This is a genomic window from Streptomyces sp. NPDC053493 (assembly GCF_044544825.1).
Classification (GTDB): Bacteria; Actinomycetota; Actinomycetes; order Streptomycetales; family Streptomycetaceae; genus Streptomyces.
The window spans coordinates 447,905-491,297 of the sequence record NZ_JBITXS010000005.1; the positions used below are offsets into that span (position 1 = coordinate 447,905).

Here is a 43,393-nt window from a genome sequence, read left to right on the forward strand (position 1 = left end):
GTCGACCAGGTCGCGGGAGTCGAGCTCCCACTTCTTGCGGCCGCCGTCGAGCAGCTTGACGTCCTGGTGGCCGTACAGCTTGAAGTACCAGTACGCGTAGGACGCGAACCAGTTGTTGTTGCCGCCGTACAGCACGACCGTGGTGTCGTTCGCGATGCCCTTGGCCGAGAGGAGCTTCTCGAAGCCCTCCTGGTCGATGAAGTCGCGGCGGACCGGGTCCTGGAGGTCCTTGGTCCAGTCGATCCGGATGGCGTTCTTGATGTGGTTCTTGTCGTACGCCGAGGTGTCCTCGTCGACCTCGACGATGGCGACCTGCGGGTTGTCGAGGTTGGCCTCGACCCAGTCGGCGTCGACCAGGACGTCGCTGCGAGCCATGCTGTTCTCCTCCGGGGCAGTGTGCGGCGGTTCGTGCGGTGGTGCGTGGTGCTGGTGCGGGTACGCGTCGGCCCGTGGCGGACGACGGCGTGGGGCTGCGCGAAGCGGCCCCGACATCGCGTCGTAGGGCCTGAGGAATACGGGAAGACGTGCGTCCCGCTCAGACGGAGCGACAGAGCATGGCGGCGATGCGGCACAGGTCGACTGCCCGCCGCTTCGTGAGATCCGCCTGTCGCTTCATGCCGACGATCGTAGGGACGGACAGGCGGCCGTGTCACCGGTGTGTCGTATTTTGAGACGCGATCGTCCATGATGCGGGATGCGAAACGGGTACGGATCACCCCCGGAGGGGCGTGCTCGCGCCGCGTGGCGCTGGTTTCTGCGGATCGGACGAGGCCGTCTCAGCATGTGATCAGACGCCCGGCAGGACGGGGTCGACGGCCGGATCCCGGGGCCCGTTTCCCGGGGTTCGACGGCCGGACGCGCGCGCCTGGTCAGCCGGCCGTCAGGACGACGTTCTCGCCGGTCACCGTCACGGCCAGGCCGTCCTCGCGGGCCTCGACCTTCGTCAGCCGCATGCCCTGCGGCAGGCCCTCGATCCGCCGGTCGAAGTCGGTGCGCGCCCGCACCATGTCCTCCAGGCCCGGGATGCCCTCGCCGGGCACCTCGTCGGCACGCACCCGGATGGTGTTCCCGTCGACCAGCGTCACCGTCGACAGCACGCTGCGGGTGAGCGTCCGGCCGAGGAAGCGCACGCCGCCCGTGACCTTCAGCTTGCCGTCGCCGCCGTACGCCACCTTGGCGTCCCGGCCCGAGGCGGCGGCCAGGTCCGCATAGGAGATCAGCGCCGTGCCGTCGGCGGCGCGGGCCCGCTCGATCCCGTAGTCGCCGTTCAGGGTGACGTCGTGCAGGTCGGCGGTCAGCTCACCGATGCGCACCGGGTGGCCGCCCGCGGTCGCCCGGACGCCGGTCAGGCGCACCTCGACGTCGTCGAGCCGCTTGTCCACGACCTGGGTGAGGAAGGGGAAGCCCTTGATGTCGACCGCGGTGGACTCGGCCTTCGCGGTGCCCAGCCGCACGCCGTCGGCCGCCTCCGTCTCCGCGTACGAGACGGCGAGCCGGTCCGCGCCCACGAAGAGCCCGCCGAGCACCACGGCAAGGATCAGCACCATCCGCAGTGCCCGCACGGTCACGTCCCCCTCGAACAACAGAAAATCCGGCCCTCCGACACGAAGATCGACGTGTGGGAGGGCCGGACGGTTCCCGGGCCGGCCGTGAGCGGAGTTACGCGAGGGCCCGGCCGAGCAGGTAGACCGCGGGCACGGCGGCGGTCAGCGGCAGCGCGACGCCGGCCGTCATGTGGACGAACCGCGACGGGTAGTCGTAGCTGGCCACCCGCAGTCCGATCAGCGCGCAGACACCGGCGCCGAGGCCGAGGAGCGCAGCGCCGGAGGCGCCGAGGTCCGTGAACTGCCCGGCCGCGATGCCGCCGCCCGCGGCGGCGAGCAGGGCCACGAGCACCGAGGCGGGGCCGGGCAGCGGGACCGCCCGGGCGAGGGTCGCGGCGGCGACGGCGACGCCGCCGACGACCACCGCGTCCGGCTCGGCGCCGAGGTGGCCGGCCGCCAGGATCGCCAGGGCCGCGGAGGCGACCGTCGCCATCAGGCCGTACATGCGCTCGTCCGGGTCGGCGTGGCTGCGCAGCTGGAGCACCAGCGTGAGCAGCACCCAGACGCCGAGCGTGCCGATGATCGCGGCCGGGGCGTGCTCCCGTCCGGCGGCGAACAGCGCCGCGTCGGCGACGACGCCGCCGAGGAAGGCGAGCGCGATGCCCTGCCGGGCGGGCCACATGCCGTTGAGCCGGAACCAGCCGGCGGCGGTGACGGCCTGGAGCAGCACCAGCGGGACGAGCAGGGCGTACGAGCCGACCGCGGCGCCTCCCGCGAGCAGCGCGCCGAGCAGCGCCGTCAGCGCGGCGGGCTGCATGCCGGGCGCGATGACCGGCGAGCGGCCCTCGGCGCGGGCCCGCTGGGCGTCGGTGATCCGGGTGTTGCCGGAGGTGGTGGGCGCGGAGTAGGCGGGCCCGGGCTCCGGCACGGGCTCGGGCCCGGCGGACGGGGCCTCCTGGGAGGGCGCCGCGTACGTCTCGTAGGCCGGCTGGTGAGTCGGCTCGTACGCCGTCTCGTACGCCGGCCGGCTGCCCGTCTCGGGCGGCAGCTGGTGGCCGCCGGTCCCGTACGTCTCGTAGCCCTGCTGCGGCAGGTACGCCGTGTCGTACGAGACGGGCGCCTGCGGCTGCACCGTCGGCTGGTACTGGGTGTCCCAGGTCTGGCCCTGCCACGTCTGGGTGACGTGCGGATCGTACGGTTGACCACCCTGCGGGCCGGTCTGCGCGCCGGTCGGCGGGCCGGCCTGCGGCTCGTACGGATACTGCTGATCACTGCTCATGGTCTGCGGTTCACCCTCCTGCGAACGGGGGGAGCACCTCGACCGTGCCGCCCTCGGCCAGCCGTACCGTCTCATGCGCGCGCGTCCCGACGGGATCGCCGTCGATCAGGAACGAGCAGCGCAACAGGACCCGTGCCAGCTCGCCGGGGTGCCGCTCGCGGACGGCGTCCAGCGCCTCCGCGAGGGTCTCGGCGGCGTACGGCTCCTCGGCGACTCCGGCGGCGGCCTTCGCCGCGGCCCAGTAGCGGATGGTTCCCGCTGCCATAGCGGCGCTCCCTTCGTTCGTGTGCGCGCCGCCCCCCATGATGGGCTATGACCGGGCGAGCCAGGTCCCGAGCCGGTCGAGCAGCTCGTCGCCGGCCGCGTTCTCGGCGTGGCCCATCCCGCGTTCCAGCCACAGCTCGGCCGGTGTGCCGGCCGCCTCGGCCGCGTCCGCGAGCATCAGGGGATGGTCGACGGGGAAGTACGGGTCGCGGTCGCCGTGCACGATCAGCAGCGGCGTCGGCGCGATCAGCGGCACCGCCTCGACCGGTGAGAGCGGCACCGGGTCCCAGTCCCGGTGGTGGATCCGGGTGCCCAGTCCGTAACGGCCGACCACGCGGCCCGTCCGCCGGGTCACCACCCAGTGCACGCGCCGCATGGCGGGCGTGCCCCGGTAGTACCAGCGGGCCGGGGCGCTGACGGCGGCCACGGCGTCCGTGTGCGCGCCGGTGCCGCGTGCCAGGGCGGCGTGCCGCAGGACGACGGAGCCGCCCATGGAGAAGCCGACCGTCACCACGCGCGCGTGGCCGAGCTCACGGGCCCAGCGGACGGCGGCGGACAGGTCGAGGACCTCGCGGTCGCCGACCGTCGAACGCCCGCCGGACCGGCCGTGGCCGCGGAAGGAGAAGGTGACGACGTGCGCGTGCCGGCGCAGCACCTGGGCGGCGCGGCGCAGCGCGGGCCGGTCGACCGAGCCGGTGAAGCCGTGCGCCACGACGACGGCCGTGCCGGAGGCGCCGGTCGTGCCGGCCGCCTCGGACGTACCGGCTGCAGCGGTCACACCGGACGTATCCGACGCATCGGAGACACTTGCGGTGGAGGGTTCGTAAACCGCCTCGATCCGGACACCGTCCTCGGTACGGAGCTCGGTCCGCACGATGTCCCGCAGAGGACGGGAAGTGATCTGAGAGACATCCACGATGTGAAATCGCCCCTCTGCCTCGGAACTCATGTGAGCTATTCTGCTTGCCAGAGGATCCGGGCAAAGCAGCCCCCGGGTCCTTTTGTGTTTTCCGACCGTTGTTACGACCGGATGAACAAAAGCTCTCAGGGCGCGAGAGTGATACGCAGACGTCCTCGCAGGGACCGAGGAGGAACCGACGTCATGGACGAGCGAACGAAGCACGACCGACCGACGACTCAGGCGACGCTCCGGGCAGGAGGAGCGCGATGAGCTCTCTGCTGCTCCTCACCAACGCCCTCCAGCCGTCGACCGAGGTGCTTCCCGCCCTCGGACTGCTGCTCCACAACGTGCGCGTGGCACCGGCCGAGGGGCCGGCCCTGGTGGACACCCCGGGTGCCGACGTGATCCTGGTGGACGGGCGGCGCGACCTGCCGCAGGTCCGCTCCCTCTGCCAGCTGCTGCGCTCCACGGGCCCCGGCTGTCCGCTCATCCTGGTCGTCACGGAGGGCGGGCTCGCGGCCGTCACCGCCGACTGGGGCATCGACGACGTGCTGCTCGACACGGCGGGACCCGCCGAGGTCGAGGCGCGGCTGCGGCTGGCCATGGGCCGCCAGCAGATCGTCGCGGACGACTCGCCCATGGAGATCCGCAACGGCGACCTGTCGGTCGACGAGGCCACGTACAGCGCGAAGCTCAAGGGCCGGGTCCTGGACCTGACCTTCAAGGAGTTCGAGCTCCTCAAATACCTCGCCCAGCACCCGGGCCGGGTCTTCACACGGGCGCAGCTCCTCCAGGAGGTCTGGGGCTACGACTACTTCGGTGGCACCCGAACGGTCGACGTGCACGTACGGCGTCTGCGGGCGAAGCTCGGCCCCGAGCACGAGTCGCTGATCGGCACCGTCCGCAACGTCGGCTACCGCTTCGTGACGCCGGAGAAGCCGGAGCGGGCGGAGGCACGGGCCGAGGCCCGGGCGGAGGCGCGCGTCAAGGAGGACACGCGGGAACTCACTCCGGTGGAGGACCGCTGACGTGGCGTATGCCACAGGGCGACCTGCCGGTAGGTAGGTCACCCCGCGTAGACTTCCGCGCGTGGCCAAGGTGACGCGGGATGACGTAGCGCGACTGGCGGGTACTTCGACCGCGGTCGTGAGTTACGTCATCAACAACGGACCCCGGCCGGTCGCCCCGGCCACGCGCGAGCGTGTCCTCGCCGCCATCAAGGAGCTGGGCTACCGGCCCGACCGGGTGGCCCAGGCCATGGCGTCCCGCCGCACGGATCTCATAGGCATGGTCGTCCCCGACGCCCGCCAGCCCTTCTTCGCGGAGATGGCACACGCGGTCGAGCAGGCCGCCGCCGAGCGCGGAAAAATGGTCCTGGTCGGCAACTCCGACTACCGCACCGAGCGCGAGATCCACTATCTGCGCGCCTTCCTCGGCATGCGGGTCTCCGGTCTGATCCTGGTCAGCCAGGGCATGAGCGAACAGGCCGCGAGCGAGATCGAGGCCTGGGACGCGCGGGTCGTGCTGCTGCACGAGCGGCCCGAGGCGATCGACGACGTCGCCGTCGTCACCGACGACATCGGCGGCGCCCAGCTCGCCACCCGGCACCTGCTCGAGCACGGCCACGCGTACGTGGCGTGCATGGGCGGCATCCCGAACACCCCGGCCGTCGGCGACCCGGTCGCCGACCACGAGGAGGGCTGGCGCCGGGCCATGCTCGAGGCGGGCCACTCGATCGAGGGCCGGCTCTTCCAGGCGCCGTACAACCGCTACGACGCCTACCAGGTGGCCCTGAAACTGCTGTCCGGCCCCGACCGGCCGCCGGCCATCTTCTGCTCGACGGACGACCAGGCCTTCGGTGTGCTGCGGGCGGCGCGGGAGCTGCGGATCGACGTGCCGACGGAGCTGGCGGTGGCCGGCTTCGACGACGTGAAGGAAGCGGCGCTCACCGACCCGCCGCTGACCACGGTCCACTCGGACCGGCCGGCGATGGCGCGGGCGGCGGTGGATCTGGTGCTGGACGACTCGCTGCGGGTGGCGGGGTCGCGGCGGGAGCGCGTGAAGCAGTTCCCGTCCGCCCTCATCGTCCGCCGCTCCTGCGGCTGCGCCTGACCGCTGCGCGGCGCCCCCGGTCCACCGCCGTGCCCACAACGAGGTGGCGGCGTTTATATCGGGCATACGGGGTTCTGTCGGGCTTCTCAGGGTGGACTCAGAGCGTTCTCATGTACGGCCGCCAGGCTCGACCGCATGACGGACGACACGCAGCCCCAGCCGCAGCCGTACTACCCGCCCCGCCCCACCTACGCCCCCACCGCGCCCGTGCCCACACCCGCCCCGCACCGCCGTGCCCGGCGCGGGGTCGGGCTGATGGTCGCGGTGGCGATCGCGGCCGCGGCCGTCGGTGGCGGGACCGCGACGCTCGTGGAGCGGTGGGCGGACGGCAGCGCCCCGACCGCGTCCGGCACCGTCGCCGGCACCAACGTGTCCGCGAGCAGCAAGGGCACGGTCGCCGGCGTCGCCCAGGCCGTGTCCCCGTCCATCGTGGAGATCTCCGCCGCCTCGAACTCCGGCAGGTCGACCGGCTCGGGCGTGATCATCACCGGCGACGGCGAGATCGTCACCAACAACCACGTCATCTCCGGCGCCTCCCAGATCAAGGTGCAGACCTCCGACGGCAAGACCTACACCGCCAAGGTCGTCGGCACCGACCCGGACAAGGACCTGGCGCTGATCGAGCTGGAGGGCGCCGCCGGCCTGAAGGCGGCGACGCTCGGCGACTCCTCCAAGGTGCGGGTCGGCGACGAGGTCGTGGCGATCGGCTCGCCCGAGGGTCTGACCGGCACCGTCACCAGCGGCATCGTCTCCGCCCTTGACCGCGACGTGACCGTCGCGAAGGAGGACGACCAGCAGCAACAGCAGCCGCAGTACGACCCGCGCCAGGGCTGGCCCTTCGAGTTCGGCGGGCAGCAGTTCAACGGCGACACCGGCTCCTCCAAGACCACGTACAAGGCGATCCAGACCGACGCCTCGCTCAATCCCGGGAATTCCGGCGGCGCGCTGATCAATATGAACGGCGAGATCATCGGCATCAATTCGGCCATGTATTCGCCCAGTTCCTCGAGCGGTTCCTCGGCCGGCGCCGGCAGCGTCGGACTCGGATTCGCGATCCCGGTGAACACCCTCAAGGCCGACCTGGACGACCTGCGCTCGGGCGGTGCCGCCTGAACGCATGGGACGCTGACCCCATGACTGGCCAGCAGAACGAAGCCGACCGCGCCGAACGCATCCTGATCGTCGACGACGAGCCGGCCGTCCGCGAGGCGCTGCGCCGCAGCCTCGCCTTCGAGGGCTACGCGACCGAGGACGCCGTCGACGGGCTCGACGCGCTCGCCAAGATGGAGTCGTACGGCCCCGACCTGGTCGTCCTCGACGTGCAGATGCCGCGGATGGACGGCCTGACGGCGGCCCGCCGGATCCGGTCGGGCGGCTCGACCGTGCCGATCCTGATGCTGACCGCCCGCGACACGGTCGGCGACCGCGTCACCGGTCTCGACGCGGGCGCCGACGACTATCTCGTGAAGCCCTTCGAGCTGGACGAGCTGTTCGCCCGTATCCGCGCGCTGCTGCGGCGCAGCTCGTACGCGGCGGCGGCCGCCTCCGGGCCGGCGGAGGCCGGTGCCGTGCTGGCCTTCGAGGACCTGCGGATGGATCCGGCCACGCGCGAGGTGACGCGGGGCGGGCGGCCGGTGGAGCTGACCCGTACCGAGTTCACGCTCCTGGAGATGTTCCTGAACCATCCGCGCCAGGTGCTCACCCGCGAGCAGATCCTGAAGGCGGTGTGGGGCTTCGACTTCGAGCCGAGCTCGAACTCGCTGGACGTGTACGTGATGTATCTGCGGCGCAAGACGGAGGCGGCCGGCGAACCGCGCCTGGTGCACACCGTGCGCGGCGTCGGCTACGTGCTGCGCGGCGGCGGCAGCGGTGGCGGCGGCGGCGGAGGCGCGGAGTGAGCAGGAGCCCGCTGGCCTGGTTCCGGTCCCGCCCGCTGCGCTCCCGGCTCGCCCTGCTGACCGCGCTCGCCGTGGCGATCGCGGTGGCGGCGGTGTCGCTGGCCTGCTGGTTCGTGACGCGGGCGCAGCTGGAGCACGAGCTGGACGAGTCGCTGCGCGGCAGCAAGGTCGACACCGCGTACGTGAACCTGGTGCTCGGCGGCTGCCGTACGGGCACGCAGGTGCCGCCGCTGCCTCCGTACACCGTGCAGGTCGTCCTCGCCGACGGCACCGTCTGCACCTCCGGGAAGGCGGCGATCGACGCGCAGGCCTCGGACGTGGCGGTGGCGCGCGGGCTGCTGGACGACGCCCTGCACACGACGAAGGACGACGACGGCCGCGAGATGCGCGTCTACACGTACGCCGACCGCGGCCGGGTCGGTCTGGCCGTGTCGCTCGCCCGGCCGCTGTCGGAGGTCGACAACTCGATGTCGACGCTGGCCTGGGTGCTGCTGCTGGTCTCCGGCATCGGCGTGGTCGGCGCGGGCGCGGCCGGGCTGTGGGTGGCGCGGACCGGTCTGGCGCCGGTGGACCGGCTGACCGGGGCGGTCGAGCACGTGGCGGCGACCGAGGACCTGACGGTCCGCATCCCGGTGGAGGGCGAGGACGAGATCGCCCGGCTGTCGCGCTCGTTCAACGCGATGACGGCGGCGCTCGCGACCTCCCGGGACCGCCAGGCGCAGCTGATCGCGGACGCGGGGCACGAGCTGCGCACGCCGCTCACCTCGCTGCGGACGAACATCGAGCTGCTGGCGCGCAGCGAGGAGACGGGCCGGGCGCTGCCGCCGGAGGACCGGCGGGCGCTGCTGGCCTCGGTGAAGGCGCAGATGACGGAGCTCGCGGCGCTGATCGGCGACCTGCAGGAGCTGTCCCGGCCCCAGGCGGTGGCGCCTGGCCCGCTGGAGGTGGTTCCGCTGCACACCATCCTGCGCTCGGCCCTGGACCGGGCCCGGCTGCGCGGTCCGGAGCTGACCTTCGAGACGGACCTGGCGCCCTGGTACGTACGGGCGGAGCCGGCGGCCCTGGAGCGGGCGCTGGTGAACGTCCTGGACAACGCGGTGAAGTTCTCGCCGCCGCGCGGGACGGTCGAGGTGCGGCTGATGCGCGGCGAGCTGACGGTGCGGGACCACGGTCCGGGCATCCCGGCGGACGAGCTGCCGCACGTCTTCGACCGGTTCTGGCGCTCGCCGTCGGCGCGCAGCCTGCCGGGTTCGGGCCTTGGCCTGTCGATCGTGGCGCGGACGGTCGGGCACGCGGGCGGCACGGTCGCGCTCGCGCCGGCCGCGGACGGGGCCGGCGGGACAGTGGCGACGGTGCGGCTGCCGGGAGCGCCGACACCGCCGCCTGCCGTGACGGACGGTTCAGTTGTGGCGGATGAGGGACTCGACGAGTCCTGAGCGGGTGTTGGGGAAGTCGAGCGGGACGATGCCGAGGCCCTTCCAGCCGGCGCCTTCGCCGTCGAGGAGCGAGTGGACCTGCGGGTTCAGCCGGTCGGAGTTCCAGCGGGGCGGCAGGCCGGCGGCGGTGGAGACGAAGTTGACGTAGCAGCGGCCGGGCTGGGTGGCCGCCTTGCGGAACTGGTCGCGGATCTTGGGCCACTTGGCGAAGGGCTCGGCCTGGTAGTCGTCCTGCACGTCGAAGTACGCGCCGTCGGCCCACCGCAGTCCGGGCAGGCCGCCGTTGTCGGCGAGCAGGACGACCCGGCCGCGCGCCTCGCCGAGGGTGGGCAGGACGGGGCCGATACGGAAGAGGGGCCGCCAGCCGCGGTTGTCGAGGTAGTCGTCGAAGACGGCACGGAAGGTGGCGTCGGACTCGGAGGAGTACTCCTGCTTGACCCGCATGAGGACGGTCTCGCTGGGGTGGGCGGCGAGGAAGTTCCAGCAGGCGACGAGGACGTCGCCGAACATCATGTTCTGGTAGAAGGCCCCGTGGTGGATCGCGAACGATCCACCGGTCACCCGGCACCGCACGTCCAGGAACCGGATTCCGCTGTCCAGTTGCTGGGCGATGGTGGTGTTCTGGCATTCCGTCCAGAGCCCGCCGTAGCGGGCGCCGGAGTCGTGGGTTCCGGGGATCGTGAGCTTCTGGAGCGGGGTGGGGTCGCCGTGGGCAGCCATCCAGTCCTGCGTCCCGAGGGCGGTGGCCGCCCGGGCGGAGGGAGTGCCCACCACGAGGGCGGCACCGGCTGCGGCGGCGCCCGCGAGAAAGCGTCGTCGGTCCATGGCACCGCACTATGACAGCAGTTGACGTGACCCTGCCATAGCCCGTCGGAACCTTCTGGGGCGGGCGTCCCGGACAGGCGTCCTGCATCCTGACCCTGCTCCGGCGCGGGGCATGACGGGCCACGGGGCGTGACGGGCCACGGGGTACGACGAAGGGGCGGTGCCCGCCGACGCGGACACCGCCCCTCACCGATGGTCTACGCCCGACGGCTACTGCACGACCGTGATCCGGTTCGCCGCCGGCACCTGGAGCGGGGCCGTCGCCGAGGAGTGGGCGGCGAGGTAGGCGTTGAAGACGTCCAGGTCCGAGGCGCCGACCAGCTTGTTGGTGCCGGTCGCCAGGGCCGCGAAGCCGTCGCCGCCGCCCGCGAGGAACTCGTTCATCGCGACGCGGTAGGTCTTCGCCGGGTCGATCGGCTCGCCGTTCAGCTTGATCGTGCCGTCGACCACGCGGTCCGCGCCGGTCTTCGTCATGTCGAGCGTGTAGGTGAGGCCCTTCGACACCTGAAGGATCTTGATCGAGTTCAGGTTCGAGCCGCTGACCTGCTGCTTCAGCGCGGCGATCAGGTTCGCGCCGGAGAGGTCGACGACGTTCATCATGTTGGTGAACGGCTGCACGGTGAAGGACTCGCCGTAGGTCACGACGCCGTCGCCCTCGGCGCCCGCGGCCTTGTAGACCAGGTCGGCGCGGATGCCGCCCGGGTTCATCAGGGCCAGCTGCGCGCCGCCCTTGTCCGCCGGGGCCAGGCCCTCGAGCTGCGCGTCGGCGATCACGTCACCGAGCGGCTTCTCGTACGCCGTGGAGCCGCGGCCGTTGATGTCGGCGGCGATCCAGCCCTGCGGCCGGTTGGCGATCGGAGCGGCCAGCTCCTTCCAGCCGGAGATCAGCTCGCTGATGTCCGCGGCCTTCGGCACGTCGCGCGAGACGACGTGGTTGGCGGAGGAGACCGCGGTGCGGACGATGTCCTTGGTGCGGCGGTCGTAGGTCAGCGTGGTGTCCGTGTAGAGCTTGCCGAACGAGGACGCCGAGGTGACCAGGCGCGGGCGGCCCGCCGGGTCGGGGATGCTGCACACGTACGCCTGGTGGGTGTGACCGGTGACGAGCGCGTCGACCTGCGGCGAGACGTTCTTGGCGATGTCGACGATCGCGCCGGAGACGCCCTCGCCGTCACCGTCACCGTCGCCGTCGCAGTTGTAGTTGTACGCGGCCGAGGCCGGCATGCCGCCCTCGTGGACCAGGGCGACGATGGACTTGACGCCCTTGCGCTCCAGGATCTTCGTGTACTTGTTGATCGTCTCGACCTCGTCGCCGAACTTCAGGCCCTTGACGCCCTCGGCGGTGACGACGTTCGGGGTGCCCTCCAGGGTCACGCCGATGAAGCCGATCCGGACGCCGTCCTTCTCCCAGATGAAGGTCGGGTCGAGCAGCGGCTTGCCCGTCTTCTCGTCCGTCACGTTCGCCGCGAGGTACGGGAAGTCGGCGCCGTCGAACTTCTGGTCCTTGGTGAAACAGCCGGCGGTCGGGTGACAGCCGCCGTTCTGCATCCGGGCCAGCTCGCGCGCGCCCTCGTCGAACTCGTGGTTGCCCACCGAGGTGACGTCGAGGTCCAGCTCGTTGAGCGCCTCGATGGTCGGCTCGTCGTGGAAGAGGCCGGACAGCAGCGGCGAGGCGCCGATCATGTCACCGGCGGCGGCCGTGATGGAGTAACGATTCCCCTGACGGGCCTGGCGCAGGTGCGTGGCCAGGTACTCGACACCGCCCGCGTCGATCTTCTCGGTGGTGCCGTCCTCCTTGACCCGGGTCACCTGGCCGGAGGAGCCGGCCGGCGGCTCCAGGTTGCCGTGCAGATCGTTGAAGGAGAGCAGCTGCACGTCGACAAGGCGTCCCCAGCCCTGGCCGTTGGTGCCGCCGCTCTCCTGCTGCGACGCGGCCGTGGCGCCGACGCGGTCCTCGGAGGCGCCCGCCGGCATCGCCGCGACCAGCGCGCCGACCGTGGCAAGTCCCGCTCCGGCGACGAGAATCCGCCGCCCCGCCGTGTTCTTCTTCCGTGTCGCTGCCATCTCTCCCCAGTTCCTGACGACTCGGTCCTGCCCGCGCAGCCTAGAGTCAACGCGCGTAGCGCAACAGGGGTCGGCTGGTTACGAGCTGGTTGCCTTTGATCTCCCGCAGGGCGGCGCACCGCCGCCGTAGGCTCGTAGGCATGACTTCTGACGCGGTGCCGGCCCTCGAACCCGGACGGCAGATCAACAGTTACGAAGAACTGAGCCCCGAGCAGATCAGCGACGTCCTCGACCTCCTCGAGGCCGCCGACCGCGCCGACGGCATGCACGCCGTGTCCGAGCAGGGGCGGCTGTACCTGCGGCACGGCAGGCGCGAGGGCGTCCGCCACTTCCTGCTCACGGTCGGCCCCCACCTCTACGGCTACGCCCAGCTGGAGGAGACCGACCCGGTCGAGGCCCCGGCGGCCGAGCTGGTCGTCCACCCCTCGCTCCGGGGCCGCGGCCACGGCCGGGCGCTCGGCACCGCGCTGCTCGACGCCTCCGGCAAGCGGCTGCGGGTGTGGGCGCACGGCGGGAAGTCGGCGGCCCGCCACCTCGCCCAGGTGCTCGGCCTGACCCTGTTCCGGGAACTGCGGCAGATGCGCCGGCCGTTGGTGCCGCTGGACATCCCGGAGCCGGTGCTGCCGGCCGGCGTCACCGTCCGCACCTTCGTGCCCGGCCAGGACGACACGGCCTGGCTCGCGGCCAACGCCGCCGCCTTCGCCCACCACCCGGAGCAGGGCTCGCTGACCCAGCGGGACCTGGACGACCGGATGGCGGAGCCGTGGTTCGACCCGAAGGGCTTCTTCCTGGCCGAGCGGGAGGGACGGGTCGTCGGCTTCCACTGGACGAAGGTCCACGCCGAGGAGCAGCTGGGCGAGGTGTACGTGGTCGGCGTGGCGCCCGAGGCGCAGGGCGGCGGCCTCGGCAAGGCCCTCACCGCGATCGGCCTGCGGCACCTGGCGGCGCAGACGCTGCCGACGGCGATGCTGTACGTGGACGCGGACAACACGGCGGCGGTGACGGTGTACGAGCGGCTGGGCTTCCGGACGCACGAGGTGGACCTGATGTACCGCACGGAGTCGTGAGCACGGAGTCGTGAGCACGGAGCCGTGAGCGCCGTAAGGCTCCGTGCGCGGGGGGCGGTTGACACCGCCCCCTTCTTTCCACCACCCTTTCACTACTTGATTAGTGAAAGGGTGGTGGAAGCGCCCGTGCTCTCCTACCGCATCGACCGGCGCAGCGGAGTCGCCACCTACCTCCAGATCGTCCAGCAGACCAAACAGGCCCTGCGCATGGGCCTGCTGGAACCGGGCGACCGGCTGCCGACCGCCCGCGAGGTCGTCGAGGCCACCGCCATCAACCCCAACACGGTCCTCAAGGCCTACCGCGAGCTCGAACGCGAAGGCCTCGTCGAGGCCCGCCGCGGCCTCGGCACCTTCGTCCGCGCCGGCCTCGGCGCGGGCCCCGCCGACTCGCCCCTGCGCGGCGAACTCGCCGACTGGGCCCGCCGGGCCCGCGCGGAAGGCCTCGACCGGGACGACGTGGCCGCGCTCTTCACATCCGTACTGAACGAACACTTCGAGGGGGACGCATGACGCAGGAGACCGCGCTGAGGGCGGAAGGCCTCGGCCTACGGTACGGGGGACGCGGCCGGCCCTGGGCCCTGCGGGACTGCGACTTCACCCTGCCCGCCGGCCGCGTCTGCGCCCTCGTCGGCCCCAACGGCGCCGGCAAGTCCACCCTCCTCGGCCTCGCCGCCGGCCTCGTCCGCCCCACCGCCGGCACGCTCACCGCCCCGCCCCGCGACCGCCTCGCCTACGTCGCCCAGGACAGGCCGCTGCATCCCCGCCTCACCGTCGCCGACACCCTGCGCATGGGCCGCGAGCTCAACCCCGCCCGCTGGGACGAGGCCGCCGCCCGGCGGGTCCTCGCCGACGCGCTCGACCCGCACACCGCCGTACGCGAGCTCTCCGGCGGCCGGCGCACCCGCCTCGCCCTCGCCCTCGCCCTGGGCAAGCGCCCCGAGCTGCTCCTCCTGGACGAGCCCATGGCCGACCTCGACCCGCTCGCCCGGCGCGAGCTGATGGGCGTGCTCATGGCCGACGCCGCCGACCACGGCACCACCCTCCTCATGTCCTCGCACATCCTCGGCGAGCTCGCCGACGCCTGCGACCACGTGCTCCTCCTCCACGGCGGCCGCATCCGCCTCAGCGGCCCCGTCGACGACCTCCTCGCCGCCCACACCCTGCTCACCGGCCCCGCGGCGGACGCCGCCCTCAGCCCGTACACGGTGGTCGACTCCGCCACGACGGGCCGTCAGCTCACCGCCCTGGTCCGCACCGAGGGCCGCCCGGCCCCACCCGGCTGGCACACCGCCACCCCCACCCTCGAGGACGTCCTGCTGGGCCACCTCCGCTCTCCCGCCCCGGAAGGAGCCGCCGCGTGAGCACGATCGCCCTGAAGGGCCCCTACTGGGTGACGGTCCGCCAGCACCGCTGGTCCCTGTGGGCGACGCTCGTGTTCGCCGCCCTGGCCTCGGCCGCGCTGATCGCCTCCTGGTACTGGGCGGTCCGCGCCGACGACGTCCTGGCGGCCGCCGGCTGCCCGGCCGACAGCGTGGCCGAGCGCTGCTTCCAGGCCGCGCGCGAACGCGCCGACGCCCAGTGGCAGGCCCGGCACATGGTGGAGTTCGTCGCGCTCGGCATGGTCGTGCTGCCCGCCGTCCTCGCCGGCTACATGGCGGGCCCGCTGATCGCCCGCGAGCTGGAGACCGGCACGTACAAGCTGGCCTGGACCCAGTCCGTCAGCCCGGCCCGCTGGCTCGCCGCGAAGCTGGCCGTGCCGGCCGCCTTCACCGTCGTGCCCGTCCTGCTGGTGACCCTGGTGTTCCAGTGGTCCTGGTCCTCCGGCCCGGCCGACGACTTCCCCACCTTCTGGTTCGACGCCACCATGTATGCGGCGCAGCCGGGCACCGTTCCCGTGGCGGCCGTCCTCTTCGGTCTCGCCACCGGTGCCCTCGTCGGCCTCCTCGTACGCCGCACCGTCCCCGCCCTCGCCGCCGCCACGCTGCTCACCGGAGCCGTCCTCGCCGTCCTCGCCCAGCTGCGCCCGCGCCTGTGGCCCGTCGAGACCCTCACCGGTCGCCACGGCCTCGACGTCCCGGCCCGGAGCTGGGTCGTCGAATCGGGCCGGCTCACCCGGGACGGCACGCGCGTGAGCTGGCAGGACTGCTACGAGGTCGTCAGGGACGGGCAGACCAACGCCTGCATGGCCGCGCGCGGCGCGGTCACCGACTACGCCGACGTCCACCCGCCCGCGCACTTCTGGCCCCTGCAGCTCGTCGAGACCGGCATCCTCACCGCCCTCGCCGCCCTCGCCCTGCTCGCCGCCTTCCGCGTCCTGCGCGCCCGGCACCCGTAGGCCGCATCCGTAAAGCCCCGCCCGGCCCGCGGCCAGCGACGCCGGCGCGGCCCGAAACACCCGGGGGCGGAGCCCGACGCGGCCCCGCCCCCGATTCCCTCACGTCACGTCCCCGTTACCGACCATTCAGACGCGCTTGCGACGCTCACGCAATGAAGCGCTCCGTGTCCGCTCTCCCCAAAGGGAGACTTCCCTCCACCACGGCCCGCTCCGACGCGCCCGACCAGCCCTTCGCGCGGAAGAATGGGGCCATGAGCCAGCAGCCCGCCGAGGTCCCGGTCCAGGTCCCGTCGTCCGCCACGAAGACGTCTCCCCAGCCGTCCCTGGGGTCCATAGCCGCCCACCGCCCGCACGCCGTCAACGGCGCGGCCATGAGCGACCTCGAACCCGACATCGACGCCGACCTCGACGTCTACGAGGGCGACGACTCCACGAGCGAACTCCCGCAGGGACGTTTCCTGGACCGCGAACGCAGCTGGCTCGCGTTCAACGAGCGCGTCCTCGAACTCGCCGAGGACCCCACCACACCGCTCCTCGAACGAGCGAACTTCCTCGCGATCTTCGCCTCGAACCTCGACGAGTTCTTCATGGTCCGCGTCGCCGGCCTCAAGCGCCGCATCGCCACCGGCGTCGCCACCCGCTCCGCCTCCGGCCTCCAGCCCCGCGAGGTCCTCGACCTCATCTGGACCCGCTCGCGCGAGCTCATGGCCCGGCACGCCGCCTGCTTCCAGCAGGACGTCGCCCCGGCCCTCGCCGACGAGGGCATCCACCTGATCCGCTGGCCCGAACTCACGGAGAAGGAGCAGGCCCGCCTCTTCACCCTGTTCCGGCAGCAGATCTTCCCCGTCCTCACCCCGCTGGCCGTCGACCCGGCCCACCCCTTCCCGTACATCTCCGGCCTCTCCCTCAACCTCGCGGTCGTCGTCCGCAACCCCGTCAGCGGCCACCGCCACTTCGCCCGCGTCAAGGTGCCGCCGCTGCTCTCCCGCTTCCTGGAGGCCTCCCCGGAGCGCTACGTCCCGCTCGAGGACGTCATCGCCGCGCACCTGGAGGAGCTCTTCCCCGGCATGGAGGTCCTCGCCCACCACATGTTCCGGGTCACCCGGAACGAGGACCTGGAGGTCGAGGAGGACGACGCCGAGAACCTCCTCCAGGCCCTGGAGAAGGAGCTCATGCGGCGCCGCTTCGGCCCGCCGGTGCGCCTGGAGGTCGAGGAGTCCATCGACCCGTACGTGCTCGACCTGCTGGTCCGCGAGCTGAAGGTCTCCGACTCCGAGGTCTATCCGCTGCCCGGCCCGCTCGACCTCACCGGCCTCTTCGGCATCTCCTCGCTCGACCGTCCCGAGCTGAAGTACCCGAAGTTCGTCGCCGGCACCCACCGCGACCTCGCCGAGGTCGAGTCCGCCTCCGCGCCCGACATCTTCGCCGCGGTCCGCGAGCGGGACGTGCTGCTGCACCACCCGTACGACTCCTTCTCCACCTCCGTCCAGGCCTTCCTGGAGCAGGCGGCGGCCGACCCGGACGTCCTCGCGATCAAGCAGACGCTGTACCGCACCTCCGGCGACTCGCCGATAGTCGACGCCCTCATCGACGCCGCCGAGTCCGGCAAGCAGGTCCTCGTCCTCGTCGAGATCAAGGCCCGCTTCGACGAGCAGGCCAACATCAAGTGGGCCCGCAAGCTGGAGGAGTCCGGCTGCCACGTCGTCTACGGCCTGGTCGGCCTCAAGACCCACTGCAAGCTCTCCCTGGTCGTACGCCAGGAAGGCGAGGTCCTGCGCCGCTACAGCCACGTCGGCACCGGCAACTACCACCCCAAGACCGCCCGGCTCTACGAGGACCTCGGCCTGCTCACCGCCGACCCGCAGGTCGGCGCCGACCTCTCCGACCTGTTCAACCGGCTCTCCGGCTACTCCCGCCGCGAGACCTACCGGCGCCTGCTCACCGCGCCCAAGTCGCTGCGCGACGGCCTGGTCACCCGCGTCAACAAGGAGATCGCCCACCACCGCGCCGGCCGGCCCGCGTACGTGAAGATCAAGGTCAACTCGATGGTCGACGAGGCCGTCATCGACGCCTGCTACCGGGCCTCCCAGGCCGGCGTCCCGGTCGACATCTGGGTCCGCGGCATCTGCGCCGTACGGCCCGGCGTCGAGGGCCTCTCGGAGAACATCCGGGTCCGCTCGGTCCTCGGCCGCTTCCTGGAGCACTCCCGGATCTTCGCCTTCGGCAACGGCGGCGAGCCCGAGGTGTGGCTCGGCAGCGCCGACATGATGCACCGCAACCTGGACCGCCGCATCGAGGCCCTCGTCCGGGTCTCGGACCCGGCCCACCGGGCCTCCCTGACCCGGCTCCTGGAGACCGGGATGTCCGACACCACCTCCTCCTGGCACCTGGGACCGGACGGGAACTGGACGCGGCACGCGACCGACCCCGAGGGCCAGCCGCTCCGGCACGTCCAGGAGATGCTCATCGACGCGCGGAGGCGCCGGCGTGCACAACCCTGACATCACCTCGGAGATCCCGCAGGCGGGCACACCGGCCCCGGGCCCGGTCCCGCCCGACCTCTCCGCGGACCTCCCGACGGGCCTCCCGTCCCCCCTCTCCACGGACGTCTCCGCGGGCGAGGTCCTCGCCCCCTACCTGCACGCCCGCGCCGCGGACTTCCTCCGCGGCCTGCGCCTGCACACCGAGAGCGGCGCCGACACCAAAGGCGCCGCCGAGGCCGCCCGCATCCTGCGGGCGGCCGCCCGCCGCATCAGCGGCACCCTCCACACCTTCCGGCCGCTGCTCGACGCCGCCTGGGCCGACCCGCTGCGCACCGAGCTGGCCTGGCTCTCCGGCACCCTCGCCCTCGAACACGCCTGCACCTCACGGCTCGTCCGCCTGATGGACGCGCTGTCCCGGCTGTCGAGCGGTACGGGGCCGGTGCCGGCCGCCCGCGGCGCACAGGGCGCAGGGCTGACCGTCGGCGCCGCCCGGGCCGGCGCCCTCCTGGACCGCCAGCTCACCCTCGCCAGGACCCGCGCCCACTCCGCCGCCCTCCAGGCCCTCGGCTCCTCCCGCTTCCACGCCGTCGCCGACGCCGTCGCCCTGCTCGCCTCCGAGGTGCCGCTCGGCCCGGCCGGCTCCGCCCGCGCCGTCGACACGCTCGACGCGCCCGCGCAGGACGTCGAGCACCGGCTGCTCGACGCGGTCGCCGCCCTCCCGCTGACCCGCGCGGCCCACCCGTACAACGCCGAGGCCCTCGCCCTCGCCACCGGCGAGGCCCAGGACACGCCCTGGCACCACACCCGCCGCCTGCTCCGCCTGCACCGCTACGCCGCCGAGGTGCTGCACGGCGCCGCCGCCGCGGATCCCGTCCTCTACGAGGCCGCCCGCGCCCTGGACCGCCACCGCGACGCCGCCGAGGCCGCCGCCGCGGCCGCCACCGCCGCCCGCACCCCGCGCATCGCCCCGGCCACCGCCTACGCCCTCGGCGTCCTCCACGCCGACCAGCGCCACGACGTCGAAGCCGCCCGCTTCGCCTTCCAGCGCGCCTGGTCCCAAGCGACGGCGGCGGTGCCGTGATCCTGGCCGCGGGCTGCGTGCTGTGGCGCCCGGTCCCGTACGAGGAGGGCGGGGCCGGCACCATCGAGATCGCCCTGGTCCATCGACCGAAATATGACGACTGGTCCCACCCGAAGGGCAAGCTGAAGCGCGGCGAGACCCTCGCGGCCTGCGCGGTCCGCGAGGTCCTGGAGGAGACGGGCCAGTCCTGCGAGCTGGGCGCCCGGCTGCCCACCGTGCGGTACCTGGCGCAGGGCCGCCCCAAGGAGGTCCACTACTGGGCGGCCCGCGCCCTCGAAGGCACCTTCGTCCCGACCCACGAGATCGACGCCGTGCTCTGGCTTCCGCCCGCCGAGGCCCGGCCCCGTCTCACCCAGCCCCGCGACCGCGACCTCCTCGACGCGCTCCTCGCGGCCACCGCCCGCTGACGGCCGCCGGCCCGCGGAGGCCACCGCCCGCTGACGGCCGCCGGCCCGCGGAGGCCACCTTCCGCTGCCGGCCACCTGCCCGTCGACGGCCGTCGCCGCGGCACCCGGCGCCCGCCAGGCGGGCTCCGCACCTCGCCTTCCGGCACGGTTCACTTCCCGTTCACCCTCCTCCGTCGACGGCTTCACCTGATCTGCCTAATTTCGGCCGTACAAGGTGCACGACTCCGGTGTGCGCCCCACCACCCCGACACGCGCCGCCGTAGAACGTTCAGGACAGCAAGGTCCACGCCCAGGCGGCTTCTGGAAGGAACACCCGAAAGTGAAGCTTTCGCGCAAGAACGGGCTTCGCGCCTCCGCGATCGGTGCCCTCGTCGTCTCCGGTGCGCTCGTCCTCTCGGCGTGTGGTTCGGACAACAACAACGAGCCCACCAAGGACGGCGGCAAGACCTCCGCCGCCGCGTCGAACATCAAGTGCGACGGCGCCAAGGGCCAGCTCCTCGCCGCCGGTTCCAGCGCGCAGAAGAACGCGATGGACCTGTGGGTCAAGAACTTCCAGGCCGCCTGCTCCGGTGTCGAGGTGAACTACCAGGCCATCGGCTCCGGCGGTGGCATCACCAAGTTCAACCAGGGCCAGGTCGCCCTCGCCGGCTCCGACTCCGCCCTGAAGGACGAAGAGGTCGCCGAGTCGCAGAAGATCTGCAAGGGCGGCAAGGGCGTCAACCTGCCCATGGTCGGCGGCCCCATCGCCATCGGCTACAAGCTGGACGGCGTGGACAACCTCGTCCTCGACGCCCCGACCCTCGCCAAGATCTTCGACACGAAGATCACCAAGTGGAACGACCCGGCGATCGCCAAGCTGAACCCGGGCGCCAAGCTCCCCGACACCACCATCCAGGCCTTCCACCGCTCGGACGAGTCGGGCACCACCCAGAACCTGGGCAAGTACCTTTCGGCCACCGCCGCGGCCGACTGGAAGTACGACCCGAAGACCAAGTCGTGGCCCGCCCCCGGTGGCCAGGCCGCCAACGGCTCCTCCGGTGTCGCCACCGCGGTCAAGGACGCCGAGGGCTCCATCGGCTACTTCGAGCTCTCCTACGCGACCGCCAACAAGATCAGCACGGTCAGCATCAACACCGGCGCCTCCGCCCCGGTCGCCGCCACCACCGAGAACGCCTCCAAGGCCATCGCCGCGGCGAAGATCAAGGGCACCGGCTCCGACCTGGCCCTGTCCCTCGACTACACCACCAAGGCCGAGGGCGCCTACCCGCTGACCCTCGTCACCTACGAGATCGCCTGCGACAAGGGCAACAAGGCCGAGACCCTGCAGACCCTGAAGGCGTTCCTCACCTACACCGCCAGCGAGGAGGGCCAGAAGGTCCTGCCCGCCGCCGGCTACGCCCCGCTCCCGGCCGAGATCGCGGCCAAGGTCCGCGAGATCGTCCCGACCCTGTCCTGACCCCAGGCCGGGGACGGCCCTCCGCCTCCCGTAGGGGGGCCGTCCCCGGCATCCGGTGCACCGCCGCCAGGAGCCCGTACGCGACCCGTACGGGCCCCGCAGACCGGAGACAACCAGATGGCTACGCTCACCCCAGACTCACCAGACATACGAAGGAACCGGCGCTCCACGAGCGCGGCCCGCCCCGGCGACCGCATCTTCAGCGGCCTGTCCCGCGGCTCCGGCATCACGCTCCTCGTGATCATGGCCGCGATCGCGGTCTTCCTGACCTACCGCGCCGTCCTCGCGATCTCCGACGACAGCACGAACTTCTTCACCACCTTCGAGTGGAACCCGGCGGGCAGCCCGCCGGTCTTCGGCATCGCCGTCCTCGCCTTCGGCACCGTCGTCTCGTCGGTCATCGCGATGGTGCTCGCCGTGCCGGTCGCCATCGGCATCGCGCTGTTCATCTCGCACCACGCGCCGCGCAAGCTGGCCAAGCCGCTCGCGTACGTGGTCGACCTGCTCGCCGCCGTGCCCAGCATCATCTACGGCCTGTGGGGCGCGATCTTCCTCGTGCCGTACCTGGACGGCCTCAACAAGTGGCTCGACCAGTACCTCGGCTGGACGTACATCTTCGACAAGTCCAGCGACGGCGTCGCCCGTAACCTCTTCACCGTCGGCATCCTGCTGGCGATCATGATCCTCCCGATCATCACCAACGTGACCCGCGAGGTCTTCCTCCAGGTCCCGAAGATGCACGAGGAGGCCGCGCTCGCCCTCGGCGCCACGCGCTGGGAGGTCATCCGCATGTCGGTGCTGCCCTTCGGCCGCTCCGGCATCATCTCCGCCTCCATGCTGGGCCTCGGACGCGCTCTCGGTGAGACGATGGCAGTGGCCGTCGTCCTCTCCCCCAGCTTCGTCATCTCGGGCCACCTCCTCGACCCGGGCGGCGGCACCTTCGCCCAGAACATCGCCGCGAAGTTCAACGAGGCCAACGAGTTCGGCCGGGACGCCCTGATCGCCTCCGGTCTCGTCCTCTTCGCGATCACCCTGCTGGTCAACGGCGCGGCGCGCTGGATCATCGCCCGCCGCAAGGAGTACTCGGGGGCGAACGCATGAGCCACGCCATCCAGGAGCGTCCCGTGACCGTGACCCCGCGCCGTTCGCTCTCCCACGCGCGCCTCCCGCGCTGGACGCCGGCCGCCGTCGCCGTCGGCTCGGTCGCCGCGGGCTGCGGCATCGGCCTCGCGGCCGGCTGGCACAGCAAGGTCCAGTGGGGCCTGCTCGCCGCGCTGCTCTTCGTCCTCGTCACCTACGGCCTCACCACCAAGGTGGAGGGCTCCCGCCAGGCCAAGGACCGCGTCGCCACCAGCCTCGTCTGGGTCTGCTTCGTCCTCGCCGTCGTCCCGCTGCTCTCGCTGGCGTGGGTGACGATCAGCAAGGGCCTCGAAGTCCTCGACGGCTACTTCCTGAGCCACTCGATGAACGGCGTCCTCGACGCCGAGGCCGGCGGCGGCGTCTACCACGCGCTGCTCGGCACCATCGAGCAGGTCGGCATCGCGACCCTGATCGCCGCGCCGATCGGCCTGCTCACCGCGGTCTACCTCGTCGAGTACGGGGGCGGGAAGCTCGCCCAGGCCGTCACCTTCTTCGTCGACGTCATGACGGGCATCCCGTCGATCGTCGCGGGCCTGTTCATCCTCGCCACCTGGAATCTGATGCTGGGCTTCGGGCCCTCCGGATTCGCCGGCGCGATGGCCCTCGCGATCCTGATGATGCCGGTCGTCGTCCGCTCCACCGAGGAGATGCTGAAGCTCGTCCCGAACGAGCTGCGCGAGGCCTCGCTCGCGCTCGGCGTCCCCAAGTGGCGCACGATCCTGAAGGTGGTCCTGCCCACCGCGATCGGCGGCATCACCACGGGCGTCATGCTCGCGGTCGCCCGCATCACCGGTGAGACGGCTCCCGTGCTCCTCCTCGTGTTCGGTACGAAGCTCATCAACCCGAACCCCTTCGAAGGCGCCCAGTCCTCCCTGCCGCTCTACGTGTACGAGCAGTACGCGGTCGGCACCGACGCCGCCGTGGCCCGCGCCTGGGCCGCCGCGCTCGTCCTGATCGCCTTCGTCATGATCCTCAACCTGGTGGCCCGCGGCATCGCCCGCTGGAAGGCCCCGAAGACCGGCCGCTGACGCGGCCACCTGGAAGTGAATTGATATGGCCAAGCGAATCGACGTCAGCGGCCTCTCCGCCTACTACGGCAACCACAAGGCGATCGACGACATCTCCATGACCGTCGAGCCGCGCTCCGTGACGGCCTTCATCGGCCCGTCCGGCTGCGGCAAGTCCACCTTCCTGCGCACCCTGAACCGCATGCACGAGGTCACCCCCGGCGGCCGCGTCGAGGGCAAGGTGATGCTGGACGACGAGAACCTGTACGGCGCCGGCGTCGACCCGGTCGCGGTGCGCCGCACCGTCGGCATGGTCTTCCAGCGCCCGAACCCGTTCCCCACCATGTCGATCTTCGACAACGTGGCGGCGGGCCTGCGCCTGAACGGCTCCTACCGCAAGTCCGAGCTCAACGACATCGTCGAGCGCTCGCTGAAGGGCGCGAACCTCTGGAACGAGGTCAAGGACCGCCTCAACAAGCCGGGCTCCGGCCTCTCCGGCGGTCAGCAGCAGCGCCTGTGCATCGCCCGCGCCATCGCGGTCGAGCCGGACGTGCTGCTGATGGACGAGCCCTGCTCGGCGCTCGACCCGATCTCGACGCTGGCGATCGAGGACCTCATCGGTGAGCTCAAGGAGCGCTTCACGATCGTCATCGTGACGCACAACATGCAGCAGGCCGCCCGCGTCTCGGACCGTACCGCGTTCTTCAACCTGGCGGCCGTGGGCCAGCCCGGAAAGCTGATCGAGCTGGACGACACCGAGCGCATCTTCTCCAACCCGAGCGTCCAGGCGACCGAGGACTACATCTCCGGCCGCTTCGGATAGCCCGTGCCCCACGCCCCACGCGGCTTTCCGCCGCGTGGCGTCGTACGGCGCTGCATGGCGGTGCCGCCGTACGACACGAAAGGGCCCGGCTCCCCCACAGGGGAGCCGGGCCTCAACGTTTCGCGCGTTGCGGCGGTCCGCGTCAGCCGAAGGTTCGGCGGTCCGCGTCAGCCGAAGACGAGCTTCACCACGTAGAAGCTGGCGGCCGCGACCAGCGCGGCGGCCGGCATGGTGATGAACCAGCCCAGGATGATGTTCTTGGCGACGCCCCAGCGGACCGCGTTGACCCGCTTGGTGGCGCCCACGCCCATGATCGCCGAGGTGATGACATGGGTCGTGGAGATCGGCGCCTTGAAGAGGAACGCGGTGACGAACATGATCGACGCGCCCGTCGTCTCCGCCGCGAAGCCCTGCGGCGGGTCCAGCTCGATGATCTTGCGGCCGAGGGTCCGCATGATCCGCCAGCCGCCCGCGTACGTGCCCAGCGACAGCATCACGGCACAGGCGATCTTCACCCAGACCGGGATCGGCGCGTCGGCGCTCTGCACGTCGCCGATGACCAGGGCCATGACCACGATGCCCATCGTCTTCTGGGCGTCCTGGAGACCGTGGCCGAGCGCCATGCCGGCGGCCGACACGGTCTGCGCGATCCGGAAACCGCGCTTGGCCTTGTGCGGGTTGGCCTTGCGGAAGATCCACATGATCGCGCACATCACCAGATAGCCGGCCACCAGGCCGACCACCGGCGACAGGAACATCGGGATGACGACCTTCTCGAGGACGCCCGACCAGATGACCTCCGTGCCGCCCGCGAGCGCCGCGCCCACCATGCCGCCGAACAGCGCGTGGGAGGACGACGAGGGAAGGCCGAAGTACCAGGTGACGAGGTTCCAGACGATCGCGCCGAGCAGGGCGGCGAAGAGGATGCCCATCCCCGTGCTGCCCTCGGGCGTCTCGATCAGGCCCTTGCTGACCGTGTGCGCCACGCCGCTGCCGAGGAAGGCACCGGCGAGGTTCATGACGGCCGCCATCGCGAGCGCCGCCCGCGGGGTCAGCGCCCGGGTCGACACCGAGGTGGCGATGGCGTTCGCCGAGTCGTGGAATCCGTTCGTATACGTGAAGCCGAGCGCGACACCGATGGTCACGATCAGAGCGAAGGTGTCCACGAAGCCTCAGGACTCCTTGACCGCGATGGTCTCCACCGTGTTGGCCACGTGCTCGAAGGCGTCGGCCGCCTCCTCCAGCACATCCACGACCTGCTTGAGCTTGAGCACCTCGATGGCGTCGTACTTGCCGTTGAAGAGGTGGGCCAGCAGCTTGCGGTGGATCTGGTCGGCCTGGTTCTCGAGCCGGTTGACCTCGATCCAGTACTCGGTGAGGTTGTTCATCGTCCGCAGGTTCGGCATGGCCTCGGCGGTCAGCTCCGCCGCCCGGGCCAGCACCTCGATCTGCTGCTCGACGCCCTTGGGCAGTTCCTCGATGTTGTAGAGGACGACCAGGTCGACGGCCTCCTCCATGAAGTCCATGATGTCGTCGAGGGACGAGGCGAGGGAGTAGATGTCCTCGCGGTCGAACGGCGTGATGAAGGAGGAGTTCAGCTGGTGGAAGATGGCGTGGGTCGCGTCGTCGCCGGCGTGCTCCGCTGCCCGCATCCGTTCCGCGATCTCGGCCCGGGCGGAGGAGTCCGCTCCGAGCAGTTCCATCAGGAGCTTGGCGCCCGTGACGATGTTGTCCGCGGACGCGGCGAACATGTCGTAGAAGCTCGTCTCCCTGGGGGTCAGACGAAATCGCACGTGGGGTCCTCGGGGTGCTGGGTTTCGGTCAGGCTGATGCTAGGCGCATCATCCGGCCACGGCTAACCGGCGTCCCTTCAGTGTCGCCCATCAGGCACAGTGATCTGCACGGGCCCCCGCCCCGTTTCGCGGGGATCGGTACCATATACCCACGAGGGGTATCGACACCCTTTATGGACAACGGGAGGACGCCATGACGACCACCGAGGCGGCGGCCGAGGTCACCCCCGAGACCGACGGACCGACGGCCCACGACCACGGGGTGCACGGCTACCACAAGCAGAAGGACGAGCACCTCAAGCGGCTGCGCCGCATCGAGGGCCAGATCCGCGGGCTCCAGCGGATGGTCGACGAGGACGTCTACTGCATCGACATCCTGACCCAGGTCTCCGCCTCCACCAAGGCGCTGCAGTCCTTCGCCCTCCAGCTCCTGGAGGAGCACCTGCGGCACTGCGTCGCGGACGCGGCCACCAAGGGCGGCGACGAGATCGAGGCCAAGGTGGAGGAGGCCACGAAGGCCATCGCCCGCATGATGCGCACCTGAGGTCAGGGTCCGGGGGCCCTAGCGCCCGTCGGGACGGACGCGGAGCACCTCGTCGATGCGGTCGGCGCTCAGCCGCTCCTCCTCGATCGCCGAGGCCGCGATGATCAGCTCGCCGCACAGTTCGATCTCGGCCAGCGCCACGCAGTCGGGGTCGCCGGGCGGCGTCACGGTCGCGGTGGCGGTACCGGGCGGCGGAGCCATGTGCGTTCACCTCTTCCTGCCGACGTCGGTCCCAGCGTAGGGAGCGGCCTCCCACGGCACATGACACGTCCGGACCATTTGCGAGTGACTCGCAAGAGGCGATCAGGTCTTGATCTTCCCGGCGTAGATGTCCGCCCGGTCCGGCAGCGTCACGCTCACCCGCGCCCCGAACCCGTACAGCAGCGTGGTCGAGGCGACGGCGACCGTACGGCCCTGGTTGCTGAAGCTGAACTGGTGCCGGACCTTGCGCAGCCGGCCCTCCCGGTCCAGATACGCGTCGAAGGGCACCGTGTCCGTGGTGAACCCTTTCGCCGCCGCGGCCAGCGCGCCGCGCACCTGCGGCGAGGCCAGCCGCGCGGCCTCCGCGATGTCCGCCACGCCCCGGTAGTGCCGGACCTTCACGCCCGCGAGGTCGACCTCGCCGACGTACGTCACGGTGCGCGCGCCGCGCAGCAGCTCGGCGGCGGCGGCCGGGTCGGTGGCGCCACCGGTGACCAGATTGCCGTCCGCGAGCGTGGTGGTGTCCACCCGCACCCACTTGTCGTCGGGCACGCCCTCGCCTCGGTTCTTCATGTAGAGCGCGCCGGGCGCCAGCAGCTCCGTGATCGGCCGGTGCTCGCTCTCGCCGGCCGCGTCCTTGGGAAGCACCACCTGCAGGCTGCCCGTGCGCCGGCGGAAGTCGTAGTGGCCCTCGCCGCGGATCGTCACCCGGGTGCCGCCGGAGGCCATCTCCAGGGACGTGCTCGCCTTGGACGAGCCGGCGCGGGCCAGCTCCTCGGCCGCGCCGCGCACGGTCCGCGCGGGATCGCCGCCGGGCTCGGCGTCGTCACCCGGCGCCGCGCAGCCGCCGACCAGGAGAGCGGCGGCGACGGCCCACGCCCCGCCCGACCGTCCGTTCCGCACCACCATCGCCTGCCAACCCCCAACGACTTGCCGCTGTCCGTCCGGATCCCGCCCGACCGGATAACGACGGTCGGGGCGGCCCGTCACGCGCAGTACCGTGGAGGACGTGCATCAGACGGAGACCTCGGAACGCGGCTCGTTCGCTTTCGCCCGGTGCAGCTGCGGCTGGCGTGGCCCGGCCCGCAGATCACGGGAACGGGCCCGCGCGGACGCGGCGGAGCACCTCGGCTCGGTCGCACAGCCCCGCTAGGCGGTGTCCGGGACTCTCCCTCGCGGGCGGGGTCTCAGGCGGCGAGGTCGCTGTCTCCCGAGCCGAGACGGGGCTCGGGAATGCCGACGGTTTCGGCCACGGCGGGGCGGGCGGCGGCGCGCCGGGAGCGCACGAGGCGGGCGCCGCGCGGCGAGCGGGCGACGGCGGAGACGACCGGCGTCAGCAGGGCGAGCGCGAGCGGCGCGAGCAGCAGCGCGACCGCGGTGCCGAGGGCGAGCCCGCCGACGACGTCGGTCGGGTAGTGGACGCCCATGTAGACCCGGCAGAAGGCCTCGGCGAGGGCCAGCCCGATGGCGGCGAGGCCGAAGCGGCGGTGGGCGACGAAGATGCCGACGGCGACGGCCATCGCCAGCGTCGCGTGGTCGCTGACGAAGGAGTAGTCGGTCTTGCCGGCCACCAGGACTTCGAGGCCCTGGTGGTCCTTGAAGGGGCGGGGCCGTTCGACGAAGCCGCGGATCGGGATGTTGACGAGCAGCGCGATGCCGGCCGCCAGCGGCGCCCAGATCAGCCCGGCGACGCCCGACACGGAATCGCCCGGCGCCTCGCGCCGCCTGATGCTCCACCAGCATCCGAGCGCGACGAGGACGAGGCCGAGCACGATGCCGTACTCGCCGACGAACTCCATGACGCGGTCGAACCACGGCGGAGCGGCCTTCGCCAGCCCGTTGATGTCGTAGAGCAGGCTGACATCGGGGTTCGAACCGTCCGATGCGAGTCCAGCCATTGCTGCGGCCCCTTGCTGTGTGGTGGTGTCCAACCCCCGTGGACGGAGCGGTCGGATCGGGAAACGATCCACCCGAAGGCAGCGTTCCGCTCTCGACCCAAGATCACGGGGACGTTATCGAAAGGTGACGGGCCGTCGCAGCTCGGGGCCCGGACTTCACGGAGAGTCCTGGCCGAAAACAGCGCCTGACCGCGGGCCGGGCGACGAGACCTCCGACGAAACAGGGGCTCGCGGGCCCGGAACCGTCTACGTCCGCGGCGAGCGCGTGGGAAGCGCGGCCGCCCCGTCCTCCGTCACCCGGGTCGCGCCGAAGTAGTCCGGCGTGTCGATCCGGTCGAAGCGGATCACGGCCCCGGTGCGCGGCGCGTCGATCATGTAGCCGCCGCCCACGTAGATGCCGACGTGCCGGATGGCCCGCGAGTTCGTGAGGTCGTCGGAGAAGAAGACCAGATCGCCCGGCAGCAGCTCGTCCCGGCCGGGATGCGGTCCGGCGTTGTACTGGTCGTTGGCCACGCGCGGCAGCCTGATCCCGACCGACTCGTACGCCGCCTGGGTGAGCCCCGAGCAGTCGAACCGGCCGTTCTGCTCCGCCGTGCCCGTACCGCCCCACAGATACGGCGTCCCGAGCTTCTGCTGCGCGTAGTAGATCGCCCCGGCCGCCTGCCGGGAGGGATCCACGCGCCCGACGGGCCGGGCGAAGCTCTTCTCCAGCGAGCGGATGATCCGCACGTAGTTCTGCGTCTCGCTGATCCGCGGCACACCACCGGACCTGATGACCCGGTAGGCGCCCGCGTTGTACGCGGCCAGCATGTTGTTCGTCGGATCGCCGGGCACGTCCTTCACGTAGCCGGCGAGTTCGCAGTCGTACGAGGCCGCCGACGGGATCGCGTCCTTGGGATCCCAGATGTCCCGGTCCCCGTCCCCGTCGCCGTCGATGCCGTGACCGGCCCACGTGCCCGGGATGAACTGGGCGATGCCGCGGGCGTCGGCCGGCGAGACGACGTTCGGGTCGAAGCCGCTCTCCTGGTAGAGCTGCGCGGCGAGCAGCGCCGGATTGATGGCCGGACAGAGATTGCCCCACTGCTGCACCAGGCCCTGGTACATGGCCGGCACGGCGCCCTTGGCCAGCGCCACGGCCCCGTTCCTGCCGTTCCCGGCCCCGCCGAGCATCCCGGCGGCCGCGGAGTACGTCCCGACGACGACGAGGGCGACGAAGCTCAGGCAGACGCCGACCGCCCCACCGGCCACCAGCCACGCCCCGCGCGCCTTACGCACCGTCAACCACCCCTCGGCTCCTGGCAGTACGCCCCGAACGCCCAGTCTAGGCGGCAGCCCCCTCCTTCAGGGCGTGGACGAACCGGACGGAACGCACGTGTCCGAAGACCTGTCCGAGACCCGCCCTCCGGGCCGCGGCCGGGACCTCCTCTCGGACCATGGGACCCTCCGGCCCTCCGCCCGGCGCGCCGCACGGCCGGATTGAGTACCCGTACTCACGCGGCCGGCGCCACCCGCTCCGTACCGTCGCCGTCATGAGGAAGACCGCCGCCGCCCTGGCCCTCGCCGTCACCGCCCTGACCGCGACGGGCTGCTCGGCCCTCGAGCACGACTACCCGGCCGGCGACCCGGCGGTCCTGTCCGGGCGCCTCACGGACCGCGCCCAGTGGGCGTACGGAGCGATGGCGCTGCCCCGCCACGAGCCGGTGGCACCGGCCCGGGTCGAGCCCCGCCACAGCTGCCAGAAGGGCGGCCTCGCCGTCGACGAGACCGCCCGGGACGCCGTCACGTTCGGCCTCGGCTGGACGGTCCCCGACGTCCCCGCCGGCGCCGCCCGGCCCGCCGAGGCACGGCTGCGCCGGGCCTTCACGACGGCCGGCTGGAAGATCACCCACGACGGCAACCGTCAGGGCGAGGACTGGACCGAACTCGGCTTCCGCGCCCAGGACCCGGCCACCGGCGACCAGTTCGACCTCGCCTGGAACAGCGGCACCACGTCCCTGTTCCTGACCGGCTACACGCCCTGCGCCCGCGTCCCGCAGGACGTCGCCGACGCCGCGGCGGTCGGCGAGGAGTGGACACCGCGCGCCTCCTGACGCCGCCCCAAAGGTGCCACAACGACAATCATTGCCCGGAGTCACCCTCCGTGATACACAGAGTGACCATACGCGTCCTCGCATACAAGTCGGCCACACCGCCGCAGGTCAAGGCGGTCAGATCGGTCAAGTGTGCGGTGAACGGGTAAAGAGAGCCGTCAAGCCGTCACACGCGAGCGGTTTCATCAGCGAAGATAGGGTCGACGACCCATGCCATCGGGCAAGGGCGACGAACTACCCAACAGGGGCGGTGAGTTACATGTACCTGGCGGCCGAGAAGGGCGACATCACCACCATCATCGGTGGAATCGCCCCGAACTGGGGGCCCTTCGGGAGCCTGGGCGCCGAGGCCAAGGTGATGATCGAGGTCGTGATGGCCGTGGCCATCCTGCTCTGCCTCGGCATCGCCATCTGGGGAGCGGCCAAGCAGCGCATCGGCGCGACGGCCCTGCGCGACACCTTCAGCGCCGAACAGGGCAAGGGCCTGATCGTGGCCGGACTGACCGGCGTCTTCATCATCGGGTCACTGGGGACGCTCTTCACCATCGTGTACGGGATGGCCGTCTAACCCGTTTCTCACCAACGAGGTCGCGTTCCCTGATGTCCAGTCACCACGCCGCGCCCACGCGGAACCCAGTACGGCCTTCGTCGTACCCGTCCCACCCGTCCCACCCTTCGTACCCGTCGTCCCCGCGAACGGCTGAGAGGGCGTGCCCGGCATGAGCCCCGGCGACGAACACGACGGCCAGACCCGCACCCGCCTCCCCGACTCCGGCACCCCGCGGCCCCCGGCCGCCCGCGGCTCCCGCTCCCTCCTGGCGATCGTCGGCGTGGTGGTCCTCCTCGTCGCCGCCATCGCCCTCGCCAACCGCGGCGGCGAAGGCCCCGACACCCCGACCACCGGCGCCGGCCCCGACGCCCCCACCAAGCCGACCTCGACCGCGGCGACGGGCGTCCACCCCGTGACGGGCAAGAACGACACGATCCCGTCAGGCTTCGCGAGGGACGAACAGGGGGCGCAGAGCGCGGCGGCGAATTACGCGGTGGCGCTCGTCTCGGCCGACATCCTCAAGCCGGACCGCCGTACGGACATCGTCCGCAGCCTGTTCGCCGACGACAAGGTCGCCGAACTGGAGGCCAAGCTGAACCAGGCGTACAGCAAGGACTTCCTCGACAAGCTGGGCCTGGACGAGCACGGCAACGCCGCCCCGGGCATGACCTACGTGTCGCGCACGGCTCCCGTCGGCACCAAGGTGACCGAGTACACGGAGACCAGCGCGACCGTCGAGGTCTGGTGCACGGGCGTGTTCGGCACGGCCGGTATCGGCTCGACCAACCCCGTGACCAACGACTGGTTCACGATGACGCTCGCCCTGCGCTGGTCCGGTAGCGACTGGAAGGTCGACTCCTTCTCCCAGAAGGAGGGGCCGGCACCGGTGAACACCGACCGCACCGCCTCAGACGCCGACGCCATCGCCAAGGCCGTCCAGGAGTTCGGAGGCTTCACCTATGCGCGCTAACTCCCGCACCGCGCTCCGCGTGACCACGGCCCTGGCGACCGCCCAGGCCACCGCCGTGCTGCTGGCGTCCCGGGCGTACGCGGCACCCACTCCGCCGCCCACACCGACGCCGACACCGTCCGCCAAGGGCCAGTGCGACCTCATCGTCGGCCCCGCAAGGGAATACTGCGAAAACGGCCAGTCCACCGGCGGCGCCGGTTCCGGCGTGCGGCCGCGGCTCGACGACCCGTCCGCCGCGCTCGACCCGCTCTCCTCCCTCGCCAACGGCTGCGCCAAGGCCGCCGCCTGGGTCGTCGACACCCTCTCCGGTGCCGTCAAGGAGACCGCCGCCGTCGACTTCACCAACCTCCAGTTCCTCGGCCGCTACGCCATCGTCTTCGCCGCCGCCACCTTCCTCACCCTCCTCCTCTGGCTGCTGGCCGTCGCCAAGCGCGCCATCCGCGGCGTCCCGCTCACCACCGCCCTCTCCGAGGCCATCGGCTTCCTCTGGCTGACCGTCCTCGCCTCCGCCTTCACCCCGCTGATCCTCTACACCGTCGTCAACGCCACCGACGCCGTCACCGAGGTCATCGCCTCCGGCACCGGCCAGCAGACCGACGTCTTCTTCGGCAGCTTCAAACAGGCCCTGGAGAAGGGCGACAGCATCGGCGGCGGGCCGATCATGCTGATCATCGTCTCGCTCGTGACGATCCTCGCCGCCGGCGTGCTCTACCTGGAGCTCGTGCTGCGCGCCGTCCTCCTCTACGTCGGCGCGCTCCTCGGCGTCGTCGTCTACTCCGGCCTGGTCGACAAGAACATGTGGGGCCACGTCCGCCGCTGGGCGGGCATCATGATCGCGGTGATCCTGGTCAAACCGGTCATCGTCATCGTCCTCGGCCTCGCCGGCGCGCTCTCCTCCGGCACCGGCCCCGACGCGTTCTCCGCCGTCGTCTCCGGCCTCGCGATCATCCTGCTCGCGATCTTCGCCTCCGCGATGATCTACCGCTTCGTGCCCGGCTTCGGCGACGAGATCGTCGCCTCCCGCAACAACCGCCTCCACCGCGCCGGCGAGAACGCGGCCGCCGCCGTCATCTCCTCTCCCGCCTCCCTCGTCTCCCAGGGCATCAAGACCCACAGCACCCGCAGCGACGGCGGCGGCGCCGGCGGCCAGGGCCCCGGCCAGGGCGCCCGCCCCGCCAACCCGCTCTCCGGCGGCGTCGCCGCCCACAGCAGCCGCGGCTCCGGCGGCCCGAGCGGAGCGACGCCCGGAGTGACGCCCCCGCCCGCGCCCCGCAGCAGCAGTCCCACCGCGGGTACCCCGCACAGCAGCCGTAGCAGCAACAGCAAGAACTCAGGAGGTGCAGGGCGTTGACGACCCAGTCCCAGCCGGTCTCGCCCCGCCGCACGTATCTCATCGGCCGCGCCCGGCCGAACGCGATCGTCGGCAAGAACCGCGAGACCGGCGAGATCGCGCTCATCATCGCCGGCGCCTTCCTCGGCATGATGAGCGGACTGATCGTCCCCGTCCTGTCCCTGCGGATCGTGCTCCTCATGGGCTTCCCGATGATCGCCCTGGCCGCGGTCTACGTCCCGTACAAGCACCGCACCTTCTACAAGTGGTTCGAGATCAACCGCAGCTACAAGCGGATGCTCAAGCGCGGCACCGCCTACCGCTCCGCCGCCGTCGAGGCCGGCACCCGCCTCGACGGCCGCGAGGTCGAGATCGGCCCGCCGCCCGGCATCGGCCGCATCAACTGGCTCTCCGCGCCCTTCGGCCCCGACGAGATCGCCGTCCTCCTGCACGCCGACCGCCGCACCGTCACCGCCGCCATCGAGATCGAGGGCCCGGGCGTCGGCCTGCGCGACTCCGAGGACCAGGAAGCCCTCGTCGACCGCTTCGGCACCCTCCTCAAGCACGTCGCCAACGGCGACGGCTTCGTCACCCGCCTCCAGATGCTGGCCCGCACGCTGCCCGCCGACCCCGACGCCCACGCCAAGGACGTCGCCCAGCGCGGCGACCACCAGGCCCCGGCCTGGCTCCAGGAGTCGTACGACCAGCTCCAGTCCATGGTCTCCACCTCGAGCGAGCAGCACCGCGCCTACCTCGTGGCCTGCATGCACTACACCCGCGAACTCGCCGCCGAGGCCAACGCCATGGCCCGCGCCGCCCGCCACGCCTCCGGCGCCCGCAAGCTCGACCGCGACGCCGGCCTCGCCGTCGTCATGGCCCGCGAACTCACCGACATCTGCGCCCGCCTCGCCGAGGCCGACATCCGCGTCCGCCAGCCCCTCGGCCAGTCCCGGCTCGCCTCCCTCGTCCACTCCATGTACGACCCGGACCACCCCATCGACCACATCCAGGCCATGACGAAACGAAACGCTTGGCCGGCCGAACTCGACGCGGTGGAACCGACCTACCTCCAGGCCAAGACCCGCGAGTCCGCCACCCGCGCCCCCTGGTGCCACGCCACCGCCTGGATCAAGGAGTGGCCGATGACGCCGGTCGGCGTCAACTTCCTCGCCCCGCTCCTCGTCCACACGCCCGACGTCATCCGCACCGTCGCCGTCACCATGGACCTCGAACCCACCGAGGTCGCCATCGAACGGATGCTCACCGAGAAGACCAACGACGAGGCCGAGGCCTCCCGCCAGGCCAAGATGAACCGCACCGTCGACCCGCGCGACATCGCCGCCCACGGCCGGCTCGACCAGCGGGGTGAAGATCTCGCCAGCGGCGCGGCGGGCGTCAACCTCGTCGGGTACATCACCGTATCGGCGCGCTCTCCCGAGGCCCTGGCCCGGGACAAGCGCACGATCAGGGCCTCCGCCGGCAAGTCGTACCTCAAGCTGGAGTGGTGCGACCGCGAGCACCACCGGGCCTTTGTGAACACCTTGCCGTTCGCGACCGGCATCCGCCGCTAGGCCGAAGGGGCACCGACCGATGCGAGATCCGCTGTCCGTCCTCACCGAAGCCTTCACCTCCTTCCTCTTCGGCAAGGTCGAGACGACCCGCCTGCCCGTCCGCACCTCCACGGGCCAGGCCCAGGCCGTCTACCTGCCGACCGCGGCCCCCGGCCTCGGCGACTCCGGCGTGATCATCGGCCGCGAGGTCTACAGCGGCAAGGGGTACATCTACGACCCCTTCCAGCTGTACGGGCAGCAGCTCCCCGCACCCCACTGGCTGGTCCTCGGCGAGTCCGGCAACGGCAAGTCCGCGCTCGAGAAGACCTACGTGCTGCGCCAGCTGCGCTTCCGCGACCGCCAGGTCGTCGTCCTCGACGCGCAGGGCGAGGACGGCGTCGGCGAATGGAACCTCATCGCGCAGGAGCTGGGGATAACTCCCATCCGCCTGGACCCGATGGTCGCCAACGACGCCGGCATCCGCCTCAACCCGCTCGACCCGGCCATCACCACCACGGGCCAGCTCGCCCTCCTGCGCACCATCATCGAGGTGGCGATGGGCCACGGCCTCGACGAGCGGTCGGGCTTCGCGCTCAAGGTCGCCCACGCGTACGTCAACGAGCACATCACCGAACGCCAGCCGATCCTCACCGACATCGTCGAGCAACTGCGCCACCCGGAGGCGGAGTCGGCGGAGGCCATGAACGTCGACATAGACGACGTACGGGCCTGGGGCCTGGACGTGGCCCTCGTCCTCGACCGTCTGGTCGACGGCGACCTGCGCGGCATGTTCGACGGCCCGACGACGGTCGGCATCGACCTCGACGCCCCGCTCATCGTCTTCGACCTCTCCCACATCGACCGCAACTCCATCGCCATGCCGATCCTCATGGCGATCGTCGGCGTGTGGCTGGAACACACCTGGATCCGCCCCGACCGGAAGAAGCGCATCTTCCTCGTCGAGGAGGCCTGGCACATCATCAACAGCCCCTTCGTCGCCCAGCTGTTCCAGCGCCTGCTGAAGTTCGGCCGCCGCCTCGGCCTCTCCTTCGTGGCGGTCGTCCACCACCTCTCCGACGTCGTCGACGGAGCGGCGGCGAAGGAGGCCGCCGCGATCCTCAAGATGGCCTCCACCCGCACCATCTACGCCCAGAAGGCCGACGAGGCCCGCAACACCGGCCGGGTCCTCGGCCTGCCACGCTGGGCGGTCGAGATCATCCCGACGCTCACACCCGGCATCGCCGTCTGGGACGTCAACGGCAACGTGCAGGTGGTCAAACACCTCATCACCGAGAAGGAACGCCCGCTCGTCTACACCGACCGCGCCATGACGGAGTCCTCCGGCCCCTCCGTAACCGACCAGCAGCTGGAATGGGAGACGGAACAGCGCGCGCTGCTCATCGAGCAGCAGATGAACGACTCCTCACAGTCCACGGTGGCGTGACGTGGAGCAGGCTCCCAAGCGGCAGGGCGGCGGCGTCCCCGACGGACTCGTGGTCGGGCTCCTCGCCCTGCTGCTCGGCCTCGCCGTCCTGACCTGGACGGCGACCGGCCTGTCCGCCCTCCTGTCCCACGGCGCCTGGCCCGAGGGCGTCACCTTCACGCGCACGCCGCTCGCCCTCCGCTCCCTGATGTCCGCCCCGACCGACCTTCCCGCGGCCTGGCCCGACACCCCGCCCGGCTCCCTCTCCGGCTACGGCCTCTTCTGGGGCCTCGTCATCGGCGAGGCGATGATCCTGGCCGTCCTCACGATCTTCGCCGTGGGCACCTTCACCCGCTGGCGCACCGTCCGCGCCCACCGCAAGACGGGCGCGTACGGCCCCACGGCGGCGCGCCGGACACGCGGCGAGCACGAGGAGTACGGCGAGTACGGCGCCGCCGGGCGTGAGGGTGCGGGCCCCGGGAGGCGCACGGGCGGTGCGGGCGATGACGGCGGGCGCGCCGATCGCGACGGCCGTGCGGCCGGCTACGACGAGCTCGGCGGGCGCGCCGGCGCCGGAAGGCCTGGCACCGTCGGGCCGGTCCCGGGGCACACCGAGGGCCCCACCGGCGGTGCAGGCGCGTACGGCGACCACGGCGGGCGCGCCGGCGCCGGAAGGCCTGGCACCGTCGGGCCGGTCCCGGGGCACACGGAAGGCCTCACGGGCCGTACGGCCGCGTACGACGAGTTCGCCCAGCGCGACGGCGCCCCCGGCGAGGCCGACCGGCACACTGGCCGCGCCGACGCCGACGCGTACACCGGTCTCGCCGGGTACGACGAAGCCACCCCGCACACGAACGGCACGGAGCCGTACGCGCAGGCCGACGCCACCGGCCGGGCCGGCCGGCCTCCCGCGCCGCGCAGGCCCGACGCGCCGCGCAGGCCCGACGCGTCGAGCCCCGCGCCCGCCGGGCCGGCGACGGCGGCGGACGCGCCCCGGATCGTGTACGGCCCCGCCGCCGCCCGGCGGCCGCTCGCCGTGCAGGCGGTGCGGGACGCCGAGGGCGCCGCCCTCGTCGTGACGTCCGATCCACGGCTGTGGGCGGAGACCAAGGACGCGCGCGGGAAGCTCGGCCCCGTCCTCGTCTACGACCCGGGCCACCTGTGCGACACGCCCGCCCGCCTCCACTGGAGCCCGGCGGAGGGCTGCGAGGACCCGGACGCCGCGCGCGAGCGGGCCGTGGCGCTGCTCGCGCCCGTACGCCCGCAGGCGCGGCTCGACGCGGCCCTGGCCGACACCGCCGAAACGCTCCTGCGCTGCTGGCTGCACGCCGCCGCCACCGACGGCCGCCCGTTCAAGCAGGTGCACCGCTGGGCGCAGGGCGCCGACGCCCACGAGCCCGTACGGATCCTCCGTACCCACCCGAAGGCCGCCGCCGGCCACGCCGGCCTCCTCGAGTCGGCCCTCACCGCGCACCCCGAACGCCGCCGCGCCGCCCAGGAACTGACGGCCCGGGCGCTCTCCGCCCTCTCCTCGGTGCACATCCGCGACGCCTGCACGGCGAATCGAACGGATTCGCTCACGCTCGCATCTTTCGTCGCCGAACAGGGCACTCTTTACGTGGTGGGTGAACCGATCGAGGATCCGCGCACCCACCCGGGCGCGATGCCACTGCTGACCGCCCTCGCCGCAAGCGTGGTCGAGCACGGCCGCCGCATGGCCGCACGGTCATCCGACGGTCGGCTCGACCCACCAATGAGGCTCGTCCTGGACGACGTCGCCGCCGTCGCGCCGCTTCCCCGGCTTCCCGAACTCGTCGCCGACGGCGCGGCCCTCGGCCTGCCGGCCCTCGCCCTGATGCGCTCGCCGGAGCAGGCCCGTGCCCGCTGGCCCGAGCCGCTTCCTCAGCACCGGGCGGTCGACCTCACGAAGGCCCGCTAGACGCCGGCCGGCCGCCGGAACTCGTACTCCAGCTCCTCCGCCGTCTCGCTGCCCGGCATCGACACCCGCTCGCCCGTCGCGACGAAGCCGAACCGCCGGTAGAACGCCTCCGCCCGCGCGTTGTCCTCGTGCACATACAGCCGCGCCCGCTCGATAAGCGGCTCCGGCAGCGTCCAGGACCACTCCACCGCCGTCCGGAACAGCGCGTCGATCACACCGGCGCCGCGCGCCTCGGGCCGTACGAACACACCCACCAGGTGCGTCTGGTCGATCTTCGCCGCCTCACCGAAGCGCACCTCGTCCGCGGGCCGCTCCACCAGCACCGTCACGGTGCCGATCCAGCGCCCCTCCGGCGTCTCCGCCACGAACTGGCGCACCCGCCCGGCACCGTCCTCGGCGCCGCCCGCCGCCCGCTCCTGCCAGAAGGAGTCGGGCCGCTCGGCGGCGTCCTCGTACGTCTCGAGGAAAGCGATGTGCGCGACCGGGTCCTGCAGGGCGGCGAGCCGCAGCTCGCGCACCTTCTCCCACTCGTCGGCGCGGATGCCACGTATCGAAAAGTCCATGCCCGGATCCTCGCCACCTCGACACGCCTCTGACAAGGGCTTTTCGATCGGGAGGCCAGGTGTCGTCGTACCGGGGTACGACGCCGGCCCGCCACCGCCCACCTTCGGTACGACGCCACGACGACGCAGGACGTACGAGGATGTGCGGGTGGCGACAACGGGAACGGTGGCGACGGAACAAGGCGGACCGAGCGCACCAGGCGGACCGGGCGGGCCGGCCGGAGCAGGCGGACCGGCCGGGCCGAGCGGACCAGCCGCACCAGGCGGACCCAGCCGCTACGTCCGGCAACTCGCCGCCCGACTCCGCGCCTTCGACACCGCCCGGCCCTGGCTGTGGGACGCGACCGTGACCGCCGGCTGGACCACCGCCGCCCTCGTCGACGCCGCCGGCGGCTGGCGGAACACCGCCCCCGACCCGTCCGTCCCCGTCTGGCTGGTCGTCGTCACCACCCTGGCGATGTGCCTCCCGCTCTACTGGCGCCGCCGCCGGCCCCTGGCCGTCCTGGCCGTGACGGCCGCCGCGACGCTCGTCAGCACGGCCTCCGGCGCCTCCCTCCAGGCCGCGTACCTCCAGGCCCTGCCCGTCTTCCACATCGCGCTCGCCCTCCCGCCCCGCGCCCTGCTGTGGGCCGCGTCCCTGCTCCTGCCGCCGCTGGTCACCGGCGCCGTCCGCTTCCCGCGCGGCTCCTGGGACCAGCAGGTCGTGCCCGCCCTCTGGGCGTACGCCCTGGTCGCCCTCCTCGGCATCACGGTCCGCTCCCGCAGGGAGGAACGCGAGCAGGAGGTCCGGCTCGCGGCGGCCGCCGAACGCGCCCGCATCGCCCGCGAGATGCACGACATCATCGGCCACAACCTGTCCGTGATCACCGGCCTCGCCGACGGCGGCCGGTACGCGGCGGCCAAGAGCCCCGAACGCGCCGCCCAGGCCCTCGACGCCATCGGCACCACCAGCCGCCAGGCCCTGGCCGAGCTCCGTCGGCTGCTCGGCGTGCTGAGGGAGGACGAGGAGACGGCCGTACGGACGCCCCAGCCCGGCCTCGCCGACCTCCCGGCCCTGATCGACGGCGTACGCGCCGCGGGCCTCCCGGTGACCACGGAGCTCGACCCCGGCGTCCACTCCCTGTCCGCCGGCGCCGAGCTCACGGTCTACCGGGTCGTGCAGGAAGCGCTGACGAACACGCTGAAGCACGCGGGCCCGGGCGCGGAGGCCACGGTCACGCTCGTACGGGAACCGGACGCCGTGGTCGTCACCGTCACCGACACGGGCCACGGCAACGGCAACGGCAACGGCAACGGCAACGGCAACGGCAACGGCCAGGACAACGGCCAAGGCCTGAACGGAATGCGGGAGCGCGCGGCCCTCTACGACGGCACACTCGAACACGGCACACCACCGGAAGACGACGCCGGCTGGCGCGTACGGCTCCGCCTTCCCCACCCGACCCGGGAGGACCGACCCTCGTGACGACCGTTCTGATCGCGGACGACCAGCCGATGCAGCGCTTCGGCTTCCGCCTCCTGCTGGAGAGCCAGGACGACATGACGGTGGTCGGCGAGGCCGCCAACGGCACGGAGGCCGTCCGCCTCGTCGACCGCCACCACCCGGACGTGGTCCTCATGGACATCCGCATGCCCGGCCTCGACGGCATCGAGGCCACCCGCCGCGTCGTCGCCGCCGGCGCCCGCACCCGGGTCCTGATCGTCACGACCTTCGACCTCGACGCGTACGCCTACGACGGGCTGCGCGCCGGCGCGAGCGGCTTCCTGGTCAAGGACGCCCAGCCCGAGGAGCTCCTCGCCGGCATCCGCGCGGTCGCGAGCGGCGACGCCGTGGTGGCGCCCAGCCTCACCCGGCGCCTCCTCGACACCTTCGCCCACCGCCTCCCGCCCGGCGCCGCCGCCGCTCCCGCGCCCACCGACACCCGCCTCCGGAAGCAGGACCCGCGCCTTGAGGCCCTCACCGAACGCGAACGCGAGATCCTCACCCACATCGGCGAGGGCCGGACCAACACCGAGATCGCCACCGGTCTCCACCTCGCCGAGTCCACGGTGAAGACCCATGTGACCCGCATCCTCGCGAAGACCGGCTCCCGCGACCGCGTCCAGGCCGTGATCCTGGCCTACGACACGGGCCTGGTGACGCCGGCCTCCTAACGCGGATCCTCGTCCAGCCCCTCACCGTCCTCCGCGTCCTCCGTATCGTCCTCCTCGAACGTCGCCCCGTCCCACACGGCCGTGCTGCGATCCACTCCGTCCAGCGTGGCCTCCCGCAGATCCGCGTCGGTGAAGTTCGTACGCGTCAGATCGGCGGCAGGCAGCTGGTTCTCGGCGTCCCGCTCCAGATGCGCGTTCCTCAGCGACGCCCCGGTGAGGTCGGCGTCGGTCAGGTTGGCGCCCGACAGCTTCGCGTAGTCAAGGTCGACGGAGGCCCGGTCGTCGAGGAAACCGAGCCGGGCCCCGCTGAGGTCGACGCCCTGCAGATCCACGCCCTGCAGCACCGCACCGTCCCACCAGATACCCGCCATGTCGGCCCCGCCGAACTCCGAGCGGAGGAACTCGCCACCGCTCAGCGCTGCGCCGCGAAGGACCGTGCCGTGGAACCAGACGTTGTCGAACTCGCCGTCCAACTGGGCGAAGGTGAGGTCGGCGTTGCTGAAGTCGGCGTCCGAGAAGTTCCCGTCGGTGAAGTCGGCCCCGACGAGGAAGGTCCCGCGCAGGTTCATCACGCGCTCGCCCTCCACCTCGGGCGGCCGGGAACCCAGCACGTTCAGCGCCGCCTGGACGTCGTCGGGCGGACGCGTCTCGGCGTTCTTGTGCGCGGCCTCCACCTTGCTCTTGGCAGGAGTCCTGCCCTTGTCCCGCACATAGGCGCAGAGCACCTCGACGACCGCCGGCTGCTCCCGCGGCGACTCCTTCATGATCCGCTGCAGGGCGTAGATGCTGCTGATGCGTACGTTGATGGACTCGTCGCCGAGATTGGCGACCGTGTCGTTGTAACTCGACGCGACCTGGTCCCGTTCGGAGACGCGCAGCGCGTCCCGTGCCTGGGTGAGGGTGACGGCCGTGAATCCCAGCGCGAGCAGCGCCGGAACGGTCGGCAGCGCGGTCGCTATCGCCGTGTACCGCTGCCAGCGCCCCGCCTCGGCCGGCCTCTCCCCACCCGTCGCACCCGCCGTACCCGTTCCCGGCGTCGGCGGTACGGGGCCGGGCGGAGGCACGGGCAGCGGCACGAGCAGGGAGTCGTCGAGCAGGGCGTACCACCGGGAGCCGTGCAGCCGGTCCTGCACCTGCGCGAGCAGCCGTACGAGGTCGGGAAGCGCGGACGTCGCCGTGCCCTCCCGCAGCACCCGCCCCGAGGCCGCCAGCAGCGTCGCCGCGACCCGCGCGCCGTGCGCCTCCAGCTCCGCCCGCCGCTCCGCGTCCGCGGGCAGGCCCCACCGCGCGAAGTCGCGCAGGCCGGCCCGTAGTTCCGCCACGCTCATGTCGAGCACGGAGGCCTCGAGGGCGGGCGTCCGCAACGCCTGCCGGCACGCCGCCAGCGCCTCCAGGCACGCCACGAGCGGCGGCTCCTGCTTCTCCCACACGGCGAAGTCGCGGAGCGCGGCCCGCCGGATCCACCACGCCCCGACGACCAGCGTGAGACAGCCTCCGAAGACGAAACCGGACTCGGCGCCCTCCCACCAGGGAATGACCCAGTCCTCACAGCCGCGCAGAAGGGAGAAGCCCGTGCAACCTTCTCCGCCTTCCACGAATCCCGCGGAGCCGAAGACCGTCTCGAAGGCCTCGGTCGGACTCGGCAGATAGGCACCCGGGCCGTCCATGACGGCCTCGTACGTCGCCAGCCATGCCGCCACGACCAACCCGGCCACCACCCACGTCGCGGGCACGTACCCGGCCCAGATACGCCGCCCGCGACGCAGTACGCGCGCCGACCGGTCGGCCTCGACCAGCCGGGCCAGCACCTCGTTCACGGTCGCCGCACCGGCCGCCCCGTGATACCGCCGCAGGGCCAGCGCTCCCCGCACCACGGGCCGCAGATCCGCCGGCCGGCCGCGCACCAGCCGGCGCGGCACCAGGAGGATCCGCCGCCCGGTCCGCCGATGGGGGTCCTTGAACGCGGCCGCTTTCGCCACGCCCCGCCAGAGCAGCACGATCGCCGCACTGGTGACGATCACTCCCGCCACGGCCCGAACCCAGTCGTCCCACAACCCGAAGTCCACGATCGCCGCCCCCCGGCCCTCGCCCCACCGATACCCCCGGCCCGATACCCTCGGCAGAACGCAAAAATGCCTCAACCCCCGGACCAGGTCCAGGGGTTGAGGCTAAAAATTGTTCGGCGGCGTCCTACTCTCCCACAGGGTCCCCCCTGCAGTACCATCGGCGCTGAAAGGCTTAGCTTCCGGGTTCGGAATGTAACCGGGCG

Annotated in this window: 41 protein-coding genes and 1 rRNA gene (1 of these 42 only partly in view); 26 read left to right on the plus strand and 16 right to left on the minus strand. The window is 72.0% G+C overall.

Translation table 11 applies throughout. The annotated features are described in order from the left end of the window. The 5 genes from ACIGO8_RS18355 to ACIGO8_RS18375 all read right to left on the minus strand — a co-directional run. Positions 1–375, minus strand: partial view of a sulfurtransferase gene (locus tag ACIGO8_RS18355; protein ID WP_399731156.1) — the 5' portion only. It extends 471 nt beyond the left edge of the window; only the first 375 of its 846 coding nucleotides appear in the window; it begins with the start codon at positions 373–375; its stop codon lies off the left edge, out of view. Positions 376–869: 494 nt separating this feature from the next. Beyond that, complete coding sequence (locus tag ACIGO8_RS18360; protein WP_399731329.1) at positions 870–1,562, minus strand: DUF2993 domain-containing protein; 693 nt, start codon at positions 1,560–1,562, stop codon at positions 870–872. A 97-nt stretch (positions 1,563–1,659) separates the two neighbouring features. Continuing rightward, entirely contained in the window at positions 1,660–2,823 is a 1,164-nt protein-coding gene (locus ACIGO8_RS18365; RefSeq protein ID WP_399731158.1) for a hypothetical protein, read from the minus strand. A gap of 10 nt (positions 2,824–2,833) precedes the next feature. Next, positions 2,834–3,088: a MoaD/ThiS family protein gene (locus tag ACIGO8_RS18370; protein WP_399731161.1), complete on the minus strand. Its 255-nt coding sequence runs from the start codon at positions 3,086–3,088 to the stop codon at positions 2,834–2,836. 45 nt (positions 3,089–3,133) lie between these two features. Next, positions 3,134–4,036, minus strand: a complete 903-nt coding sequence (locus ACIGO8_RS18375; protein ID WP_399731164.1) for an alpha/beta hydrolase — start codon at positions 4,034–4,036, stop codon at positions 3,134–3,136. A gap of 218 nt (positions 4,037–4,254) precedes the next feature. Here ACIGO8_RS18375 and ACIGO8_RS18380 point away from each other — a divergent pair, with 218 nt between their 5' ends. The 5 genes from ACIGO8_RS18380 to ACIGO8_RS18400 all read left to right on the plus strand — a co-directional run bounded on the left by ACIGO8_RS18380 (position 4,255) and on the right by ACIGO8_RS18400 (position 9,434). Next, positions 4,255–5,016: a response regulator transcription factor gene (locus tag ACIGO8_RS18380; protein WP_399731166.1), complete on the plus strand. Its 762-nt coding sequence runs from the start codon at positions 4,255–4,257 to the stop codon at positions 5,014–5,016. A 61-nt stretch (positions 5,017–5,077) separates the two neighbouring features. Further along, positions 5,078–6,100 carry a LacI family DNA-binding transcriptional regulator gene (locus ACIGO8_RS18385; protein ID WP_399731169.1) on the plus strand — a complete coding sequence of 341 codons (1,023 nt, stop codon included), beginning with the start codon at positions 5,078–5,080 and terminating at the stop codon, positions 6,098–6,100. Between the two features lie 135 nt (positions 6,101–6,235). Continuing rightward, positions 6,236–7,213 carry a S1C family serine protease gene (locus ACIGO8_RS18390; RefSeq protein WP_399731172.1) on the plus strand — a complete coding sequence of 326 codons (978 nt, stop codon included), beginning with the start codon at positions 6,236–6,238 and terminating at the stop codon, positions 7,211–7,213. A gap of 20 nt (positions 7,214–7,233) precedes the next feature. Further along, entirely contained in the window at positions 7,234–7,998 is a 765-nt protein-coding gene (locus tag ACIGO8_RS18395; protein ID WP_399731175.1) for a response regulator transcription factor, read from the plus strand. Next, a complete protein-coding gene (locus tag ACIGO8_RS18400; RefSeq protein ID WP_399731177.1) occupies positions 7,995–9,434 on the plus strand; it encodes a sensor histidine kinase in 1,440 nt (479 codons plus the stop codon). The genes ACIGO8_RS18395 and ACIGO8_RS18400 overlap by 4 nt, the downstream gene beginning before the upstream one ends. On the opposite strand, the gene ACIGO8_RS18405 is transcribed toward ACIGO8_RS18400, so the two are convergent. Then, positions 9,399–10,259, minus strand: a complete 861-nt coding sequence (locus tag ACIGO8_RS18405) for a phosphatidylinositol-specific phospholipase C (RefSeq protein ID WP_399731180.1) — start codon at positions 10,257–10,259, stop codon at positions 9,399–9,401. The two genes, ACIGO8_RS18400 and ACIGO8_RS18405, sit on opposite strands and share 36 nt — an antisense overlap. A gap of 210 nt (positions 10,260–10,469) precedes the next feature. After that, positions 10,470–12,320 (minus strand): bifunctional metallophosphatase/5'-nucleotidase, encoded by a 1,851-nt coding sequence (locus tag ACIGO8_RS18410; RefSeq protein WP_399731183.1) that lies wholly within the window; start codon positions 12,318–12,320, stop codon positions 10,470–10,472. Positions 12,321–12,460: 140 nt separating this feature from the next. Here ACIGO8_RS18410 and mshD point away from each other — a divergent pair, with 140 nt between their 5' ends. The 11 genes from mshD (at position 12,461) to pstB (ending at position 24,119) form a co-directional block, all read left to right on the plus strand. Beyond that, positions 12,461–13,387: a mycothiol synthase gene (gene mshD / locus ACIGO8_RS18415; protein WP_399731185.1), complete on the plus strand. Its 927-nt coding sequence runs from the start codon at positions 12,461–12,463 to the stop codon at positions 13,385–13,387. A 126-nt stretch (positions 13,388–13,513) separates the two neighbouring features. Continuing rightward, on the plus strand, positions 13,514–13,897 hold the full coding sequence (locus tag ACIGO8_RS18420; protein ID WP_399731332.1) for a GntR family transcriptional regulator: 384 nt from the start codon (positions 13,514–13,516) through the stop codon (positions 13,895–13,897). After that, positions 13,894–14,748 carry an ABC transporter ATP-binding protein gene (locus ACIGO8_RS18425; RefSeq protein WP_399731188.1) on the plus strand — a complete coding sequence of 285 codons (855 nt, stop codon included), beginning with the start codon at positions 13,894–13,896 and terminating at the stop codon, positions 14,746–14,748. The genes ACIGO8_RS18420 and ACIGO8_RS18425 overlap by 4 nt, the downstream gene beginning before the upstream one ends. Then, positions 14,745–15,722 (plus strand): hypothetical protein, encoded by a 978-nt coding sequence (locus ACIGO8_RS18430; RefSeq protein ID WP_399731191.1) that lies wholly within the window; start codon positions 14,745–14,747, stop codon positions 15,720–15,722. Before ACIGO8_RS18425 ends, ACIGO8_RS18430 begins: the two co-directional genes overlap by 4 nt. A 251-nt stretch (positions 15,723–15,973) precedes the next feature. Further along, positions 15,974–18,223 (plus strand): RNA degradosome polyphosphate kinase, encoded by a 2,250-nt coding sequence (locus ACIGO8_RS18435; RefSeq protein WP_399731194.1) that lies wholly within the window; start codon positions 15,974–15,976, stop codon positions 18,221–18,223. Next, positions 18,210–19,286, plus strand: coding sequence for a CHAD domain-containing protein (locus ACIGO8_RS18440; RefSeq protein WP_399731197.1), 1,077 nt, complete (start codon positions 18,210–18,212; stop codon positions 19,284–19,286). The genes ACIGO8_RS18435 and ACIGO8_RS18440 overlap by 14 nt, the downstream gene beginning before the upstream one ends. Beyond that, on the plus strand, positions 19,283–19,693 hold the full coding sequence (locus ACIGO8_RS18445) for an NUDIX hydrolase (protein ID WP_399731200.1): 411 nt from the start codon (positions 19,283–19,285) through the stop codon (positions 19,691–19,693). The genes ACIGO8_RS18440 and ACIGO8_RS18445 overlap by 4 nt, the downstream gene beginning before the upstream one ends. A 319-nt stretch (positions 19,694–20,012) precedes the next feature. Beyond that, positions 20,013–21,149 carry a phosphate ABC transporter substrate-binding protein PstS gene (gene pstS, locus ACIGO8_RS18450; RefSeq protein ID WP_399731203.1) on the plus strand — a complete coding sequence of 379 codons (1,137 nt, stop codon included), beginning with the start codon at positions 20,013–20,015 and terminating at the stop codon, positions 21,147–21,149. 117 nt (positions 21,150–21,266) lie between these two features. Next, on the plus strand, positions 21,267–22,250 hold the full coding sequence (gene pstC, locus ACIGO8_RS18455) for a phosphate ABC transporter permease subunit PstC (RefSeq protein ID WP_399731206.1): 984 nt from the start codon (positions 21,267–21,269) through the stop codon (positions 22,248–22,250). Further along, complete coding sequence (gene pstA, locus ACIGO8_RS18460) at positions 22,247–23,317, plus strand: phosphate ABC transporter permease PstA (protein WP_399731209.1); 1,071 nt, start codon at positions 22,247–22,249, stop codon at positions 23,315–23,317. Before pstC ends, pstA begins: the two co-directional genes overlap by 4 nt. Before the next feature lie 25 nt (positions 23,318–23,342). Beyond that, positions 23,343–24,119 carry a phosphate ABC transporter ATP-binding protein PstB gene (pstB, locus tag ACIGO8_RS18465; protein ID WP_399731213.1) on the plus strand — a complete coding sequence of 259 codons (777 nt, stop codon included), beginning with the start codon at positions 23,343–23,345 and terminating at the stop codon, positions 24,117–24,119. Positions 24,120–24,286: 167 nt separating this feature from the next. Here the strand turns inward: pstB and ACIGO8_RS18470 are convergent, their stop codons facing one another. Both ACIGO8_RS18470 and ACIGO8_RS18475 read right to left on the minus strand, forming a co-directional pair. Continuing rightward, entirely contained in the window at positions 24,287–25,285 is a 999-nt protein-coding gene (locus ACIGO8_RS18470; protein WP_399731216.1) for an anion permease, read from the minus strand. Between the two features lie 6 nt (positions 25,286–25,291). Beyond that, positions 25,292–25,912 carry a DUF47 domain-containing protein gene (locus tag ACIGO8_RS18475; protein ID WP_399731218.1) on the minus strand — a complete coding sequence of 207 codons (621 nt, stop codon included), beginning with the start codon at positions 25,910–25,912 and terminating at the stop codon, positions 25,292–25,294. Positions 25,913–26,105: 193 nt separating this feature from the next. Here ACIGO8_RS18475 and ACIGO8_RS18480 point away from each other — a divergent pair, with 193 nt between their 5' ends. Beyond that, positions 26,106–26,456, plus strand: a complete 351-nt coding sequence (locus ACIGO8_RS18480) for a metal-sensitive transcriptional regulator (RefSeq protein ID WP_399731219.1) — start codon at positions 26,106–26,108, stop codon at positions 26,454–26,456. Between the two features lie 18 nt (positions 26,457–26,474). Here the strand turns inward: ACIGO8_RS18480 and ACIGO8_RS18485 are convergent, their stop codons facing one another. The 4 genes from ACIGO8_RS18485 to ACIGO8_RS18500 form a co-directional block, all read right to left on the minus strand. Next, positions 26,475–26,657 carry a hypothetical protein gene (locus ACIGO8_RS18485; protein WP_399731222.1) on the minus strand — a complete coding sequence of 61 codons (183 nt, stop codon included), beginning with the start codon at positions 26,655–26,657 and terminating at the stop codon, positions 26,475–26,477. Between the two features lie 102 nt (positions 26,658–26,759). Then, positions 26,760–27,566, minus strand: a complete 807-nt coding sequence (locus ACIGO8_RS18490; RefSeq protein WP_399731224.1) for a hypothetical protein — start codon at positions 27,564–27,566, stop codon at positions 26,760–26,762. A 278-nt stretch (positions 27,567–27,844) separates the two neighbouring features. Beyond that, positions 27,845–28,555, minus strand: coding sequence for a phosphatase PAP2 family protein (locus ACIGO8_RS18495; RefSeq protein ID WP_399731227.1), 711 nt, complete (start codon positions 28,553–28,555; stop codon positions 27,845–27,847). A gap of 246 nt (positions 28,556–28,801) precedes the next feature. Then, complete coding sequence (locus tag ACIGO8_RS18500; protein ID WP_399731230.1) at positions 28,802–29,836, minus strand: NlpC/P60 family protein; 1,035 nt, start codon at positions 29,834–29,836, stop codon at positions 28,802–28,804. Between the two features lie 248 nt (positions 29,837–30,084). Between ACIGO8_RS18500 and ACIGO8_RS18505 the strand changes: the two genes are divergently transcribed. The 7 genes from ACIGO8_RS18505 to ACIGO8_RS18535 all read left to right on the plus strand — a co-directional run bounded on the left by ACIGO8_RS18505 (position 30,085) and on the right by ACIGO8_RS18535 (position 38,407). Next, positions 30,085–30,645 carry a hypothetical protein gene (locus ACIGO8_RS18505; RefSeq protein WP_399731233.1) on the plus strand — a complete coding sequence of 187 codons (561 nt, stop codon included), beginning with the start codon at positions 30,085–30,087 and terminating at the stop codon, positions 30,643–30,645. 259 nt (positions 30,646–30,904) lie between these two features. Further along, positions 30,905–31,213, plus strand: coding sequence for a hypothetical protein (locus ACIGO8_RS18510; RefSeq protein ID WP_046908545.1), 309 nt, complete (start codon positions 30,905–30,907; stop codon positions 31,211–31,213). A 151-nt stretch (positions 31,214–31,364) separates the two neighbouring features. Then, the gene (locus ACIGO8_RS18515) at positions 31,365–32,165 is read left to right on the plus strand and encodes a hypothetical protein (protein WP_399731236.1); all 801 of its coding nucleotides are present in this window, start codon (positions 31,365–31,367) and stop codon (positions 32,163–32,165) included. After that, a complete protein-coding gene (locus ACIGO8_RS18520) occupies positions 32,155–33,516 on the plus strand; it encodes a hypothetical protein (RefSeq protein ID WP_399731238.1) in 1,362 nt (453 codons plus the stop codon). Before ACIGO8_RS18515 ends, ACIGO8_RS18520 begins: the two co-directional genes overlap by 11 nt. Then, on the plus strand, positions 33,513–35,066 hold the full coding sequence (locus ACIGO8_RS18525; protein WP_399731241.1) for an SCO6880 family protein: 1,554 nt from the start codon (positions 33,513–33,515) through the stop codon (positions 35,064–35,066). The genes ACIGO8_RS18520 and ACIGO8_RS18525 overlap by 4 nt, the downstream gene beginning before the upstream one ends. A 19-nt stretch (positions 35,067–35,085) precedes the next feature. Beyond that, the gene (locus ACIGO8_RS18530) at positions 35,086–36,489 is read left to right on the plus strand and encodes an ATP-binding protein (RefSeq protein WP_399731244.1); all 1,404 of its coding nucleotides are present in this window, start codon (positions 35,086–35,088) and stop codon (positions 36,487–36,489) included. 1 nt (position 36,490) lies between these two features. Beyond that, positions 36,491–38,407 carry a type VI secretion protein gene (locus tag ACIGO8_RS18535; RefSeq protein ID WP_399731247.1) on the plus strand — a complete coding sequence of 639 codons (1,917 nt, stop codon included), beginning with the start codon at positions 36,491–36,493 and terminating at the stop codon, positions 38,405–38,407. Here ACIGO8_RS18535 and ACIGO8_RS18540 read toward each other — a convergent pair. Beyond that, positions 38,404–38,970, minus strand: a complete 567-nt coding sequence (locus tag ACIGO8_RS18540) for a GNAT family N-acetyltransferase (RefSeq protein ID WP_399731250.1) — start codon at positions 38,968–38,970, stop codon at positions 38,404–38,406. The genes ACIGO8_RS18535 and ACIGO8_RS18540 overlap by 4 nt on opposite strands. Before the next feature lie 346 nt (positions 38,971–39,316). Here ACIGO8_RS18540 and ACIGO8_RS18545 point away from each other — a divergent pair, with 346 nt between their 5' ends. Then, complete coding sequence (locus tag ACIGO8_RS18545; RefSeq protein ID WP_399731252.1) at positions 39,317–40,435, plus strand: sensor histidine kinase; 1,119 nt, start codon at positions 39,317–39,319, stop codon at positions 40,433–40,435. Next, the gene (locus tag ACIGO8_RS18550) at positions 40,432–41,124 is read left to right on the plus strand and encodes a response regulator (RefSeq protein WP_399731256.1); all 693 of its coding nucleotides are present in this window, start codon (positions 40,432–40,434) and stop codon (positions 41,122–41,124) included. Before ACIGO8_RS18545 ends, ACIGO8_RS18550 begins: the two co-directional genes overlap by 4 nt. Here the strand turns inward: ACIGO8_RS18550 and ACIGO8_RS18555 are convergent. Both ACIGO8_RS18555 and rrf read right to left on the minus strand, forming a co-directional pair. Further along, positions 41,121–43,190 carry a pentapeptide repeat-containing protein gene (locus ACIGO8_RS18555; protein WP_399731259.1) on the minus strand — a complete coding sequence of 690 codons (2,070 nt, stop codon included), beginning with the start codon at positions 43,188–43,190 and terminating at the stop codon, positions 41,121–41,123. The two genes, ACIGO8_RS18550 and ACIGO8_RS18555, sit on opposite strands and share 4 nt — an antisense overlap. A 111-nt stretch (positions 43,191–43,301) precedes the next feature. Beyond that, positions 43,302–43,393 (minus strand): 5S ribosomal RNA (gene rrf / locus ACIGO8_RS18560); the annotation flags it as partial.

Excerpts from the sequence above, each read along its gene's own strand:
- ACIGO8_RS18365 (WP_399731158.1), bottom strand. The coding sequence starts at position 2,823 with ATGAGCAGTGATCAGCAGTATCCGTACGAGCCGCAGGCCGGCCCGCCG.
- ACIGO8_RS18370 (WP_399731161.1), bottom strand. The coding sequence starts at position 3,088 with ATGGCAGCGGGAACCATCCGCTACTGGGCCGCGGCGAAGGCCGCCGCC.
- ACIGO8_RS18375 (WP_399731164.1), bottom strand. The coding sequence starts at position 4,036 with ATGAGTTCCGAGGCAGAGGGGCGATTTCACATCGTGGATGTCTCTCAG.
- ACIGO8_RS18380 (WP_399731166.1), top strand. The coding sequence starts at position 4,255 with ATGAGCTCTCTGCTGCTCCTCACCAACGCCCTCCAGCCGTCGACCGAG.
- ACIGO8_RS18390 (WP_399731172.1), top strand. The coding sequence starts at position 6,236 with ATGACGGACGACACGCAGCCCCAGCCGCAGCCGTACTACCCGCCCCGC.
- ACIGO8_RS18395 (WP_399731175.1), top strand. The coding sequence starts at position 7,234 with ATGACTGGCCAGCAGAACGAAGCCGACCGCGCCGAACGCATCCTGATC.
- ACIGO8_RS18405 (WP_399731180.1), bottom strand. The coding sequence starts at position 10,259 with ATGGACCGACGACGCTTTCTCGCGGGCGCCGCCGCAGCCGGTGCCGCC.
- ACIGO8_RS18410 (WP_399731183.1), bottom strand. The coding sequence starts at position 12,320 with ATGGCAGCGACACGGAAGAAGAACACGGCGGGGCGGCGGATTCTCGTC.
- mshD (WP_399731185.1), top strand. The coding sequence starts at position 12,461 with ATGACTTCTGACGCGGTGCCGGCCCTCGAACCCGGACGGCAGATCAAC.
- ACIGO8_RS18425 (WP_399731188.1), top strand. The coding sequence starts at position 13,894 with ATGACGCAGGAGACCGCGCTGAGGGCGGAAGGCCTCGGCCTACGGTAC.
- ACIGO8_RS18435 (WP_399731194.1), top strand. The coding sequence starts at position 15,974 with ATGAGCCAGCAGCCCGCCGAGGTCCCGGTCCAGGTCCCGTCGTCCGCC.
- pstC (WP_399731206.1), top strand. The coding sequence starts at position 21,267 with ATGGCTACGCTCACCCCAGACTCACCAGACATACGAAGGAACCGGCGC.
- pstA (WP_399731209.1), top strand. The coding sequence starts at position 22,247 with ATGAGCCACGCCATCCAGGAGCGTCCCGTGACCGTGACCCCGCGCCGT.
- pstB (WP_399731213.1), top strand. The coding sequence starts at position 23,343 with ATGGCCAAGCGAATCGACGTCAGCGGCCTCTCCGCCTACTACGGCAAC.
- ACIGO8_RS18480 (WP_399731219.1), top strand. The coding sequence starts at position 26,106 with ATGACGACCACCGAGGCGGCGGCCGAGGTCACCCCCGAGACCGACGGA.
- ACIGO8_RS18485 (WP_399731222.1), bottom strand. The coding sequence starts at position 26,657 with ATGGCTCCGCCGCCCGGTACCGCCACCGCGACCGTGACGCCGCCCGGC.
- ACIGO8_RS18490 (WP_399731224.1), bottom strand. The coding sequence starts at position 27,566 with ATGGTGGTGCGGAACGGACGGTCGGGCGGGGCGTGGGCCGTCGCCGCC.
- ACIGO8_RS18495 (WP_399731227.1), bottom strand. The coding sequence starts at position 28,555 with ATGGCTGGACTCGCATCGGACGGTTCGAACCCCGATGTCAGCCTGCTC.
- ACIGO8_RS18505 (WP_399731233.1), top strand. The coding sequence starts at position 30,085 with ATGAGGAAGACCGCCGCCGCCCTGGCCCTCGCCGTCACCGCCCTGACC.
- ACIGO8_RS18510 (WP_046908545.1), top strand. The coding sequence starts at position 30,905 with ATGTACCTGGCGGCCGAGAAGGGCGACATCACCACCATCATCGGTGGA.
- ACIGO8_RS18515 (WP_399731236.1), top strand. The coding sequence starts at position 31,365 with ATGAGCCCCGGCGACGAACACGACGGCCAGACCCGCACCCGCCTCCCC.
- ACIGO8_RS18520 (WP_399731238.1), top strand. The coding sequence starts at position 32,155 with ATGCGCGCTAACTCCCGCACCGCGCTCCGCGTGACCACGGCCCTGGCG.
- ACIGO8_RS18530 (WP_399731244.1), top strand. The coding sequence starts at position 35,086 with ATGCGAGATCCGCTGTCCGTCCTCACCGAAGCCTTCACCTCCTTCCTC.
- ACIGO8_RS18540 (WP_399731250.1), bottom strand. The coding sequence starts at position 38,970 with ATGGACTTTTCGATACGTGGCATCCGCGCCGACGAGTGGGAGAAGGTG.